The 55,409-nt window shown below is 65.4% G+C and carries 57 protein-coding genes (2 of these 57 only partly in view); 23 read left to right on the plus strand and 34 right to left on the minus strand.

Translation table 11 applies throughout. The features are described 5' to 3' along the window. Positions 1-1,179, minus strand: partial view of a glucose-6-phosphate isomerase gene (locus CFE28_15775; GenBank protein OYU71320.1) — the 5' portion only. 435 nt of this gene lie to the left of the window's left edge; 1,179 of the gene's 1,614 nt are visible here — the first part of the coding sequence; the start codon lies at positions 1,177-1,179; the stop codon falls past the left edge of the window. A 105-nt stretch (positions 1,180-1,284) separates the two neighbouring features. Here CFE28_15775 and CFE28_15780 point away from each other — a divergent pair, with 105 nt between their 5' ends. Continuing rightward, positions 1,285-1,725 (plus strand): hypothetical protein, encoded by a 441-nt coding sequence (locus CFE28_15780; GenBank protein OYU71759.1) that lies wholly within the window; start codon positions 1,285-1,287, stop codon positions 1,723-1,725. A gap of 25 nt (positions 1,726-1,750) precedes the next feature. Here the strand turns inward: CFE28_15780 and CFE28_15785 are convergent, their stop codons facing one another. Further along, the gene (locus tag CFE28_15785) at positions 1,751-3,883 is read right to left on the minus strand and encodes a thiol:disulfide interchange protein (protein ID OYU71321.1); all 2,133 of its coding nucleotides are present in this window, start codon (positions 3,881-3,883) and stop codon (positions 1,751-1,753) included. A gap of 161 nt (positions 3,884-4,044) precedes the next feature. On the opposite strand from CFE28_15785, the gene CFE28_15790 reads away from it, so the two are divergent. Beyond that, a complete protein-coding gene (locus CFE28_15790) occupies positions 4,045-4,437 on the plus strand; it encodes an acyl dehydratase (protein ID OYU71322.1) in 393 nt (130 codons plus the stop codon). Positions 4,438-4,443: 6 nt separating this feature from the next. Here CFE28_15790 and CFE28_15795 read toward each other — a convergent pair whose 3' ends face one another. After that, complete coding sequence (locus CFE28_15795; GenBank protein ID OYU71323.1) at positions 4,444-5,235, minus strand: peptidase; 792 nt, start codon at positions 5,233-5,235, stop codon at positions 4,444-4,446. A gap of 197 nt (positions 5,236-5,432) precedes the next feature. On the opposite strand from CFE28_15795, the gene CFE28_15800 reads away from it, so the two are divergent. Continuing rightward, positions 5,433-6,314, plus strand: a complete 882-nt coding sequence (locus tag CFE28_15800) for a 3-alpha,7-alpha,12-alpha-trihydroxy-5-beta-cholest-24-enoyl-CoA hydratase (protein ID OYU71324.1) — start codon at positions 5,433-5,435, stop codon at positions 6,312-6,314. Positions 6,315-6,355: 41 nt separating this feature from the next. Here CFE28_15800 and aguB read toward each other — a convergent pair whose 3' ends face one another. The 8 genes from aguB to CFE28_15840 all read right to left on the minus strand — a co-directional run bounded on the left by aguB (position 6,356) and on the right by CFE28_15840 (position 14,913). Next, positions 6,356-7,237 carry an N-carbamoylputrescine amidase gene (gene aguB / locus CFE28_15805; GenBank protein OYU71325.1) on the minus strand — a complete coding sequence of 294 codons (882 nt, stop codon included), beginning with the start codon at positions 7,235-7,237 and terminating at the stop codon, positions 6,356-6,358. After that, positions 7,237-8,247, minus strand: a complete 1,011-nt coding sequence (locus CFE28_15810; GenBank protein OYU71326.1) for an agmatine deiminase — start codon at positions 8,245-8,247, stop codon at positions 7,237-7,239. The genes aguB and CFE28_15810 overlap by 1 nt, the downstream gene beginning before the upstream one ends. Positions 8,248-8,370: 123 nt before the next feature. Next, on the minus strand, positions 8,371-11,712 hold the full coding sequence (locus CFE28_15815) for a hypothetical protein (protein ID OYU71327.1): 3,342 nt from the start codon (positions 11,710-11,712) through the stop codon (positions 8,371-8,373). A 215-nt stretch (positions 11,713-11,927) separates the two neighbouring features. After that, positions 11,928-12,506 (minus strand): peptide-methionine (S)-S-oxide reductase, encoded by a 579-nt coding sequence (msrA, locus tag CFE28_15820; GenBank protein OYU71328.1) that lies wholly within the window; start codon positions 12,504-12,506, stop codon positions 11,928-11,930. A gap of 62 nt (positions 12,507-12,568) precedes the next feature. Then, positions 12,569-13,003, minus strand: coding sequence for a DoxX family protein (locus CFE28_15825; protein ID OYU71329.1), 435 nt, complete (start codon positions 13,001-13,003; stop codon positions 12,569-12,571). Beyond that, positions 13,000-13,764, minus strand: coding sequence for a DUF2063 domain-containing protein (locus CFE28_15830; protein ID OYU71330.1), 765 nt, complete (start codon positions 13,762-13,764; stop codon positions 13,000-13,002). Before CFE28_15830 ends, CFE28_15825 begins: the two co-directional genes overlap by 4 nt. Further along, a complete protein-coding gene (locus CFE28_15835) occupies positions 13,757-14,602 on the minus strand; it encodes a hypothetical protein (protein OYU71331.1) in 846 nt (281 codons plus the stop codon). The genes CFE28_15830 and CFE28_15835 overlap by 8 nt, the downstream gene beginning before the upstream one ends. 23 nt (positions 14,603-14,625) lie before the next feature. After that, entirely contained in the window at positions 14,626-14,913 is a 288-nt protein-coding gene (locus CFE28_15840; GenBank protein OYU71332.1) for a hypothetical protein, read from the minus strand. A 53-nt stretch (positions 14,914-14,966) separates the two neighbouring features. Here CFE28_15840 and CFE28_15845 point away from each other — a divergent pair, with 53 nt between their 5' ends. Both CFE28_15845 and CFE28_15850 read left to right on the plus strand, forming a co-directional pair. Continuing rightward, entirely contained in the window at positions 14,967-15,614 is a 648-nt protein-coding gene (locus CFE28_15845; GenBank protein ID OYU71760.1) for an RNA polymerase subunit sigma-70, read from the plus strand. 2 nt (positions 15,615-15,616) lie between these two features. Next, positions 15,617-16,255 carry a hypothetical protein gene (locus tag CFE28_15850; GenBank protein ID OYU71333.1) on the plus strand — a complete coding sequence of 213 codons (639 nt, stop codon included), beginning with the start codon at positions 15,617-15,619 and terminating at the stop codon, positions 16,253-16,255. Here CFE28_15850 and CFE28_15855 read toward each other — a convergent pair. Together CFE28_15855 and CFE28_15860 are read right to left on the minus strand one after the other, a co-directional pair. Then, the gene (locus CFE28_15855) at positions 16,252-16,893 is read right to left on the minus strand and encodes a succinyl-CoA--3-ketoacid-CoA transferase (protein ID OYU71334.1); all 642 of its coding nucleotides are present in this window, start codon (positions 16,891-16,893) and stop codon (positions 16,252-16,254) included. The genes CFE28_15850 and CFE28_15855 overlap by 4 nt on opposite strands. Next, entirely contained in the window at positions 16,893-17,612 is a 720-nt protein-coding gene (locus CFE28_15860; GenBank protein ID OYU71335.1) for a succinyl-CoA--3-ketoacid-CoA transferase, read from the minus strand. Before CFE28_15860 ends, CFE28_15855 begins: the two co-directional genes overlap by 1 nt. Before the next feature lie 142 nt (positions 17,613-17,754). On the opposite strand from CFE28_15860, the gene CFE28_15865 reads away from it, so the two are divergent. Beyond that, entirely contained in the window at positions 17,755-18,699 is a 945-nt protein-coding gene (locus tag CFE28_15865) for a flavonol synthase (protein OYU71336.1), read from the plus strand. 6 nt (positions 18,700-18,705) lie between these two features. Here the strand turns inward: CFE28_15865 and CFE28_15870 are convergent, their stop codons facing one another. After that, the gene (locus CFE28_15870) at positions 18,706-20,322 is read right to left on the minus strand and encodes a pilus assembly protein TadG (protein ID OYU71337.1); all 1,617 of its coding nucleotides are present in this window, start codon (positions 20,320-20,322) and stop codon (positions 18,706-18,708) included. Positions 20,323-20,530: 208 nt separating this feature from the next. Here CFE28_15870 and CFE28_15875 point away from each other — a divergent pair, with 208 nt between their 5' ends. Next, positions 20,531-25,588, plus strand: coding sequence for an alpha-2-macroglobulin (locus CFE28_15875; GenBank protein ID OYU71338.1), 5,058 nt, complete (start codon positions 20,531-20,533; stop codon positions 25,586-25,588). Further along, entirely contained in the window at positions 25,542-27,653 is a 2,112-nt protein-coding gene (gene pbpC, locus CFE28_15880; protein OYU71339.1) for a penicillin-binding protein 1C, read from the plus strand. The genes CFE28_15875 and pbpC overlap by 47 nt, the downstream gene beginning before the upstream one ends. On the opposite strand, the gene CFE28_15885 is transcribed toward pbpC, so the two are convergent. The 7 genes from CFE28_15885 to CFE28_15915 are packed head-to-tail and all read right to left on the minus strand — an operon-like array spanning position 27,650 to position 32,371. Beyond that, positions 27,650-28,459 carry a hypothetical protein gene (locus CFE28_15885; GenBank protein OYU71340.1) on the minus strand — a complete coding sequence of 270 codons (810 nt, stop codon included), beginning with the start codon at positions 28,457-28,459 and terminating at the stop codon, positions 27,650-27,652. The two genes, pbpC and CFE28_15885, sit on opposite strands and share 4 nt — an antisense overlap. Further along, entirely contained in the window at positions 28,459-29,649 is a 1,191-nt protein-coding gene (locus CFE28_15890) for a molybdopterin molybdenumtransferase MoeA (protein ID OYU71341.1), read from the minus strand. The genes CFE28_15885 and CFE28_15890 overlap by 1 nt, the downstream gene beginning before the upstream one ends. Next, positions 29,646-30,116, minus strand: coding sequence for a cyclic pyranopterin monophosphate synthase MoaC (gene moaC / locus CFE28_15895; GenBank protein OYU71342.1), 471 nt, complete (start codon positions 30,114-30,116; stop codon positions 29,646-29,648). The genes CFE28_15890 and moaC overlap by 4 nt, the downstream gene beginning before the upstream one ends. Continuing rightward, on the minus strand, positions 30,113-30,661 hold the full coding sequence (moaB, locus tag CFE28_15900; protein OYU71343.1) for a molybdenum cofactor biosynthesis protein B: 549 nt from the start codon (positions 30,659-30,661) through the stop codon (positions 30,113-30,115). The genes moaC and moaB overlap by 4 nt, the downstream gene beginning before the upstream one ends. Continuing rightward, a complete protein-coding gene (locus tag CFE28_15905) occupies positions 30,658-31,104 on the minus strand; it encodes a molybdenum cofactor biosynthesis protein MoaE (GenBank protein ID OYU71344.1) in 447 nt (148 codons plus the stop codon). The genes moaB and CFE28_15905 overlap by 4 nt, the downstream gene beginning before the upstream one ends. Then, positions 31,101-31,340 (minus strand): molybdopterin synthase sulfur carrier subunit, encoded by a 240-nt coding sequence (locus tag CFE28_15910; GenBank protein ID OYU71345.1) that lies wholly within the window; start codon positions 31,338-31,340, stop codon positions 31,101-31,103. The genes CFE28_15905 and CFE28_15910 overlap by 4 nt, the downstream gene beginning before the upstream one ends. Before the next feature lie 2 nt (positions 31,341-31,342). Beyond that, positions 31,343-32,371: a GTP 3',8-cyclase MoaA gene (locus CFE28_15915; protein ID OYU71346.1), complete on the minus strand. Its 1,029-nt coding sequence runs from the start codon at positions 32,369-32,371 to the stop codon at positions 31,343-31,345. Positions 32,372-32,403: 32 nt separating this feature from the next. On the opposite strand from CFE28_15915, the gene CFE28_15920 reads away from it, so the two are divergent. Further along, positions 32,404-33,000, plus strand: a complete 597-nt coding sequence (locus CFE28_15920; GenBank protein OYU71347.1) for a molybdopterin-guanine dinucleotide biosynthesis protein MobA — start codon at positions 32,404-32,406, stop codon at positions 32,998-33,000. Here the strand turns inward: CFE28_15920 and CFE28_15925 are convergent. Both CFE28_15925 and CFE28_15930 read right to left on the minus strand, forming a co-directional pair. Then, entirely contained in the window at positions 32,990-35,170 is a 2,181-nt protein-coding gene (locus tag CFE28_15925; protein ID OYU71348.1) for an isoquinoline 1-oxidoreductase, read from the minus strand. The genes CFE28_15920 and CFE28_15925 overlap by 11 nt on opposite strands. An 11-nt stretch (positions 35,171-35,181) precedes the next feature. Continuing rightward, positions 35,182-35,694 (minus strand): (2Fe-2S)-binding protein, encoded by a 513-nt coding sequence (locus CFE28_15930; GenBank protein OYU71349.1) that lies wholly within the window; start codon positions 35,692-35,694, stop codon positions 35,182-35,184. 187 nt (positions 35,695-35,881) lie between these two features. Between CFE28_15930 and CFE28_15935 the strand changes: the two genes are divergently transcribed. The 3 genes from CFE28_15935 to CFE28_15945 are packed head-to-tail and all read left to right on the plus strand — an operon-like array spanning position 35,882 to position 37,606. Next, on the plus strand, positions 35,882-36,205 hold the full coding sequence (locus tag CFE28_15935; GenBank protein OYU71350.1) for a hypothetical protein: 324 nt from the start codon (positions 35,882-35,884) through the stop codon (positions 36,203-36,205). Between the two features lie 18 nt (positions 36,206-36,223). Further along, positions 36,224-37,126 (plus strand): siroheme synthase, encoded by a 903-nt coding sequence (locus CFE28_15940; GenBank protein OYU71351.1) that lies wholly within the window; start codon positions 36,224-36,226, stop codon positions 37,124-37,126. 54 nt (positions 37,127-37,180) lie between these two features. Next, positions 37,181-37,606, plus strand: a complete 426-nt coding sequence (locus CFE28_15945; protein OYU71352.1) for a hypothetical protein — start codon at positions 37,181-37,183, stop codon at positions 37,604-37,606. Here CFE28_15945 and CFE28_15950 read toward each other — a convergent pair. The 4 genes from CFE28_15950 to cysQ form a co-directional block, all read right to left on the minus strand. Next, a complete protein-coding gene (locus tag CFE28_15950) occupies positions 37,600-39,273 on the minus strand; it encodes an MFS transporter (protein ID OYU71353.1) in 1,674 nt (557 codons plus the stop codon). The genes CFE28_15945 and CFE28_15950 overlap by 7 nt on opposite strands. A gap of 80 nt (positions 39,274-39,353) precedes the next feature. Next, positions 39,354-40,544, minus strand: coding sequence for an acyl-CoA dehydrogenase (locus tag CFE28_15955; GenBank protein OYU71354.1), 1,191 nt, complete (start codon positions 40,542-40,544; stop codon positions 39,354-39,356). A 41-nt stretch (positions 40,545-40,585) separates the two neighbouring features. Further along, on the minus strand, positions 40,586-41,374 hold the full coding sequence (locus CFE28_15960) for a hypothetical protein (GenBank protein ID OYU71355.1): 789 nt from the start codon (positions 41,372-41,374) through the stop codon (positions 40,586-40,588). Positions 41,375-41,691: 317 nt separating this feature from the next. After that, positions 41,692-42,462 (minus strand): 3'(2'),5'-bisphosphate nucleotidase, encoded by a 771-nt coding sequence (gene cysQ / locus CFE28_15965; protein OYU71356.1) that lies wholly within the window; start codon positions 42,460-42,462, stop codon positions 41,692-41,694. A 154-nt stretch (positions 42,463-42,616) separates the two neighbouring features. Between cysQ and CFE28_15970 the strand changes: the two genes are divergently transcribed. The 4 genes from CFE28_15970 (at position 42,617) to CFE28_15985 (ending at position 44,969) form a co-directional block, all read left to right on the plus strand. Continuing rightward, entirely contained in the window at positions 42,617-43,303 is a 687-nt protein-coding gene (locus CFE28_15970; protein OYU71357.1) for a histidine phosphotransferase, read from the plus strand. A gap of 88 nt (positions 43,304-43,391) precedes the next feature. Beyond that, entirely contained in the window at positions 43,392-43,757 is a 366-nt protein-coding gene (locus CFE28_15975; protein OYU71358.1) for a two-component system response regulator, read from the plus strand. Continuing rightward, complete coding sequence (locus CFE28_15980; GenBank protein ID OYU71359.1) at positions 43,754-44,584, plus strand: chemotaxis protein CheR; 831 nt, start codon at positions 43,754-43,756, stop codon at positions 44,582-44,584. The genes CFE28_15975 and CFE28_15980 overlap by 4 nt, the downstream gene beginning before the upstream one ends. Positions 44,585-44,645: 61 nt before the next feature. After that, positions 44,646-44,969 (plus strand): hypothetical protein, encoded by a 324-nt coding sequence (locus CFE28_15985; protein OYU71360.1) that lies wholly within the window; start codon positions 44,646-44,648, stop codon positions 44,967-44,969. Between the two features lie 22 nt (positions 44,970-44,991). Here the strand turns inward: CFE28_15985 and CFE28_15990 are convergent, their stop codons facing one another. The 3 genes from CFE28_15990 to CFE28_16000 all read right to left on the minus strand — a co-directional run bounded on the left by CFE28_15990 (position 44,992) and on the right by CFE28_16000 (position 45,973). Next, complete coding sequence (locus tag CFE28_15990; GenBank protein ID OYU71361.1) at positions 44,992-45,192, minus strand: hypothetical protein; 201 nt, start codon at positions 45,190-45,192, stop codon at positions 44,992-44,994. Positions 45,193-45,266: 74 nt separating this feature from the next. Continuing rightward, positions 45,267-45,665: a hypothetical protein gene (locus tag CFE28_15995; protein OYU71362.1), complete on the minus strand. Its 399-nt coding sequence runs from the start codon at positions 45,663-45,665 to the stop codon at positions 45,267-45,269. Then, positions 45,662-45,973 (minus strand): hypothetical protein, encoded by a 312-nt coding sequence (locus CFE28_16000; GenBank protein OYU71363.1) that lies wholly within the window; start codon positions 45,971-45,973, stop codon positions 45,662-45,664. Before CFE28_16000 ends, CFE28_15995 begins: the two co-directional genes overlap by 4 nt. A gap of 184 nt (positions 45,974-46,157) precedes the next feature. On the opposite strand from CFE28_16000, the gene CFE28_16005 reads away from it, so the two are divergent. Beyond that, on the plus strand, positions 46,158-47,576 hold the full coding sequence (locus tag CFE28_16005) for a hypothetical protein (GenBank protein ID OYU71364.1): 1,419 nt from the start codon (positions 46,158-46,160) through the stop codon (positions 47,574-47,576). Positions 47,577-47,634: 58 nt separating this feature from the next. Next, on the plus strand, positions 47,635-47,808 hold the full coding sequence (locus CFE28_16010) for a hypothetical protein (protein OYU71365.1): 174 nt from the start codon (positions 47,635-47,637) through the stop codon (positions 47,806-47,808). Between the two features lie 12 nt (positions 47,809-47,820). Here the strand turns inward: CFE28_16010 and CFE28_16015 are convergent, their stop codons facing one another. Together CFE28_16015 and CFE28_16020 are read right to left on the minus strand one after the other, a co-directional pair. After that, entirely contained in the window at positions 47,821-48,684 is an 864-nt protein-coding gene (locus CFE28_16015; GenBank protein OYU71366.1) for an alpha/beta hydrolase, read from the minus strand. Then, positions 48,632-49,081: a MarR family transcriptional regulator gene (locus tag CFE28_16020; protein ID OYU71367.1), complete on the minus strand. Its 450-nt coding sequence runs from the start codon at positions 49,079-49,081 to the stop codon at positions 48,632-48,634. Before CFE28_16020 ends, CFE28_16015 begins: the two co-directional genes overlap by 53 nt. A 134-nt stretch (positions 49,082-49,215) precedes the next feature. Here CFE28_16020 and CFE28_16025 point away from each other — a divergent pair, with 134 nt between their 5' ends. Continuing rightward, on the plus strand, positions 49,216-50,187 hold the full coding sequence (locus CFE28_16025; GenBank protein OYU71368.1) for a hypothetical protein: 972 nt from the start codon (positions 49,216-49,218) through the stop codon (positions 50,185-50,187). Beyond that, positions 50,184-51,035 carry an oxidoreductase gene (locus CFE28_16030; GenBank protein ID OYU71369.1) on the plus strand — a complete coding sequence of 284 codons (852 nt, stop codon included), beginning with the start codon at positions 50,184-50,186 and terminating at the stop codon, positions 51,033-51,035. The genes CFE28_16025 and CFE28_16030 overlap by 4 nt, the downstream gene beginning before the upstream one ends. Positions 51,036-51,118: 83 nt before the next feature. Here CFE28_16030 and CFE28_16035 read toward each other — a convergent pair whose 3' ends face one another. Continuing rightward, positions 51,119-51,607: a mannose-6-phosphate isomerase gene (locus CFE28_16035; GenBank protein OYU71761.1), complete on the minus strand. Its 489-nt coding sequence runs from the start codon at positions 51,605-51,607 to the stop codon at positions 51,119-51,121. Positions 51,608-51,760: 153 nt separating this feature from the next. On the opposite strand from CFE28_16035, the gene CFE28_16040 reads away from it, so the two are divergent. Then, a complete protein-coding gene (locus tag CFE28_16040) occupies positions 51,761-53,458 on the plus strand; it encodes a hypothetical protein (protein OYU71370.1) in 1,698 nt (565 codons plus the stop codon). Here CFE28_16040 and CFE28_16045 read toward each other — a convergent pair. Beyond that, a complete protein-coding gene (locus CFE28_16045) occupies positions 53,455-54,177 on the minus strand; it encodes a GGDEF domain-containing protein (protein OYU71371.1) in 723 nt (240 codons plus the stop codon). The two genes, CFE28_16040 and CFE28_16045, sit on opposite strands and share 4 nt — an antisense overlap. Positions 54,178-54,355: 178 nt before the next feature. On the opposite strand from CFE28_16045, the gene purE reads away from it, so the two are divergent. After that, a complete protein-coding gene (gene purE / locus CFE28_16050) occupies positions 54,356-54,850 on the plus strand; it encodes a 5-(carboxyamino)imidazole ribonucleotide mutase (protein ID OYU71762.1) in 495 nt (164 codons plus the stop codon). A 2-nt stretch (positions 54,851-54,852) separates the two neighbouring features. Continuing rightward, a protein-coding gene (locus tag CFE28_16055) for a 5-(carboxyamino)imidazole ribonucleotide synthase (protein ID OYU71372.1) crosses the window boundary here: on the plus strand, positions 54,853-55,409 show its 5' portion. The gene runs 523 nt beyond the window's last position; the window shows 557 of its 1,080 coding nt (coding positions 1-557); the start codon lies at positions 54,853-54,855; the stop codon falls past the right edge of the window.

The following is a 55,409-nucleotide window of genomic DNA, read 5'->3' on the forward strand; positions in this document are numbered from 1 at the left end:
GACGGGCACCACATCGGTCCCCTGATGCAGGGCCTGGAAGAAGGCATGCTGACCATTGGTGCCGGCGTCGCCGAAAACCGTGGTCGCGGACCCGCGGGTCAGAGGCGCGCCAAGCGCTGACACCCGCTTGCCGTTGGACTCCATTTCCAGCTGCTGGAGGAAGGCCGGAAACAGCCGCAGGCGCTGGGAATAGGGAATGACCGCACGGGCCGGCCGCTTCATCCCATTGCGATTGAAGATGTGCGCCAGGGCCAGAACCACAGGCAGGTTTTCATGGAGGGGCGCAGCAATGAAGTGCGCATCCATGCCCGCTGCGCCCTTCAGCAGGCCTTCAAAGACATCCGGCCCCAGGGCGATGGCGCAGGACAGGCCAACAGCGGACCAGAGGGAGTATCGTCCACCGACCCAGTCCCAGAAGGCGAAGATCCGATCCTGCGGGGTTCCGAAGGCTGCGGCCTGATCCGGCGCAGCCGTTACGGCGATCAGGTGCGAGTCCGCGGCCGGGCCCAGGGCTTCCCGCAACCAGACCCGCGCGGCCTGGGCATTGGTCAGGGTCTCCTGAGTGGTGAAGGTCTTGGAGACCACAACCACCAGGGTGGTCGCAGGCTCCAGCCCCGTCAGGGCCAAGGCCAGTTCCGAGGGATCGACATTGGCCACGAACCTGAGGTCAATCTTCGGATTCAGGGGGCGAAGGGCCTCCCAGATCAGGCGAGGGCCCAGATCTGACCCGCCGATGCCAATGTGCAGAACAGCCCTGATTTCCTGTCCGTCCGCACCGCGCACCTTGCCGGCGCGGACACCGTCAGCGATGGCGCGCATCCTGGCCCGGCCAGCCTCGACCTCGGCCGAGATATCCTGACCCTGAACCAGCATCTTCGCCCCGACCGGAGCCCGCAGGGCCATATGCTGGGCCGCCCTGCCTTCGGACGCATTGACCACTTCGCCGCCGAACAGACGTCCCCGGGCGGCTTCGAGGCCCGATGCCCGGGCGAGCTCGACCGCCTGATCGAGGTCGCCCAGGGACCATGCCTGTTTCGAAAGATCGATCTCCAGACCGGCGGCCGAATAGGTCAGTCGATCCAGACGTTCAGGCTCGCTCTGGAACAGGCTGGAAATCGACCGGTCGAGGGCCTTTTCGCCGTTTGACTCCAGTTGGGTCCAGGCTTGGGAAACAGACATGGGCAGAGACCGCCTGAGCAAAAAATAATACTGCGTTTACCATGTTGGGGGTAGCAAATGCCGGTCCGCATGTCTGCGACGGACTTTCAGCATTCGGGGTTCAACATGTCCTGCGACGCCGCCGCCTCCCTCGCCTTCCTCTGGCTTGCCTCCACCAGCCCGATGTCGCCTACGGCGATTTCCGCCCAGCCGGTGGCCGTCTCCCACGAACCGCTGTTCGTGGATATCGTCCGCAAGGCCGGCAAGCTGAAGTCCGCCATGCGCGCCTTCCAGGGCAATGACAAACCCCTGCCCGCGACCCTCAAGGTGGAAGTCGACGCCCTGTCCGCCCTGGACATGCAGGGACACCTGACCCTGGCCAAGCGCGGCACGGACGGTGACCTGAAGTGCATTCTGCGCGGCATCTCCCAGGACCTGCCGCTGAAATTCGGCGCCATTGTCGCAGCGAACGACCGGAAGAGCCGGGACGCCGCCCTCAAGGAAATGGCCTATCTCCTGAACGACAATGTTGAGGTCATCACCGCTCCGCCCAAGCCGCCTGTCTAGGACGACCGGGCCGGAAGGGCTTTCCCTAGGACTTGGCGGCTTTCGCCAGCGCCTTGGCGACGATCTCGCCTGTCAGGAGCTGGGGCAGGATGACCGGCTCGCCGCCATTGGCGGGATAGACCAGGTATAGCGGCACGCCGGCCCGGCCATGTCGGGCCAGTTCCTCGGCTATGGCCGCATCCCGACGGGTCCAGTCAGCCTTGAGATAGACAGCGCCGGACTGGGCGAAGGCGTCGGAGGCCCTAGCTGTGGAGAAGGCCACCTTTTCATTGACCTGGCAGGTCACGCACCAGGCGGCCGTGAAGTTCACGAAGACCGGCTTGCCGCTGGCCCGGACCTCAGCGAGCTTTTCCTGGCTGTAGGTCTCATAGGGGATTGCTGATCCCTGGGCGTCAGCGGCGCCCGCGACCGGTGGCTCGGCATAGGCGGGCCAGATGGCGCCCGCGAGGGCGGCCAGGCTCAGGGCCGCACCCAGGACCAGGGTCTTTACCGGACGCTGGCCAAGTCCAGCCCGGCGCTGGGCTGATCCCAGGAGCCAGACGCCGAGGGCCAGGGTGACCGCGACGGCGAACAACCTCGCCAGGGCGTCAGATCCGGACTGCACCGCCAGAACCCAGGCCAACCAGGCCGCCGTGCCGTACATGGGAAAGGCCATCAACCTGCGGAAGCCTTCCATCCAGCCGCCGGGCTTGGGCAGGCGGGCCAGGAGGCCGGGCGCAAAGGCCGCGAGGGTGAAGGGAGCTGCAAACCCCAGTCCGAGTCCCAGGAAGACAAGCAGTGAGGTCACAGGAGGCTGGACCAGAGCCCAGCCCAGGGCAGGCGCCATGAACGGCGCCGTGCATGGCGCTGCCACGACCACGGCGAGGGCCCCGGTAAGGAAGGCGCCGGCCAGACCGCCGCGGCTGGCGGCCTCAGCCCCGAACCCCTGCAGGGACGACCCGATCTCGAACAGGCCCGACAGGTTAAGGGCGACGGCCAGCATGAGAAGGGTCAGGACGGCGATCACCGGCGGCGACTGCAGCTGGAAGCCCCAGCCTACCGCAGATCCTCCGGCCCGGACGGCGATCAGGGCGCCAGCCAGGGCCAGGAAGGTCAGGACAGAGCCCGCCAGGAAGGCCAGACCCTGAGCCTGGGCCTCCTTGCGATCATGGGCGTGGCTGGCCAGGGATGTGGCCTTCATGGCCAGGATCGGGAAGACGCAGGGCATGAGGTTGAGGATCAGCCCCCCGACAAAGGCGAAGGCGATGGCGGCCACCAGCCCCAGATCGGCGCCAGTCGGCGCGCTGGCCTTGACGGGCGGCGGGCCAAGGCCTGCGGCCTCGGGCGGAAGGACGCCAGGGGTTCCAGCGATCTCGAAGGCCTTTCCCGCGACAATCACTACGCCGTCCAGGGCGGCAGGCGGCGGTCCGTCCTCCTTGCCAAGGCTCGGGGTCAGGGTGAAGGTCAGGCCGCCGGGGCCGCGCTCGATGGTTTGCGGCTTGCTGTGATCAATCACATCGGCGGCATAGGGGTAGAAATAGCTGTCGGCGAAATCCGCGCCCTTCAGCCCTTCGCCGAAGACGGCCAGCTTCAGGGTCTTGCCCGATTGGGTGAAGACCGCCTTGGCGAAGCCTGGCTTGGGGGCGGCTTCCAGGGCGGCGGCGATCTTCGGTCCATTGACCGGGTCCTGGGCCGGACTTGACGCGACCACGGGCAGGGACAGGGTCAGGTCCGCATCTTCCGGAACACAGACATCAGCACAGACCAGGACCGAGACGTGAGCCTTGAGTTCGACCCTCTCACCAACCCTGGCGGTCTTTGGGGCTGTGAGGGTCAGGGGCAGCAGGACCTTGCCCGCATAGCCATAGTTCATCAGGGGTCCCGTCGGCTGACGGGAGGGCGGAGCCCAGACAATGTCGCCGACGGACCATCCGGCCGGAAGGGTCCACTTCAGCTCAGTTGGCGCGCCGGAGTCGCCGGAATTGCGCCAGTAGGTGTGCCACTCGGTTTGGATGTCCTGGGTGAGAGCCACCACCACCTGGCCGCCCGGGGTCACCCCCTGTGTCTGGGCCACAAGCTCGAGGGCGACATGGGCTGTCTTTACCGGTGCGGCGGTCGCGGGAAGCGAAAGTCCGAGGGCCAGTCCGGCGGCGGCGGCGAATTTCCAGATCGGCGTCATGGTCCCTCAGTCACGAACGTGTCGTCAGCTTCGACATATGGCTGTTGCAAGAGGATACGCATAGGGCGACGTCGCGGTTTCGTCTGCCCAAACGTAACGACTTCTTTGCATGGCGGCCGCCATCATGGCGAATCACTGCGCATTTCACCGGAGACAGGCACTTGCCCGCCCCATTTGACGACATCGCCATCGGCCAGGTTGCGCCCCTTGGAGAGGTCCGCGTCGACGCCCGCGCCCTGGACTCCTTCATCGAAGCCTTCGCGCCCGGCTGGCCGGCGGAACGGGGCGCTCCGGACGCCATGGTCTATGCCATCTGGGCTCGCCTGGACGCCGCGTCGTCCATGGCCTGGCCTCAGACCAAGCGCCTCGGGGTCGACGCCCTGCGCTGGGCGCGCAATCCTCCGGCCGGCGAGGTCCTGCGGGGCCGCATGACCGTCATGGGCAAGGACCCGGTGGGCGACGGAAAGGGCATCATCATCGCCCAGCATGATCTGCTGGACGAAGCGGGTCGGCTGGTCTTTTCCTGCCTGACCCGCAGCGTCTATTCCCGCTAACCCGGCCTAGGCCGCGTTGGCGGCGGCCGTAGCCACCTTGTACATCTGAAGGGCGATCAGACGGTCCCAGCCCACCAGGCTGATCAGGTGGGCGTAGATCTGCATCAGGGCGCCATTGTCGCGCAACTCGGCCAGCTTGGGCTGGGGCAGGGCGTTCAGCTTGGCTTCGGAAATCCCGAAGAATTCCGCAATGATCTGGGGCTCGCCCGCCGTGCCATCCTCATTGAGGGGGGTGTGGCTGGCGGTCTTGATTTCGAACAGGTCCCACTGCTTCAGCATGTCGACGAAGTTGATGGTCCGCTGGCGCTCGACTTCGTAGTTGTTGCAGAACTCGATGCAGCCCTGCGTGTATTCCGTCGCGGTTCCGTCTTCGTTGAAGAAGGCCATGTCGCCGCCTTCCACGATGAACTCGGCGGCCCGGTCAATGCAGAGAATCGACTGCTGGGCGTTCGGGTCATTGGCGAAGACGAAGGGGTAGCGGCGGATATAGGCCGGAATATAAACGCCGGCTTCGAACAGGCCGTCTTCCCGCAGGAACAGGTTTTCATTGGGGTTGAGCCCCATGACCGCCAGGGGGGTCTTGTCTTCGCCCACAAAGATGATCGGGCCGGTCAGGGCCGCAAGACTGAATTCCGTCACGGTGAGGGGAACGGCATGCCCGGCCTTGGCGAAGCCGAAGGGACCATCCATGCGCTTGACGCCCAGACCCTTGTGCAGCTCGACCGCCAGGGGCTCGGGCTTGGAATAGAACAGGACGTTGCCGGTGATCTGACCGCTGACTTCGTTTTCGTTCGCCATGACGTGCCTTTAAGCTGGGGGGCGAGAATGGGATTGCGGGATCCAGCCAGGGAGCCGGTCCGCGAAGTCCGGGCTTCTAGCCGAACATTGCCCGTGCGGCAAATCGGCTCCCCTCATGCTTGCGCTCCATCACGGAAGCCGGTTCAATCTGGGGCATAAATACAACGATATGACCCGTCATTTGGAGGATCCCATTCATGCCCATCTATTATCCCGACATCCTGCAGCAGCGCACCGCAGCCCGGACCTTCAGCTATGGCGACAAGGACGTCATGCTCTATGGCCTGGGCATCGGCCTGGGCCAGGACCCGATGAACGCCACCGAACTGGGCTTCGTCTATGAGAAGGGCCTGAAGGTCGTGCCGACCGCCGCCACCGTGCTGGCCTCCGGCATGCGGGGAACTTCCGGCCCGGCGCCGGAAATGCCCGTCGGCCATCGCCAGAGCCAGATCAACTTCCTGATGGTGGTCCATGGCGAGCAGAAGGTCGAACTGCACAAGCCCCTGCCCGCCTCGGGAACCTTCACCGCCGAGAGCCGAACCGCCGGGGCCTATGACAAGGGCCCCGGCAAGGGCGCCGTCATCATCAATGAAACCATCTGGACCGACGACAAGGGCGAGAAGGTCGCCACCCTGACCGGCTCCACCTTCGCCCGGGGCGATGGCGGCTTTGGAGGGCCGTCAAATGGCGCGCCTGAGCCCCACACGGTGCCGACCCGCGCCCCCGACATGTCGGTGGACTTCACCACCCGCGAGGACCAGGCCCTGCTCTACCGCCTGAACGGCGACCGCAATCCCCTGCACTCTGATCCGGACGTGGCGAAGAAGGCCGGCTTTGACCGACCGATCCTGCACGGCCTCTGCACCTATGGCATCACCTGCCGCGCCGTCCTGCAGGCCATTACCGACTTTGATCCGGACCAGATCTATTCCCACCAGGCGCGGTTCTCCGCCCCGGTCTTCCCGGGGGACACCATCACGGTGGACCTCTGGAAGGATGGCAAGAACATCTCGTTCGAGGCCCGGGTGAAGGCCCGGAACGCTACGGTCATCAAGAACGGCCTGACCGTTCTGCGCTGATCCGGGTTGGCGGCGCGTCGGTTTTCCGGCGCGCCCGCCGCCTAGTCTGCAGGTCGCGGCAGGGTCAGGGCGGCGTAGAGGTCGGTGCGACGATCGCGGAAGAAACCCCAGGCCGCCCGATGCCTGGCCAGGAAGTCCAGGTCGAACTCGGCGGCGATGACGCCCTCATCATCCCGACCCAGTTCTGCGACCAGATCGCCCCTGTGATCGGCGATGAAGGAAGATCCGTAGAACCCCTGACCGCCGCCGGGATAGTTTTCCCAGGGCTCAAAGCCCGTACGGTTTGATCCGACTACCGGAATGACGTTGGAGACGGCGTGACCCTGCATGGCCCGGCGCCAGGGCGCAGCCGTGTCCAGGCTGGGATCATGGGGCTCTGACCCGATGGCCGTAGGATAGAGCAGGATTTCGGCGCCCATCAGCACCATGGAGCGGGCGGCTTCCGGGTACCACTGGTCCCAGCATATGCCGACGCCAATCCGGCCATGGCGGGTGTCCCACACTTTGAAGCCCGTATCCCCCGGCCGGAAATAGTACTTCTCCATATAGCCCGGGCCATCGGGGATATGGCTTTTGCGATAGACCCCCATCAGCGACCCGTCGGCGTCGATCATGACCAGGGAATTGAAATAGTGCGGCCCCTCCTTCTCGAAGATCGAGACGGGCAGGACAACGCCCAGTTCGGCCGCCACAGGCGCCAGGGCCGTCACGCAGGGGTGGGTGCGCCAGGGATGAGCGTCTGCAAACCAGCGCTCCTCCTGGGCGACGCAGAAATAGGGGCCCTGAAACAGCTCTGACGGCAGAATCACCTGGGCGCCCTGGGCCGCAGCCTGACGGATCAGGTCGATGGTCTTTGCGATATTGGCGTCCAGATCCATCCCGTAGGCGGTCTGGAGGGCGGCGACCTTGAGCGTGCGGACCATCAGGCAGGCTCCTGCTGGGTGATGCAGTGGAAGGACCCGCCGCCGGTCAGTATGGCGTCCGACGGCAGGCTGATCACCGTGCGGTCGGGGAACAGGCTTTGCAAGGCCTGGGCGGCGAAGGAGGCCGCCTGGGGATCACCGTCATAGGTGGGCATGATCACCGCGCCATTGGCGATGATGAAGTTCATGTGGCTGGCTGGCGCGGCGCCGCCTTCGTGGCTTTCGATCCAGCCCGGAGAAGGAATGCGGACGACCTTCAGCTTCGCGCCGGTCGCGTCAGTCATTGCGCCCAGATCGGCTGCGGCGGCGTTGTAGACATCGACATTGACGTCGCCCAGACCCCAGGCGACGGGGCAGACCACGGTTCCCGGCGCAACAAAGCGGGCCAGATTGTCCACATGGCCGTCGGTATGATCGTGGGCCAGACCCTCGCCCAGCCAGAGCACCTTGCGGGCGCCCAGCGCCCCGGCCAGGGCCTCAGCGGCGACGGCTTCGGTCCAGCCGGTATTGCGGTTGGGGTTGAGCAGGCACTGACGGGTGGTCAGGACCGTGCCCTGCCCGTCATGGTCCAGGGCCCCACCCTCAAGGACCATGTCCTGGACGGCCATTTCAATGCCTGACGCCCGGGCGATCTGGGCGGAGACGGTGTCGTCGTGATCCAGCTGGTACTTGCCGCCCCAGCCATTGAACCGGAAACCCTGGGCGACACCTACCCCCGCACGCTTGGCGAAGATTGGCCCGGTGTCGCGCAGCCAGATGTCGCCGAACCGGCCGGGAACAATCTCGACGCCATCCACATCACCCAGCAGCCGGCGGGCGGCGGCCTCGCCCTCATCGCTGCCTGTCAGCAGGCGCACATCTTCCCGACCGGGGCCAGCCAGGGCGCGGGCCAGGGCCGCCACTTCGGCCTGGGCAGGCTCGAGGTCTTCTTCCCAAAGCTCGGCATGGCTCGGAAAACCCAGCCACATGGCGCGGTGCAGGGCCCATTCGGGGGGAACAACCAGGGACATTTGATGTCTCCAATCAGGGAAGCGCGCAAATGGGCGGGGAAGCCGTCAGCGTCAACCCCGCACAAGAAAGGGGCGGCCCGTCGCCAGGCCGCCCCCTCATGATTTCAGTCCAGGTCCGGAGACTTAGAACTGGTAACGCAGGCCGATCTGCATGAACCACAGGGAGGCTGCGGTGTTGCGGGTCTTGCTGATCACGGTGGGAACGCTGGAATAGCGGTACCGCGGGCAGGCCGCGCTGGTCGTCGCAATGGCGACACCGGCGGCGTCTGCGCAGTCGACCCGGGCCAGACCGATCGTGTCGCCGTATTCGGCGACCTGACCCCAGTCGCTGTTGACCAGGTTCAGAACGTTGCGGATGTCGAACTGCAGCTTCAGCTTGTGGCCGTCGATCAGGGTCGGGAGCTCCTGGCTGATCTGCATGTCAACGCGACCGACCGGCGCATTGGTCTTCGAGTACTTCTCCATCAACTGACCGTTGGGCAGGTCGAAGTTGGTGTAGGCGCGCTTGAAGTTGTCATAGTCGGCCTGGGTGGCGAAGGTCACGAGACCGACATTGAGGTCGGCCGTGTTGGTGTCGCCACGGAAGTCCGGCACGTAGAGCAGCTGAGCCGTACGGTTCACACCGAAGACCGGGCTGCGGCCGGAGGCGCGGTCCGACATGGTGAAGCTGAACGGACGACCGTCCTGACGCTCGGCGAAGACGCTGATCCGGGTCTCATTATCGCCGAAGAACTTCTTGCGATAACCGAACTCCGCCTTGAAGCGGTTGGCCACTTCATAGACCGAGCGGCCCAGTTCATCACGGTTCGGATCCAGGCCGGCGATGACGCCAGCATAGAGCGAGCCAGCCGTGGTGCCGAAGAACATGCCGGCGCTGGAGTCTTCCATCTTCTGGTGCGAATAGCCGACGGTCAGGTCGCCGCCCCAATCCCACGACTTCGACGCGCTGACGGCGGCGGTGTAGGACGAGCCCTTCTTGGTGTTGCCGACAATGATGTCGCGGTTCGAACCGAGGTTGGCCGAGGACTTTCCGGCCACTGCGCCCAGACCGTCATAACGCATGCGACCGTCGGGCAGGAACTGCTGGACGCCGTTGACCACCAGGGGCTGGGCCCGGTTGTCATAATAGGTCAGGTCCTGGTTGGTCTTGGTGGCGACCAGGTCGGCGGTCAGACGCCAGCCGTCGAGCACGTACCACTCGCCCGACAGGAAGAGCTTCCAGGTGCTGGGCAGCTGGAAGCCGGGGGACAGGGCGATGACTTCACCAAGCGGCGGAATGGTGACCGCGCCGCCCAGGGTGCCCTGCTGCAGCTGCTGGATCAGGGTCGGCATCTGGTAGCCGAAATTGGCCTGAGTGGTCAGGCCGTCAAGACCAGCCGAACCCACCGTGTTCGTGAAGCCCGGGGTGCCCGTGGTTTCAGCAAAGCCGGTCGCCGTACGATTGATGACAATCGAGGTGGTCGCATAGCCGGTGTTGTAGAAGGGCGCGCCCGTCAGAACGTCGGGGGTGCCGCCAGCGAACAGGCCGAGGCCGCCGCTGAACTTCATCTCAGGCGAAGCCTTCCACTCCGCCGACAGGCGGGGCATGACCATGACGGTCTTGTCGATGGTCTTCTGGTTGGAGAAGCCGTTCCGCGCCGTGAAGTTCGGGTTGAGGATCGGCTTGTCCGGATAGTCGAAGGTGTCGATACGAACGCCCGCCGCGACCTTCAGGTCATCGGTGATGTTCATCGTGTCCTGCACATAGCCGGAATAGGTCCAGTAGGTGGTCTTGAACGCCGCGTCCTGCGGATTGCCGGTCACCGAGTTCTGATAGGTCAGGCTGCTGGCCTTGCCCGCGGCGAAGTCAGCCAGGGAGTCGAAGTAGTAAAGGCCGCGCGACTGAGGCACGAACAGGTCGTAGGGCTTGGCCTGGCGGGCGGTCACACCGGCCTTGAACAGGTGGTTGGTGATCGAATACTCGCCCTGGAACTGGTAGCGGTTTTCCTGCTCGCGCAGCTCATTGGCGTGACGGAACTGGTCCGGGCCGAACCGCACCGAGCTGAACAGGGAGTTACAGCTGGTCAGGGTCGCGTCCGAGGTCGGCGCCGTACAGACGGTCACGTCGGCATAGTTCTGGCCGCTGGGCGGCAGCTGCATGTTGTTGTAGTCGCGGGTCGTGGCCTTGAAGAAGGTCGTCAGACGATCCGTCCAGTTGGAATGGATTTCCAGGGTGGTGGCTTCGTCGGAGTTGAACTGCTTGTACCAGTGCGACGACAGGGACGCCGTCGTATTGCCCAGGTCGGTGCGCTGGATCGAGGAGGACTCAGCGTAGCGATAGGTCAGGCTGGCCCGGTGATTGTCGGTGATGTTCCAGTCGACCTTGGCCGAATACTTCTTGTCGGTCTGGGGCTGGGTCGTCGCAACCGTGCCCAGGGCGAACTTGGAGGCGTAGTTGGTGTTGTAGGTGTTGACGACACCGTCAATGGTCGCCTGGGTCAGACCGTTCTGGAAGATGTTGGCCGCGCCGGAACCCGGGGCGCCGTTCGGGGTGGTGTCGACGGTTTCATAGTTCTCATAGGACGCCGCAAAGAACAGGGTGTCCTTGATGATCGGGCCGGAGAGGAAGGCGCCGTAATTGGTCTGGCTCTGCACCGTCTTGATGCGGTTGCCTTCGATCTTCTTACCGACCAGGCCGTCATTCAGGTAGTTGGTGAAGACCGATCCGTGGAAGCTGTTGGTGCCGGACTTCATGACGATGTTCAGCGAACCACCGACAAAGTCGCCGTTCTCGACATCGGTCGGGGCGGCGGCAACGGCGAACTGCTCAATGGCGTCAAGGTTGACCGGGCCGCGGGCCGTGGTCAGACCGCCCTGGGCCAGACCGAAATTGTCCTGGGCCGACACGCCGTCGACGGCGATGCGGTTGAAGCGCGGGTTGGACCCGGCGATGGAAATGCCGCCGCCGTTGGCGCCGGTGCGGCCGCCCGAAAGGTCCTGGGAGACCAGGATGTCGCGACGGGCCAGATCGCGGGGGTCGCGGCTGACGGTGACAACGGCCGAGATGGCGTCGGCGTTCAGAACCGTCTTGGGGCCCTGGTCGTTGTTGCGGGCCGCAGAGGCGGTGACGACGACTTCTTCAACTTCGGCCAGGTCGGCGTCGATGTTGAAGGTCTGACCGACCTGCAGGAAAACGTTGTTGAAGGTCTTGGCCGGATAGCCCGACGCATTGATGGTCACCGTGTACGGACCACCGATGCGGAGACCACGGAGGTCAAAGCCGCCGCCGGCTTCCGTCGAGGTGACTGCGCGGGTGCCGGTAGGCGTGTGAACCAGGGTGACGGTCGCCTTGGCGACAGCCTTGCCGTTGGCGGTAACCGAACCGCTGACGGACGACGATGTTTCCTGGGCGTAGACTGCCGTGGACGTGGCGCACAGCAGCGCCGTGAGGGCTACGCCTTGGGCGAGCCTGCGAGAAAGTGACATATGGAACCCCTCCATCAATTATCCGGAAACGGCCTGAGTCTTTCCGGACCCCGTTCGGACGATTGCGCCCTATAGCCCGAAAAATGACAAGATGGGTGACGGTTTTGTTACAGGAGCAAAGCTTCTTGACAGTGCTGCACGAAAGACACGCAGGCAGGCAGCGCCCTTAGGCGCCCGCCCAGGTGAAACTTTGCGGAAATCAGGCTGTTGAGCGCTTAACGACCGCCCCAGACTGCCTTGATCCGTGCGTCACGACCACATCCGACCCGGTAGAGGTTGTAGTGGGCGGGGTTCTTGCGGGCATAGTCCTGATGATAACCCTCACCCATCCAGAAGCGTGACGCGGGCAGAATCTTGGTCGCGACACTTCGTCCCAGGGTCTTGGCGACCTGGGCGCGAACCTGTTCGGCAGCGGCCCGCTCCGCCGGATCGGCCACAAACACCGCCGTACGATAGCTTGGGCCCTGATCGCAGATCTGGCCGTTGGGGTCGGTCGGATCGATATGGCGGAAGAAGGTGCCGACCAGCTGCGAATAGCTGGTCTTGGCCGGATCATAGGTAACGCGAACCACCTCCAGGAAACCCTCGTGGTCCTCATAGGACGGGTTCTTCCGGGTACCGCCGGCATATCCGACGTCGACGGAGACCACGCCTGCCGCATGCTCGATATCGTGTTCGGCCGACCAGAAGCAGCCGCCCGCGAAGACGGCGGTCTTGAGGGCGCCAGCAGCAGGGGCAGCCTCGGCGAACAGCAGGACGATGGCTGTGGTGGCGGCGAAAAGGGAACGGGACATTGAAGGGCTCCAGTGCGGCGGGGGCCGCTTGAGGTCTTATACGTTGGCCAGAAAAATTGGTTTCAGGGAACCTTCAGAACCCGGTCCAGGCTGAACCGGCCGCCGCCCTTGGCGATGAGATAGAGCAACAGGGCGGCCCAGCTGAGATGGGTTGGCCAGGCGTCAGGATAGACGAAGATCTCGATGACCGCCGTCATGCCCAGAAAGGCCAGGGCGGAAAGCCGGGTGAAGAGGCCCAGCACCAGAAGGATCGAGAACAGGTGCTCGGAATAGGTCGCCAGGTGCGCGGCAAGACCGGGATCCAGCAGGGGCACTTGATACTCCTCCTGGAACAGACTGTAGGTCCCATCCGTAATGTTCAGGAAGCCATCGACCTTGGCCCGTCCGGACATGAAGAAGACGCCTGCTATGCCGAACCGGGTCACAAGGGCGATGAGGTCGTTCGTTATGACCCTGTGTGCCAGGGCAACGAAGGATTGGTAGAGCCGGACGATCATGGCGCGATCTCCTGAAGATGGGTGAAGACCCCGGCGGCGATCAGGGCCGCAAAGGTCGATTGAAGGTTGAGATCGGGTGCGGCCGTCAGGGCCACCTGGGCGGCTGCAGCCATGGACTGGCCCTCGCGGCAGGCGTTGAGGAAGACTGCAGCCCCCGGAGAAATGACCGCAAATTCCACCTCAAGGTCGGGGCGGGTCAGCAACAGGGCCTCCGCCCTGTCCTCGAGGTCAAAGGCCTCCAGGCCTGGGTCCCGGCGCAGGGCCTGCCAGAGGGTCGGAACCGCCCAGGCAAAGGTCGCCCACCGGCTGGATGCGCGCGGCGCCAGCCGAAAGGCCAGAAAGTCTTCCGGGACGATGGCCTGAAGGGCGTCAGGGGAAAGTACCGGATCGTCTGCGGCCGTATGGCATTCCGTCCACAGCCGATCGAGGCGGGCCAGGTCCGGCAGGTAGGCGAGTTCATGCTCCCGCGCGGGCCCTTCCAGCCAGTCGGCGAACGCCTGGCCATAGGTCGCCAGCGGGGGGGAGGTCGGCGGGTGGGCCGCGCAGAATGTCCTGGCGGCGGCGGCCATCCAGGCCTCGCCAGTGACCGAGGTCACTGTCGGGAACTGGGCGATGACGGCGTCGGCCAGGCCCTTGGCCGTCGTATTGCGATAGACCTGAAGTCCGTTCCGGCTTGAAGCAGGGTCACTGGACCAGGGATTGAGGGCCGAAGCGTCCCCATGAAGAGCGCGCTCGAAGGCGTCGTGAAAGAGTTCAGACATGGGTGGCCATAGGCTGATGCGACACCAGGATCTGATGGGCGCGATTGCGCTCGACCATCAGGTCGGCGAAGGCCGGAATGTTTTCGTCCCGCTCGATCAGTGTGGGGCGTGGCCCGATCCTGGCGACCAGTCGCTCATAGAGCGCCCAGACTTCCGCGGCGATGGGCGCCCCGTGCGTGTCGATCAGCAGGGTCTCACCCTGGATAGGATCTGGGGCGTGGCCAGCCAGATGGATCTCGCCAATTGCCGCCGCGGGCACGGCGTCGAGGTAGTCTGCAGGGTCGAACCCGAGATTGTTGGCGCTGACCTGCACATTGTTCACATCGAGCAGGAGGCCGCAGCCAGTCAGGTCCACGAGGGAGGACAGGAATTCGACCTCAGCCAGGTCATGGCCTTTCAGGGACATGTAAAGCGATGGGTTTTCGATCAGGACCTGACGGCCAAGGCCGGTCTGCATCCGGTCGATATTGTCGGCAATGGACGTCAGCGCCGCCCTGGTCCGGGGAAAAGGCAGGAGGTCGGGGTGATAGACCCCGCGACGGGTCGACCAGGCCAAATGTTCTGAAACTACGAAGGGCTCGAAGCGATCCACCAGACCCCTCAGTGCGGCTAGGTGGTCGGCGTCGATCGGTTCGTCGGCGGCCAGGGACATGCCGACCCCATGGAGGGAAAGCGGCTTGTCCTGACGGATCGCCGCCAGCCAGGCCAGTCTTGGCCCGCCGGCGACCATATAGTTCTCGGGATGAACCTCGAACCAGAGACCCTCGGAGGGATCAGCCTGGGCTTCCGCAAAGTGCTGCGGCTTGAGGCCCAGTCCCGCTGTTGGATCTCTGGTCATGGTCTTGATCCGCGCGAGCGCGCCTAGGCCTTGGGGGTCAGCGAGCCCATGCCCTTGGGGGTCTTCATGGTGACGCAGGTGCCCTTGGGAACTTCCTTGAAGGCCTTGCCGTCATAGTCGACCTTGGAAGTGCCAGCGCAGGTGGTGCCAGCCCCGGCGGCGCAATCGTTCTGGCCGGCCTTGGCGACGCCGAAGCACTTTTCCTGGGGGGCATGGGTCTTGGCGCCCATGGCCATGTCTGCGGCGAGGGCTGCGCCGCCCATCAGGGCGAGCACGGTGGCGGCGGCGGCGGCGTTTGTCAGGGTCTTCATGGGGCAGGTCCTTGTTTGGTTTGGGGCGATCCCGGTCAGCCCGGGGTCTGCAGATGAATTCGCGGCAGGCAATTCCAGGTTACGCGGCAAATCAGATTTATTCTTGGCCGCCGCCATGTAACCTTCAAGGCTGGTGCAGCGTATCCCCTTGGGAGGAAGTCCGCGTGTCTGCGGAGGTCGAGGATCGATTGAAGGCCTTGATGGTGCGCGGTCAGGCGGGCGATTCGGCCGCCTGGAATGAGCTGCTGACTCGATTGAGCAAGCTGCTGCGAGGCTATTTCGCGCGGCGCATGGAAACCGGCAGCGCAGATGTGGAGGACCTTGTGCAGGAGACGCTCTTGGCGATCCACCGGCGGCGCATGACCTATGACGCCAGCCTGCCCTTCAGCGCCTGGGCCTATGCCGTCGCCCGCTACAAGCTGATCGACCACTGGCGGCGAAACCGGATACGGAAGCATGTCCCGATTGATGACGTGGTCGACTGGCTGGCCGATTCGTCCTCGGCCGAAGAGGGCGCCGTCCGCGCAGACCTGGACAGGATCCTGGCCGAACTCCCGGAACGGCAGCAACAACTGATACGTGACGTGAAAATCACCGGCCTGAGCCTGGCGGAAGCCGGCGCCAGGGCCGGCATGAGCGAAGGCGCCGCCAAGGTCGCCCTGCACAGGGCGATGAAGTCCCTTTCAGAGGGGCGCGCCTGACCATGAAGACGGAAGATCTCATTGAATCCCTGAGCCAGGACCTGGGACCTGTGGCCTCAATCAGGCGCAGGCTTATGACGCCGGGCCTCGCAGGCTGCGTCATCGCCCTGGGTCTTGTGGCCGGCTGGCTGGGTTTCCGGCCAGACATCATGGGCGCCTGGGCTGTTCCCATGTTCTGGGTCAAGGCAGGCTATACCGGCCTGATCGCCCTCGCCGGCTATGGCTGCGCCCGATTGCTGGCCCGCCCGGTGGGCGGCGCCCGTAATGGGTTCGTCCTGGCCGGCGCCGTGTTCGCACTGGTCACCCTGGGCGGCGCAGTCCAGTTCATGATGACCGATGCTTCGGAGCGGATGCTGCTCCTGGCGGGAGGCTCATGGCAGGTCTGTTCCCAGAACATCGTCATTCTGGGCGCGCCGATCCTGGGCATGACCCTTCTTGCCCTGCGGAGCCTCGCCCCGACCAAGCTGGTCCTGACCGGCGCCGCGGCGGGGCTGTTTGCGGGGGGACTGGCGGCGACCGTCTACGGGCTGCACTGCCCGGAACACGCCCTGGCTTTCGTCGCGGTCTGGTACAGCCTTGGCATGGCTATACTGACCGCCGCCGGCGCCATGCTAGGGCCGTGGGCTCTGCGCTGGCGCTAAAGTGCGGTCTCGAAGTCGGCTTCCGTCTTTGCCCGGACCTCATCGAGGTCGACACCGGGGGCGAGCGCCGTCAAGCGCACCGGCGTTCTGCCGCGATTGACCTCGAATACACCCAGTTCCGTGACGACCAGGTCCACGACCTTCTGGCCGGTCAGGGGCAGGCTGCAGGCCTTGACCAGCTTGGGCGCCCCGGACTTCTCGGTGTGCTCCATGACCACAACCACCCGCTTGACGCCGGCCACCAGGTCCATGGCGCCACCCATGCCCTTGACCATCTTGCCAGGCACCATCCAGTTGGCCAGGTCGCCATTGGCCGCCACCTGCATGGCGCCCAGTATGGACAGGTCGATATGCCCACCGCGGATCATGGCGAAGCTGTCGGCGCTGGAGAAATAGGAAGAGCTGGGCAGCTCGGTGATGGTCTGCTTGCCGGCGTTGATCAGGTCGGCGTCCTCTTCCCCCTCAAAGGGGAAAGGCCCCATGCCCAGCATGCCGTTCTCGCTCTGCAGGGTCACGCTCATGCCGTCCGGAATGTGGTTGGCCACCAGGGTCGGAATGCCGATACCCAGATTGACATAGAAGCCGTCGCGCAGTTCCAGGGCGGCGCGGGCCGCCATCTCGTCCCGGTTCCAGGCCATCAGACTGCCGCCTTCTCGGCCGCCGGCCGGGTGGTTCTCTGTTCAATGCGCTTCTCGAAGGCAGCGCCCTCGACAATGCTGTCCACGTAGATGCCCGGCGTGTGGATGTTGTCCTTGTCCAGATCGCCGACTGGAACCAGATGCTCGACTTCCGCCACACAGACCTTGCCGGCCGTGGCCATCATCGGATTGAAGTTCCGCGCGGTCTTCCGGTAGATCAGATTGCCCTCGGCGTCGCCCTTCCAGGCCTTGACGATGGACAGGTCAGCGGTCAGGCCGCGCTCCATCACATAGTCCTCGCCGTCGAAGTTGCGGATCTCCTTGCCCTCGGCCACCAGGGTGCCCACGCCGGTCTTGGTGAAGAAGGCGGGGATGCCTGCCCCGCCCGCCCTGATGCGCTCGGCCAATGTGCCCTGCGGGTTGAATTCCAGCTCGAGCTTGCCCGACAGGTAAAGCTCGGCGAACAGCTTGTTCTCGCCCACATACGAGCTGATCATCCTGCGGATCTGGCCGGCGCCCAGCAGGACGCCGAGACCAAAGCCGTCGACCCCGCAATTGTTGGAAACAACGGTCAGGTCCTTGACGCCGCTGTCGCGGATGGCGGCGATCAGGTGTTCGGGAATGCCGCAGAGGCCGAAGCCTCCGGCCATGATGGTCATGCCGTCAAACAGACGACCGGCCAGCGCCTCAGCGGCGTCTTTGCGGGTTTTGTCAGCCATGCCCGATCCTACGCCGCACTGCAGCAATTGCAAATGGGGGCCTGATGACAGGCAGGCGGCTTCAGCGAAATTGGGGAAGGCCATGGCCACCGGCGCTGCGTTCCGTTTGTCGCGGCCGGTCCTGTCGGTATAGATTCAGGACATGACCCAATCCTCCGAAAACAAGTTCGAGCCCGTTCCGTTCTCGGCCTTCACCTCCGACTTCAACGGCTTCGCCTCGAAGCTTGGCGAGAGCTTCAAGCGATACGGCTTCGCTGTGATTTCCGAACACGGGCTGGATGACGGGCGGCTGGGCCGCGCGATCTCTGACACCAAGGCCTTCTTCGCCCTGCCGGAGCCGACCAAGTCCAGGTATGTTTCCGGAACTGGTGGTCAGCGGGGTTACACGGCCTTCGGGGTCGAGACCGCCAAGGATAACGCACACTTCGACCTGAAGGAATTCTGGCATGTGGGCCGCGACCTGCCGGAAGGGCATCCCTATTCCCGGGTCATGCCGCCCAATGTCTGGCCAACGGAAGTCCCGGGGTTCCAGCCTGACGTCTCCTGGCTCTACCGGTCCCTCGACGATCTGGGCAATCAGGTCCTGGAAGCCATCGCCCACTATCTGGGCCTGGAGCGGGACTTCTTCGCCGGGCCGGTTGAGGACGGCAACTCCATCCTGCGCCTGCTGCACTACCCTCCGGTGCCGGAGGATGGTCCGCACATCCGCGCCGGCGCCCACGCCGACATCAATGTGATCACCCTGCTTCTGGGCGCCGAAGAGGCCGGCCTGCAGGTCCAGGACCGCGACGGCCAGTGGCTGTCCATCAGCCCGCCTCCCGGGTCGGTGGTCTGCAATATCGGCGACATGCTGGAGCGTCTGACCAACAATGTCCTGCCCTCCACCATCCACAGGGTGGTCAATCCGGCGCCGGAGCGGCGGGGCTTTCCGCGCTATTCCACGCCCTTCTTCCTGCACTTCAACCCGGACTTCGACATCGTCACCCTGCCCTCGTGCATTTCGGAGGACAGGCCCAACCTCTATCCCGAGCCGCTGAACGCCCAGGACTTCCTGGAAATCCGGCTGAAGGAAATCAAGCTGATCTAGCCGGGGTCAATGCGAGATGTGCAGGGTGTCTATGGACCCGGCTATGGCCTCGAAGGCGGCGCTCAGCTGTGAGACATCCTGGACGTCATAGTACTTGTCCCTGGAGGAAGCGCAGTTCTGGAGGACGCTCGAGGCCCCGGACCTTACCTCGACCCGGACCGTGAACAGGGTGATGTCCTTGCCCTTGATGTTCTGGCACAGGGCGCTGAGGCGGGCGTCCATGGTCTGGGTCCGTGTGCTGGAGGATCCACTGAAAATCCCCAGCAGGCCCTGCCAGATATAACCCAGTCCGCTGTAATATGACCTGTTCTGCTCGGAATTGGACCCGGGATCACCCATGGTGTTTTCACCATCGGTCATCAGTATGATCACCTTGCGAAGGTTTTCAGTTCCGTAGGCGGCCCCATCAGAAAGGGGCGCATTGGGCGAAAGCGTATGCCAGCCCCACATGAGCCCCAGGGGAATGTTGGTGTCGCCCACGGCCACCATGCCGTCTATGGCCGATTTCAGGGCGGCGAAATTCGAGGTCAGACGGATCATGGGCTGCAGGCTGCAACCGCCATTGGGGCCCAGCTGATAGCCTGAACCGGTCTGACGGCCGACAGCCGGAGCCGTCACATACTTTGCGGAATTCTGCTCCCTGACCTGCCAGTTGGGCGAAGTGACGCCGTCAGAGAGGTAGTCGTTGGGATAGCCATAGAATCCCGCAGAGGCGTCAGGTTCATCGGGCCAGAAGAAGGGGATGAACAGGGTGTCGGGCGAGCCCGCCGAGGGCGCAGTGTCCTGGATGTCATAGGGCCTTGGCCGGGCCTCGACGCACCCCTCCCAAGGGGTGTTGTTCATCTGCTTCAGCAGGGCGAACCGGTCAGTCTGGACATCAAAAATGTCAAATCCGGCGCCGAGCCTTGCGTGTGAGACTCCTTGGGGATCCAGCCAGCCAGGAATGCCGGGACCGCTGTGGGTCGCAGGATCATAGGTGTTGGTCTGGGTGGTCCCCTGGACACGGACCGTCATGGAAAACGGCGTAAGGGAAATCTTGAGGGGATTGGCCTCGGTGCTGCGCTGCGAGGCCGTCTGCAGGGTGTCGATCAGGTTCTTGGCGGCGACCTTGAGGGTGGAAATCTTTGTCCCGGACATGGAGCCGGTATTGTCCAGGACCAGGGCCACCTCTAACCGGTCAACCGCGCGGGTGACCGTGGCGCCGGCGCGCAGGTTCGGATGCGGCCAAAGGCCAGGCGCAATGCCAGCCGGGGTAACCTCTGCGACGGCCTCCACCGTATTGGCAGGCGTCAGGACAAAGTCTGATCTGATCAACATACTGCCCTCAGGCAATATCAGGTTCGCCTTCAGGGCGGTGTCGCCGATCAGGTCGACGCCTTCGGTGGTGGTCGCCCTGGACCGGGCGGCGAAGAGGGTGGCGGCGTCCAGGGCATCCTGGAGTTGGCCCCTCTGATTGTTGTTCTGATAGGTATCGACCGCGCCGAGGACCATGGGCGTCAGGACCAGCAGGGACAGGGCAAACATGACAGCCACGGCGCCGCTTTCGCTGCGGCGGCCGGCCATGAATCCCTGCAGGCCCGACTGGAGCCTTGCGCGAAGATTAAGGGTGTTTTTGGCCGACACGGTCTGGACGCCTTGCTCTCGAAACAACGAGGCGAGGGTCGCCAATCAGCGTAAAACAAACCGAGTCATAAAGGGATTAACTGGGAACTAAGCCTGCCGGGGCTTAACCAAGATTCCGGCCTTCCGAAAATGTCTTCGGATACCCGATTGACGCCCCTCATTCTTTGGCGTTCCCCTCACTCATCTTGTTGAGTTTGGAGCCTGTTTCATGTCGCTTGAGAACGAGCCGCCGCAAGGCGCGGGGACCAAGCCTGGCGTCGCTGGCGTCGTGGGCAGACTGCAGACCCTGTTGGGAAAGATGCGAGCCGGCCAGGTCTCTGGCGTCCTGGCTGCAGGCATTGCTGCAGCGGCCTTTGGCGGCGGTCTTCTGACAGCCAAGGGCTTTGATGGCCCGCCGCGCGCAACGGTCGGGCCGGCCACCGAAGCGCACGGATCGGCATGGTCCCTGTTCGGCAAGCCCCGTGGCGCCAACGCCGCCCGCCGCGGCCTGCCCAAACCGGAAGGCTTTGCGGTCTGGCGCTCGCGGATTGACTCCTCGAAGTCCGAGCCTCTGGCCTGTGTCGAAATGACGGAGCCGCTGGACCCCGGCAAGGCCTATGGCGACTTTGTGCTGGTGTCGCCAGATCTCGGCCACCCGCCGGCTGTCACGGTTCAGGGATCCGAACTCTGCATTGGCGGGGTCGGATTCAGTGATCGCCGCATCACCCTGCTGAAGGGCCTGCCCGGCAAGAAGGGTCAGGCCCTGGCTGCCAACGCCGATGTGGATTTCACCTTTGGCGAAAAGCCGCCCTATGTGGGATTTGCGGGCAGCGGCGTAATCCTTCCCCGGGAGGATTCAGACGGCGTCGGGATCGAAACCGTCAATGTCACCCGTCTCCATGTCGAAGTCTGGCGGGTGGTTGACCGCAATCTGGTGCGCAAGAACATCAGCGCCCCTGACCCGACCGCCGAGGGCGAGTATGCCTATGACGAGGGCGATGACGGGGCAGGCGATGTCGGCCGCGTCGTCTGGAAGGGCGAGATCCCCGTCACCGCATCCGGCGAAGGCGTCCGGGCCACCACAGTGTTTCCCCTGGGCGCAGTCCTGAAGGACATGAAGCCCGGCGGCTATGTCATCAAGGCCCGGGATGTTTCCGGCGGTCGCACCACCGGCGAAGATGGCTATGAAGACAATCCGCCCGCACAGGCCCGCCGTTGGGTCATGTTCACCGACATGGCCCTGTCGGCCTATGGCGGATCCGACGCCCTGGACGTGGTCGTCCGCTCGCTGAAAACCGCCAGGGTCATGCCGGGGGTCGCCGTTACCCTCATGGCGCGCAATGGCGAAGACCTGGCCACAGGCAAAGCAGACGCCAATGGCCGTATCCGGTTCGACCATGCCCTGCTGGAGGGCGAAGGGCCCGCCGCCGCGAGAATGGTCATGGCCTACGGGCCGCAGGGCGACCTTTCGGTCCTGGATCTCGATCGGTCTCCCGTGGATCTGTCAAAGCAGTCCACCGGCGGCCGCACTGCGGACGACAGCATTGGCGGGCGGGCCTCGGCCAGCCTTGTGGACGCCTATGTCTACAGTGACCGTGGCATTTATCGTCCCGGTGAGACCCTGCATGTGAACGCCCTGCTGCGCGACCGGGAGGTCAAGGCGGTGAAGGACCGCAAGGGCGCCATTGTCGTCCTGCGGCCGTCGGGGGTGGAGTTCAGGCGCTATCCCTTCTCAAGCGCCCCCCAGGGCGTCGCCAGCGCCGATGTCGTCCTGCCCAAGAGCGCGCCCCGGGGCGGCTGGACCGCCCGGGTTGATATTGACGGCCTGGAAAAGCCGGCCGGACAGATGTCTTTCCAGGTCGAGGATTTTGCGCCCCAGCGCCTGGCGGTTACCGCCACAGGCCAGGAGGACAGTCCGCTCAAGGCCGGCGAAATCCGCAACATCCAGGTTCAGGCCAGGTTCCTCTATGGCGCTGCGGGCGCAGGTCTCCAGACCCAGGGCGAGGCAAGGCTGCGGGCCGATCCCAATCCCTTCCCCCAGTTCGAGGGTTATTCCTGGGGTGACCAGATCTCGACCTTCGAGGAAAAATACCTGGATCTTGGCCAGTCGGTGACTGACGGCGAGGGTCGCGCCTTTGCGGCCCTGAACACGGCAGAAGCCGGCGACACCTCCCAGCCCCTGGTCGCCGCCTTCACCACCAGCGTCTTCGAGCCGGGTGGCCGCCCGGTGCGCGAGTCCCTGGATCTCAAGGTCCGGACCAAGCCCCTTTATCTCGGGGTCAAGGTCGACCAGGGCGATTCCAGCGGCTCCGGCGACCCGACCATAGCCCTGAACTTCATCGCCGCCGACGCCCAGGGCCGCAGGGTCGCCGCCAGCGGCGTCAGTTATGTCCTGATCGCCGAGAACTGGGACTATGACTGGTTCCAGCAGGACGGGCGCTGGCAGTGGCGCAGAACCAATCGCGACGCGGTTGTGCAGCGGGGCGCCCTGACCATTGGCGCCAGCCAGCCGGCCCGTATCGCCCGCCGACTGGGCTGGGGCGATTATCGCCTCGAAGTCGTCGGCGCCGGGGGCGTCCGCACCGCCGTGCGCTTCGCCTCGGGATGGGGTGCAACAGCCAATGACGTGGATGCGCCCGACTTTGTCCGGGTCAGTGCGGGAACCAGGTCCTACGCACAGGGCGATACGGTCGAGGTCACCCTCAAGCCCCCCTATTCCGGGGAAGCCCAGATTGCGGTGGCGACGGACAGACTGATCGACTTTCGGACCGTGTCGGTGGGCAAGGGCGGGACCACCGTCCGCCTGAAGACTGACGGCAGCTGGGGAGGCGGGGCCTATGTCCTGGTCAGCGTCATCCAGCCCCGGGACCCTGTAGCCTCGCCCAAGCCCAAGCGGGCCCTGGGCCTGATCTATGTTCCCCTCGACCCGCAGAGCCGCAAACTGACCGTGGCCCTGGACACTCCGGAAAAGCTGAACTCCAAGGCAGGTCTGGATGTGCCCATCACCATTCGCGGCGCCGGGTTCGGCGGGCGGGCCAGGGTCACCCTGGCGGCGGTGGACGAAGGCATCCTCCAGCTGACCAAATTCAAGAGCCCTGATCCCCTGAAATGGTTCTTCGGCAAGAAGGCCCTGACCGTCGACTATCGTGACGATTATGGCCGCATACTGGACGCCAATCTCGGGGCCCCGGCCAATGTGAACTTCGGCGGCGATGAGGTGGGCGGAGAAGGCCTGACCACCACGCCGATCAAGACCGTGGCCCTTTGGTCCGGCGTGGTCGAAACGGGGCTGGACGGCAAGGCTGTGATCCACCTGCCCGCCGCCGATTTCAATGGCGAGCTGCGGCTGATGGCCGTGGCCTGGACCGACACCGCTGTCGGGGCGACCTCAAAGCCTATGACCGTTCGGGAGGCCGTCGTGGCCGACCTGAACCTGCCCCGTTTCCTGGCGCCCGGCGACCGGGCCTTTGCGACCCTTGAGCTGCATAATCTGGAGGGTAAGGCCGGTGAATATCTGGCGGAGCTGACGTCGGGCGGCGGCATCATGGCGCCCTTCAGGAAGGCCTTCCAGCTGGCCCTGGGCCAGAGGGTCGCCGAGCGCATAGCCTTCAACGCTCCGAACCGGTCGGGGATTGGAAACGTCGGCTTCAAGGTCTCTGGACCCGGCTTCAACACGGGCAAGACCTATCCCCTGCAGACCCGCCTGGGCTGGGGACCCGTCACCCGCACAACAACCGAACTGCAGAAGACCGGGGAAACCTACACCCCCAATGCGGCCCTGATGTCGGGCATGGCGGCGGGGGATGTCTCCCTCCAGGTCAGCTATTCCCCCTTCCGCGGCTTCGACCCGGGCCCCATAGCCATGGCCCTGTCGCGTTATCCCTATGGCTGCACCGAGCAGACCGTTTCCACGGCCTATCCCCTTCTCTACGCCACCGAGGTCTCGTCTGATCCCAAGCTCAAGCGCACCTCGGCCGCCCTGGCCGGGGCGGTGGGCAAGCTGCTGGACCGCCAGACCCTGGACGGCGCCTTTGGCCTCTGGCGGGTGGGAGATGGTGAGGCCGACGCCTGGCTGGGCGCCTACGCCACCGACTTCGTCATCTCGGCGCAGAAGGCCGGCCTGCCCGTACCCCAGGACGCCATTGACCGGGCCCTCGGCGCCATGCGTCAGATCTCCCGGCCTGATGGCTGGAGCTCCGTGTCCTACCGCCTGGAATATCCGACCTGGTGGGCGGGATCCGAGGACGCCTCGAAGAAGGCCACCACAGCCATGCGCTCCCGGGCTTCGGCCTATGCCCTCTACGTGCTGGCCAAGGGTGGCCGGGGCGATCTGGCCCGCCTGCGCTGGTGGCATGACATCCAGCTGAAGTCCGAACCCTCGCCCCTGGCCAAGGCCCAGATCGGCGCAGGCCTGTCCCTCATGGGCGATCACGCCCGGGGACGCTCCGCCTTCAGGCAGGCCATAGCCGCCCTGGGCTATCGGCAGGACGACGACTGGTATCAGAGCCCCCTGCGGGATCTGGCCGGCATCATCGCCCTGGCCTACGAGTCCGGCGAGGCGGACATCGCCCGGGGCCTGCAGGGCCGGCTGGAAAACGCGGTCAAGGATCCCGACGCCCTCAACACCCAGGAGCAGGCCCGCCTGCTTCAGGCCGCCCACTACATGCTGGCGGCCGCAGGGCCCCTGAAGGTGACCGCCCAGGGCGCCTTTGCCGCCCCAGGCGCCATTGGTGCGCCAAGGTGGACGGTGGGACGTCTGGCTGATGCGCGCTTCGTCAATGCCGGGGGACCGGTCTGGCGGATGGTCACGGTCACCGGTACGCCCCTGGTTGCTCCGGCCACAGGGCAGAATGGCCTCGTCCTCTCCAAGCGCATGGTCAGTTTCACGGGCGGCGCGGTTGATCCGGGTCAGATCCGCCAGGGCGACCGGGTCATCATCCAGGTCAGCGGCCGGTCCGGTCAGGGTCGCAGCATGGCCCTGGTGGTGGATGATCCCCTGCCCGCCGGGTTCGAGATCGAGACCGTTCTTGGTCCCGATGACGCCCAGAGCGGACCCTTCCGCTTCCTCGGCGAACTGACCACCGCCAATGTCCAGGAAAGCCGGGATGACCGCTATGTGGCGGCCATGTCCCTGGCCGGGCATGGAACCTTCAGCTTCGCCTATGTGGCCAGGGCCGTGACGCCAGGGGACTTCCTCCTGCCAGGAGCCGAGGCCCGGGACATGTACCGGCCGGCCATCAATGCGCGGACGGCGCCGGGGCGGACCGCGATTGCCCCCGGAGCTTGAGGAGAAGGCGCATAGGGATCAGGCCCGCATCCGGCGCATAGTCCACGGCCTCCTGGTCCTTCTGGCCCTTGAGACAGCGGTCTTCGCCCTGGACGCGGCCTTCCCGCCGAATCTGGGTCGGGCTGAGCGGTCCTCGCCGGTGGCCCTCGACCGGCGGGGCGCCTGGCTCCGGGCCCTGCCTGTGGAGGACGGACGATGGCGGATCCGGGCTGACCTGGACCGGACGGACCCCGCCTTCCTGAAGCGGCTGGTCAGGATCGAGGATTCCCGGTTCTGGCTCCATCCAGGGGTCGATCCCTTGTCCGTGATACGGGCGACAGGCTCGGCGATCATCCGTGGCCGGGCGACGTCGGGCGCCTCGACCCTCACCATGCAGACGGCGCGCCTGCTGGAGCCCCATCCCCGAACCCTGGGCGCCAAGGTCGTGGAAATGGTCCGCGCCCTGCAGATCGAGGCCCGTCTCAGCAAACGCCAGATCCTGGCCCTCTACCTGACCCTCACGCCCTATGGCGGGAATCTGGAGGGCGTGCGGGCCGCCAGCCTTTCCTATTTCGGCCACGAGCCCCAGACCCTGACCAATGGCGAACAGGCCCTGCTGATCGCCCTGCCCCAGTCGCCGGAAGTCCGCCGTCCGGACCGCAAGCCCGAAGCCGCCCGCACCGCCCGGCGCGCCGTTCTCGACAAGCTGGTCAAGTCCGGCGCGATTTCCATGGCGGAATCGGTCGAGGCGGAAACCGAACTCCTGCCGCAGAGGTCGCCCTTTCCGGCCCTGGCCTGGCATGTCTCAGGCCAGCTGGCCCGACAGGCGCCCCTGAGCCAGGCCTCCATTGTCTCCACGCTTGATGCGGCTCTGCAGACCCGCCTTGAACCCCTGGCCGCAAGGGTCGCCAGGGCCCAGGGCCCCGAAGACACAGCCGCCATTCTGGTGGTGGAAATCCCCACCCGCGCCGTCCGCGCCGCCGTGGCGTCGGGTGGTCTGGAACGCCCCGGGGGCTGGATTGACATGACCCGGGCTGTCCGGTCGCCGGGTTCGACCCTCAAACCCTTCATCTACGGCATGGCATTTGATGAGGGCCTTGCCGCGCCAGACACCATTCTGGAAGACGCCCCCAAGCGGTTCGGCGACTATCAGCCCGAGAACTTCGACCGGGTCTTTCATGGCAGGGTCACGGCCCGGGAAGCCCTGACCCACTCCCTCAACATGCCGGCGGTGGAACTGCTGGCCAAGGTGGATCCCTCGACCTTCGAGGCGCGGTTGGCTGGCGCTGGGGTCACCCTGGTCCGTCCCGCCAGGGCCACCCGTATGCCGGGCCTCGCCCTGGCCCTTGGCGGCGCCGGCATCACCCTGCGCGATCTGGCGACCCTCTATGCGGCGCTGGGAGATGGCGGTGTGGCCAAGCCCCTGGCCTGGACCGAAGCGGAGGCCGCTAGCCGTCCGGGGCAGGGTGGACGCCGCCTCATGCGCAGGGAGGCCGCCCAGCAGGTGCTGGACATCCTGCGGGAAACCCCACCGCCAGCCGGCGTCACCGCCGCCCCCCTCACAAGAGGCCGCCCCCTGATGGCCTTCAAGACCGGCACCTCCTACGGCTTCCGCGACGCCGTCTCGGCGGGGATTGTCGGGCGTTACGCCATTGTGGTCTGGACCGGCCGGGCAGACGGCGGCGCCCGGGGCGGGCTCACCGGCCGGGATGCGGCCCTGCCCCTGCTCTTCGAGACCGCCGACCTGCTGGACGCGCCACCTTCGGCCCCCAGACCCATAGCCCCGAAGAAGGCGCCTGACGCACTGGCCACCCTTCAGAAGCCCGACGTTGGGCCCCACCTGATCTTCCCCCCCGATGGGGCCACCGTCCGTGTCGAGGCCTTTGGTCCCCGGTCACGGGGTCTGGTGCTGGCGGCAGTGGGCGAGGACCTGTCCTGGTATGTGGAAGGCCAGCCCCTGGCCCGGGACCCCGTCAGCCGCCGGGCCATATGGCGGCCCTCAGGACCGGGCTTCTACCGGCTGACCGTTGTTGATGGACAGGGCCGAAAGGCCACATCGCAGGTGCGGCTGGTCGGCCAGCCCTAGGCTTCGGACTTCGGTCTCATGACCAGCCAGGGGGTCGGCGACATGCGCCATTCCCAGGTGGCCAGCAGGTGATCCAGGGGCGGCAGGCTGCGGAACCAGTCGGGTAACTCTATCGACTTCAGCTGCGCGTCCACCCGCTCAATGTCGTGTGTCGCGGTGAACCGTTCATGCAGGGTGGGAAGGGCGCCCCGCCGGAAGACATTGTGCGTTTCGACGATGATGCTCATTCCGGCAAGAGCAGGGCCCTGCTCGATATCCAGAATGTCGACCTCGGCGCCCTCGGTGTCGACCATGACCAGACACTTGCGGTCGGCGAAGGCCTGGAAGTCTGCAGGCTCGAACTTCTCGCCAATGATGACCCGATCACTGACACCGTTCTTTTCAGCCAGATCCTTGCAGGCGGTCCGGGCCGCTGGATCTATGTCATAGGCATGGACAGTGATGCCCGGCATCATCCGCGCCAGTCCCACGGCGTAATATCCCTCGGCACATCCCACATCGATGACACAGTCCAGGCCTTCGGTGGCGAACCGCGCCAGGTGCGGATGCAGTTCCGACTCATAGGTGCCCAGCAACCGCGCCGCCAGGGCGCCTTCGCTGGTCTCCGCCAGGTAGGTCATGCCGCCGAAGGGACCCTGGTAAATCACCGGACCATGATGAGCGATATAGGTGTTGGCGATCACCACAGACCGCCATTTGGCCAGTAGCCTCAGACCGTCATTGAGCTTGTTCATGGAATCGAAGGGCTGCCCCTCCTGAACCATCCTGGTCAAGGTCGCGCCGACATTCTCGCTGATGGTCGCCATCAGAGCCGATCCAGGGAAAGGGTTTCGACGAGGTCGCCCGGTTCAAGGGCGGCGGCCTTGGGCGCCCTGCGGACCAGGACATTGGCGGCCTCGAAGACCGTCACCAGGGAAGAGTCCTGGTCTCCATAGAGGTGCGCAACGGGCTCGTCCGAAGAGAAATCCACCCGCCCGCGCATCCAGTGCTCCCGCGGGCCATTGGCCGGCAGGGCTTCGGCCAGCCTGAACCGGCGCAGGGTGAAGGTCCGGTCCCGTCCGGCAAAGGCTTCGATGATCGGCCGAAGAAACAGCTCCGCGCAGACAAAGGCCGAAGCCGGATTGCCCGGCAGGCCCAGCATCCGCCGCCCATCCTCTAGCACCCCGAAGAAGGTCGGCTTGCCCGGGCGGACGGCGATGCTCTCGACACGGAGGGACAGGCCAAGGGCCTTGGCTGCGGTCCGGACCAGATCGTGGTCCCCCACAGAGGCTCCGCCCACGGTGACGATCAGATCAGCGTCTGCGCCTTTGAGCGCCGCAATCACATCCTCCAGCCGGTCGCGAACCCCGGTCAGGCGGGTGACCTCGCCGCCCCAGGCCTCGACCATGGCCTGCAGTGCCGGACTGCCGGAGTCATAGATCTGGAAAGGACCAGGAACGGCCGGCGCCTCGACGATCTCTTCCCCGGTGGAAAGGATAGCGACCCGGGGGGGTCTGTGGACAGTAACCTCCGCCCGCCCGGCTGAGGCGCAAAGGGACAGCCGCCAGGGATCGATCCGGACGCCGGGCGTCAGCAGGGTCTGGCCGGCTTTGAAGTCCCGTCCCGCCTGTCGGATATTGTCGCCCACCTGAGCCGCAGGAACCGTCACCTGATCGCCCTCACGGACGGCGTCTTCCTGGATGACCACGGCGTCGGCCCCGGCGGGCAGGGCCGCGCCTGTAAAGATCCGCACGGCCTGGCCGGCAGCGAGGACGCCCTCGAACCCATGGCCCGCCGCACTCTCGCCGATGATGGTCAAGGCGCCCGGCGTGTCGGCGGCGCGCACCGCCCAGCCATCCATGGCGGAATTGGCGAAGGGGGGCTGATCGCGCAGGGCGTCGACAGGCTCGGCCAGCACCCGGCCAATGGCTCGGGCCAGGGGAACCTGCTCAGTCCCCATGGGCGCGATCTCGGCCAGCATGGCGGCCCGGGCGTCATCGACGGCCATCAGCTTCATGGACGGATCCAGTCTCCGGATTTGCCGCCGGACTTCTCCATCAGCCGGACACCCTCAATGGTCATGGCCTTGTCGGCGGCTTTCAGCATGTCATAGACCGTCAGGCAGGCCACCGAGACCGCCGTCAGGGCCTCCATCTCGACACCGGTCTGGCCCGAGGTCTTGACCCGTGCGCTCACCGCCAGGCCGCCCTCGGCCGGGGAAACCCGGACCTCGACCTTGGTGATGGCCAGGGGGTGACAGAGGGGGATCAGTTCAGAGGTCTTCTTGGCCGCCATGATCCCGGCGATTTCGGCGGTGGCCCGGACATCGCCCTTCTTGGCGTCGCCGCTGAGGGCCAGGGCCAGGGTCGCTTCCGACATGCGGACAAAGCCCTCGGCCAGGGCCTCCCGCGCCGTCACGGCCTTGCCCGAGACATCCACCATGTGGGCCCGGCCGGTCTCGTCAATGTGGGTCAGGCCGCTCATTTTTCCAGAAGCCGGGGCATGAGTTCGACCATGTTGCAGGGGCCGTGGCGGCTGTCTAGCTGGGCGGAAATCACCTTGTCCCAGCCGTCCTTTACGGCGCCATTGGAGCCCGGCAGGCAGAAGACAAAGACCCCGCCGATCAGGCCCGCTGTCGCCCGGCTCTGCAGGGTGGACAGGCCAACCGACTGATAGCTCACCAGATGGAAGACCACGGAGAACCCGTCGATCTTCTTGTCAAACATGGGCTCCACCGCCTCAGGCGTGACGTCCCGACCGGTAATGCCTGTGCCCCCTGTTGTGATGATGACATCCACATCGCCCGAGGCGATCCAGGCCCGGATCTGGCCGCGGATCTGCTGGACGTCGTCCTTGACGATGGTCTTGGCCGCCAGCTGATGGCCGGCGTCAGTGATCCTTTTGGCAAGGACGTGGCCGGAGGTGTCGGTCTCTTCGTCCCTGGTGTCAGAGACGCTCAGGACAGCGATCCGTACAGGGACAATCTGGGCGGACTGGTCAATGTGACCACCGGGGGCAAGGGCGTTCATGTAGTCTCCCATCGGGCAATGTCGGTAAGGTCCTGGGGGCGGGGCTCGATCCAGCGGGCGCCGTCCGGGCCGGTTTCCTTCTTCCAGAAGGGCGCCCGGCTTTTCAGATAGTCCATCAGGAAGTCGCAGGCTTCAAAGGCCGCCCGGCGATGGGGCGCCGCCGTGGCCACAAAGACGATGGACTCTCCCGGCGTTATGGCGCCCGTGCGGTGGACAATCAGCACGTCCTGCAGCTCGAACCGCGCCTTGGCGGCAGAGACATGCTGCGCAATCTGCGCCTCGGTAAATCCGGGATAGGCGTCCAGCTCCAGCACGGCTGCCGCCCCGCCCTCGGCCCGGGCCAGACCGACAAAACTGGCCACGGCGCCAGTCTCGCTCCGGCCACGACAGAAGTCGCCAAGCAGGGCGCCGGGGTCGAAGGCGGTGTCAGTCAGCCGGATCATCCGCCGCTCATGGGGGGCAGGAAGGCCACTTCGGATCCGGCCGTCAGGGTCGCATCGTGACGGACAATCGCCTGGTCCACGGCCACCTGGACCCCGGGACCGTCAAGGGCTTCCCCAAGCGGCTCATCTGTGGCGGCAAGCTTGCGTCGCAGGTCCGAGACGCTCATGGCCTCAAGGGTCTTTTCCCGCCAGCCGGCGAGGTCGCTAAGCGCGCCGAACAGCAGGACCCGGGCCATGGTCAGCCCCCTGTGGTGGACATGTGCCGCGACACGGCCGGGGCCGAATTGCGGACGATCTGGAAGTCATGGCCCTGGGGCTTGGCGTCCACCGCCAGACGGATGGCGTCAGCCAGGGCCTCATCATCAGCGCCGGCGCGGATCACCGCCCTCAGGTCCGAGGCGTCCTCCCGGCCAAGGCAGGTGTGCAGCGTGCCGGTGCAGGTCAGGCGCACCCGGTTGCAGGCCTCACAGAAATTGTGGCTGAGCGGGGTGATGAAGCCCAGCCGGCCGCCGGTTTCCTCAACCTTCACATAGTGGGCCGGCCCGCCGGTCTTGTGGTCGATATCGGTCAGGGTCCAGAAGCTCTCGAACTGGCGGCGAACATCCTTCAGGGACAGGAACTGGTCGGTGCGGTCCACCTCGATCTCGCCCATGGGCATGGCCTCGATCAGGGTTGCGTCCGCCCCCTGGTCATGGGCCCACGCCACCAGATCGGCCAGCTCGGCGGCGTTATCGTCTTTCAACGCCACGGCGTTGATCTTGACATGGATGCCCGCCGCCTGGGCCGCGGCAATGCCGGCCAGCACCCTGGATAGGTCCCCGCCCCGGGTCAGTTTGCGGAACAGGTCGGGCTTGAGGGTATCCATGGAGACGTTGATCCGACGGACGCCGGCGGCGGCCAGTTGGGGCGCGAACTCCACAAGGCGTGTGCCGTTGGTGGTCAGGGTCAGCTCGTCCAGGGCGCCGGACTTCAGGTGCCGGGACAGGGCGTTGATCAGGCCCATGACGCCCTTGCGGACCAGGGGCTCGCCGCCGGTGATCCGCAGTTTGCGCACCCCAAGTTCCACGAAGCCCGAGGCTATGCGGTCCAGTTCCTCAAGGGTCAGGACCTCGGCCTTGGGCAGGAAGGTCATGTGCTCGGCCATGCAGTAGACGCAGCGCAGGTCACAGCGGTCGGTGACGGAGACGCGCAAATAGGTCACGGTGCGGCCAAACCCGTCCACCAGGGCGGGGCGCGCTTGGGAATGTGCGGCGTCAAACGGCGTCATAACGGACACAACATAGAGGCATTGAGGGACTGATGACAGGGGTGGAGGCGATCCTTCTGGCGGCGGGAACCGGCAGCCGGTTCGGCGGCGGCAAGCTGCTGGCGCCCTGGGGCCATGGCGTCCTGCTGGACGCAGCCCTGACCACCGCCCTCGCCGCCCCTGTGCGATCGGTCACCCTGGTCACCGGCGCTGACAGCGAGAAGGTCGCTGCAGCCGCCACGGCCTGCGCCAGGGGTCTGGGCGCCCTTGACCGCCTGAATATCGTGGAGGCCACCGACTATGCCGAGGGCATGGGCGCGTCCCTGAGGCGGGGCGCGGCGGCCCTGCCCGCGGACACCGCAGCCGTCTTCGTCCTGCTGGGCGACATGCCGAAAATCCCGGGGGGGATTTTCCAGCCCTTGATCGACGCCGTCGAAGCTGGAGCCCCTGCGGCGGCGGCGGCCTTCCAGGGCAAGCGGGGCCACCCGGCCCTGATCGGCCGCGACCTGATCCCGGGACTGCTCACCCTGAAAGGTGATGCAGGCGCCCGGGCCGTTCTGAAGGCCCTCGGCGATCGGTTGGTTCAGGTAGAGGCGCCCGATGACGGCGTGCTGTTTGACGTCGACGAGCGCCGCGATCTTACCCCTTGACCATGGGCAGGCTGTTGGTCGCCTGACCATTGAGCGCCAGAATGGCGTTGGCCACGGCCGGTGCGATCACGGGAACCCCCGGCTCACCCACGCCGCTGGGGGCATTGCCCGACGGCAGGATGTGGGTTTCCACATGCGGCGCTTCGGAATTGCGCAGGACCCGGTAGGTGTCGAAATTGGTCTGCTCGACGGCGCCGTCCTTCAGGCTCACCTGGCCGAACAGGCCCGCTGACAGGCCATAGCAGATGCCGCCTTCCATCTGGGCGGCGATCTGGTTGGGCGAAATGGCGACGCCGCAATCCACGGCGGCCACGACGCGGCCCACCTTGGGAACACCGTCCACCAGCTTGACCTCGGCCACCTGGGCCACGGCGGTGCCGAAGCTCTCGTGGACGGCCACGCCGCGGCTCCAGCCCGGAGTCACCGGACCGGCCTTTTCCAGGGCCAGTTTCAGGACGGCGATATGGCGCTTGGCGCCCGCCTTCTCGTACATGGCCATGCGGTAGTCCACCGGGTCCTTGCCGGCCTTGCGGGCCAGCTGGTCAATGGTGTGCTCCATGACGAAGGCCGTGTGGGTCGCCCCCACGGACCGCCACCACAGGACTGGCACGTCCAGGTCGGGCATGAGGACCTGGGCGTCCACCACCGGTGTCGCCTTGAGATAGGGCGAGCCCTTGGTGCCCTCCACCGTGGTCTCATCCACGCCCTTGGTGGGCATGGGCGAACCCTTCATCAGGGACTGGGTGACGACGCGATGGGTCCAGGAAACCGGATATCCGTCCTTGTCCGTCACGACCTTCAGGCGGTGATGGGTCAGGGGCCGGAAATAGCCGGCGGTCATGTCGTCTTCCCGGGTCCAGATCAGTTTGACCGGACGCCCGCCGCCAACCTTCTTGGCGATGTGCACGCACTCCACCGCATAGTCGGACTGGAAGTTGCCGCGCCGCCCGAAGGAGCCCCCGGCGAACAGGGTCTCGATCTCGACCTTGCCGGGCAGGGTCATGACGATCTTGGCGGTATTAAGCTGGTCCACGGTCGGGATCTGCGAGCCGAAGGTCAGCTTGTTCTTGCCGCCACCGATCTCGGCCACGCAGTTCATGGGCTCCATGGTGGCGTGGGCCAGGAAGGGGAAGTCATAGGCCGCTTCGAAGATCTGGCCGTCCGCCGGCTTGGCGGCGTCGCCCTGGGTCTCGAAGACCTGCCAGGCGGTCTTTTCCGGCAGAGCGCCCTTGCCGGCGGCCCATTCGGTGTAGTTGGCGGTCAGCTTGTCGGAGCTGTGTTTCTGACACTTGGTTTCGTCCCAGGTGACCTTCAGGGCCTCGCGACCAGCCTTGGCGGCCCAGGTGTTCTGAGCGACCACGGCGACGCCGGTGGGGATCTGGAAGACGTCGACCACACCCGCAACCTTCTTGGCCTCGGTGGCGTCAAAGCTGGCGACGGTGGCGCCGAACCGGGGCGCGTGGGCGACCATGGCGGTCAGCATGTTGGGCAGCTGGACGTCCTGGGTGAAGCGGGCCGTGCCGTCGCTCTTGGCCTGGGAGTCCTTGCGGCGGACCCGGTCCGTGCCGATCAGGGTGAAGGCCTTGGGGTCTTTCAGGGTCGGGGTCTCGGGGGGTTTGACCTTGGCGGCGTCAGCCAGCAGGTCACCGAAGCCGGCGGTCTTCCCGCTCTTGGCGTGGGAGACCACCCCGTCCTTGACGGAGATTTCAGCGGCGGGAACGCCCCACTTGGCAGCGGCGGCGTCGACGAACATGGCCCGGGCCGAGGCGCCGGCATTGCGCAGCTGCATCCAGCTGTTGGCGATGGCGGTGGAGCCGCCCGTGCCCTGCACGCCCATGCCGACATTGGCATAGATCTTGGCGTTGGCGGCGGCCTGTTCGACCTTCACCTTGGACCAGTCAGCGTCCAGTTCCTCGGCGACAATGGCGGCGAGGCCGGCATGGTTGCCCTGTCCGAATTCGATGTGCTTGGAAATCACCGTGACCGCGCCATCGGCGGCGATCTTGATGAAGGGCCCGAAGGCCCCGAAATCGGCCTTGGCCCCCATGGCCAGTATGTCGCCGGGGCCGCAGCCCACCAGCAGGGCGCCGCCCACCAGGGTCGCGCCGACCACCAGCTCGCGACGGGTGGAGCCGGTCTTCATCTCTTCAGGTTTCACAGGTGCGTTCATGATGACCTCCCCTATGCCTTGGCGGTTTCAGCGGAGTCGCCCGAACCTGAAGGCGTCAGGCCGGCGGCGTCCTTGATGGCGGCGCGGATACGCTGATAGGCGCCGCAGCGGCAGATATTGCCATCCATGGCGGCGTCGATGTCGGCGTCGGAAGGCTTGGGATTGGTCGCCAGCAGAGCTGCGGCGCTCATGATCTGGCCCGACTGGCAGTATCCGCACTGGGGCACGTCGTGTTTCACCCAGGCCTGCTGCAGGGCGTGGCTTCCGCCGAGGCTCTCAATCGTGGCGATCTTGACCCCCGCCAGGCTGGCGATCGGGACCGAGCAGGAGCGGATCGGCGATCCGTCCGCCAGCACCGTGCAGGCGCCGCACTGGCCGATGCCGCAGCCATACTTGGAGCCGGTCAGGCCTGCTTCATCGCGCAGGACCCACAGCAGGGGGGTTTCCGGGCCGGCGCTGACCGCCACCGACTTTCCGTTGATATCGAGTGTCGTCGCCACAGCGTCATCCCTCCCGGATTCCATGGTTTGGGTAATCCTAACGGTGTTCAGTCCCAAAGGGCTAGGGGGCCGAAGGTGAAAATTCTGCGACGGGGCCGGGCTTTGTGACGTGCAGCAGGATTTTCCGTCGCCGATTCCGGTTCAGACGACTAGGTTGCCCGTCCCTTTCCCGCCGGAGTCCGCCATGTTGAAAGCCTTCGTTCCTGCATTCATGACCCTTCTGGTCCTGTCGACAGGCGCGGCGGCCGCCGATGGCCGCAAGATTTTCCAGCTTCAGTGCAGGACATGTCACCTGCCGAAAAGCGCCCTGGTCGGGCCCAGCCTGGTCGGCGTGGCCAACAGGCCGATTGCGGGCCTCTCAGACTATGCCTATTCCCCGGCGCTCAAGGGCAAGTCCGGAAACTGGACCGACGAGAACCTCGACGCCTATCTGGCCTCGCCCAGGAAGTTCGCTCCGGGCACCCGCATGCCGGGGAGTTGGCCCGTCGCCGCCGACCGCGCGGCTGTGATCGCCTATATGAAGACCCTGAACTGAAATCTGGAGCCTGGCCCCTTGGACGTCTTCCCCGCCTTCTTCCCGCTCAAGGGCGCTGTGGTCGTCATAGTGGGCGATGGCGAAGGCGCAGAGGCCAAGGCCAGGCTTCTGGAGGGATCGCCCGCTGAAATCCGGCGGGTTTCCGGCCAGGACGCCTTCCGGCCCGAAACCTATCAGGGCGCCCTGCTGGCCTTCATCGCCGACGGCGACGACAGCGACCTCAAGGCGGCGGCGGATCTGGCGCGGGCGGCCGGCGTTCTGGTCAATGTCACGGACCGCCCGGCCCTTTGCGACTTCACCACCCCGGCGGTGATCGACCGGGGCAGCGTAGTCGCCGCCGTTGGCACCGGCGGCGGCTCGCCGACCCTGGCCGCCCGCCTGCGCAATGACATCGAACAGAAGGTCCCGGAAGGCGCAGGCCGCGCGGCCGCCCTGCTGGCCAGCTTTCAGGGGCAGGTGAAGGCGCGCTTTCCCGATCTGGGCGAACGGCGCAGCTTCCTGCGCCAGGCCCTGGATGGTCCTGCGGTCAAGGCGGCCCTGGACGGGGACATGACCCTGGCCCGCACCCTCTTCGAGGCCCAACTCGCCGATCCCGGGGCGTCCCGGGCGGGCAAGGTCCAGATCATCCGCGCCGAGGGCCCTTCAGACATGCTGACCCTGCGCGCCGCGCGGGCCCTGTCTGCTGCAGATATTGTGGTCGCCGATCCCGACGCAGACCCGGGCGTCGTGGCCATGGTTCGCAGGGACGCCGAACGCTGCGATCCGGAGGCTTCTCCCCCCGACCGGATTGCCCGATGGACCGGAGCCGGCCAGACGGTCATCCGCCTGGTCTGCGGAGACCCGGAGACTGAAGTCAAAACGCTTGGAGCGGCGGGGATTGTCGTCGAAATCCTGCCTCATCCGATATTTTTACCCGGATAATATAGACAGGCTCCCGTAATGGGTTCATAGGGCCGGGATATCCGGAGCCCTGCAATGACCAACGCCGAAACCCTTCGCGCCTTTTTCGCTGACGTCTGGAATGGCGGCGATGTCGCGGCCTGCGACCGGTATCTGGCGCCGCAGTACGCGATACTGAGCGACCCGGGCGATCCGTGGGATGGCCAGATCCTGTCAGTGGAAGGGTTCAAGGCGCGGATGACCACCTCCCGCGCGCCGTTTCCAGAGCAGTGCTTTCACATCGAGACCCTGCTCGAAGCAGGTGACGACGTCATGGTCAGCTGGACCTGGACCGGAACCCACCTCGGCGATCTTCCGGGCTTCCCGGCCAGCGGCCGGGAATTCACCCTCAAGGGCATGACCCACTATGTCTTCGAGGCCGGCCGCATCCGGGGTCACTGGCAGGTGGTGGACCGCCTGGGTCTGGTGACCCAGCTCCAGGCGGCCAGCCGGGGTCAGTGAAGACTGCGGTTCTTGGTTTCCGGCAGGAAGAGCAGGCAGGTCACCACCGACAGGGCGGTGAAGGCGAAGGGGTACCAGAGGCCGGAATAGATATTGCCCACCGCCGCCACGATGGCGAAGGCGGTGAAGGGCACGAAGCCGCCGATCCAGCCCGTGCCGATGTGATAGGGCAGGGACATGGCCGTATAGCGGATGCGCGTGGGGAAGAGCTCCACCAGGCAGGCGGCGATCGGGCCGAACAGGGCCGTGGCGGCGATGACGAAGACGAAGAGGATGCCCCCCAGGCCCACAAAGTTGATCCGGGCCGGATCAGCCTTGGCCGGATAGCCTGCGGCCGCCAGGGCGGTCTTGATCTGACCTTCGACACGGGTCTTCAGGGCCTTGGCGTCAGCCTTGTCCAGACCCGCCGCCGACTGCGTCGCCACGGCGACGCCGCCGATCTTGACCAGGGCCGGAGCCCCCGCCGGGCCCTTTTCATTGTCATAGGACACCCCGGCATTGGCCAGGACGCTCTTGGCGATGTCGCAGGAGGTGACGAAACTGGCCTTGCCCACCGGATCGAACTGCAGGGAGCAGTCAACCGGATCAGCGACAACAACCACAGGCGTCCGGGCCTGGGCTTCGGCCAGGGCCGGATTGGCCATTTGGGTCATCATGTGGAAGCCGGGGAAATAGGCCACCAGCATCAGGGTCATGCCAAACAGCATGACCGGCTTGCGGCCCAGCCGGTCTGAAAGCGCACCGAACAGCACATAGAAGACGGCGCTGACCGCTGTGGCGGTCATCATCAACAGGTTGATGGTTTCCGGAGCCACCTTCAGGAACTTGTCCAGGAAGGTCTGGGTATAGAAGAAGGCCGTGTACCAGACCGCGCCCTGGGCAGACATGATGGCCACAAGGGCCAGCAGGACCACCTTGAGGTTCTTCCACTGGCCGAAGGCCTCGGTATAGGGCGCCGCAGAACCGCCGCCCTCAGCCTTCATCTGGGCGAAGGTCGGGCTCTCGGTGAGCTTCATACGCATGAAGATCGAGACCAGCAGCAGGCCAGCCGAAAACAGGAAGGGAATACGCCAGCCCCAGGCGTCAAAGGCGTCCGGACCGAAATAGTGCTTGGTCACCAGTCGGGTCAGCAGGATGACCAGCAGGGCGCCGAACAGGCCAAAGGCCGCAGAGGTCTGGATCCAGCTTGTGGAACGTCCGCGGGCGTTGGCCGGTGCGTGCTCGGCCACATAGATCGCAGCGCCCCCATACTCGCCGCCGAGGGCAAAGCCTTGAAGAATCCGCATGAGAACCAGAAGCGCCGGCGAAATGATCCCGGCCTGGGAATAGGTAGGCAGAAGGCCGATGGCGACCGTGGCGCCGCCCATCAGCATGACCGTCACCAGAAAGGCGCCCTTGCGGCCCGCCTTGTCGCCGATCCGTCCGAAGACCAGGGCGCCGATGGGTCGGAAGGCAAAGCCCGCGCCAAACAGGGCCAGGGCGGCGATATAGCCCGCCGTGTCCGTCAGGCCGGTGAAAAAGGTCTTGGATATGACCGTCGTCAGGCTGCCGAATACGAAGAAATCGTACCACTCGAAGGTGGTGCCGGCCGCGGAAGCGGCCACGACGGTGCGCAGGGACGCGCCTTGCGGGGCGGCTTCTTCCTGGTCTGTCGCGGTCGTCGTCATACTGTCCCCTCCCGGAATTTGGAGAAGGTCTAGCATTGGCGACGGGGCCGGCGAAAGGGCCGACCCCAATTCGCACTGGTCTAGAAGGCGTTTTCGCCGGTGATCGCCCGTCCCAGGATCAGGGCGTGGACGTCGTGAGCCCCTTCATAGGTGTTGACCGTCTCGAGGTTCGAGGCGTGGCGCATGACGTGATATTCGCCGCTGATGCCATTGCCGCCGTGGATGTCGCGGGCTTCCCGGGCGATGGCCAGGGCCTTGCCGCAATTGTTGCGCTTCATCAGGCTGATGGCTTCAGGCACCCAGGCGCCCTGGTCGATCAGGCGCCCGAGGGCGAGAGCGCCCTCATAGCCGAGGGCGATCTCGGTCTGCATGTCGGCCAGCTTCTTCTGGATCAGCTGACGGGCCGCCAGGGGCTTGCCGAACACCGAGCGGGTCTTGGTGTAGTCCCGGCTGGCGTGCAGGCAGAACTCGGCGGCGCCCATGGCGCCCCAGGCGATCCCGTAACGGGCCTTGTTGAGGCAGGAGAACGGGCCGCGCAGGCCCGAAACATTGGGCAGCATCTGGTTTTCCGGAACGAAGACCTCGTCCAGGGCGATCTCGCCGGTGATGGAGGCCCGCAGGGACAACTTGTTCTTGATCTGCGGGGTCTCGAAGCCCTTGGAGCCGCGATCCACCAGGAAGCCGCGGATCACGCCATCCAGCTTGGCCCAGACCAGGGCGACGTCGGAGATCGGCGAATTGGTGATCCACATCTTGGCGCCCGACAGGGTGTAGCCCCCGGGCGCCTTGCGGGCCGTGGTGCGCATGCTGGCAGGGTCAGAGCCGCCGTCCGCTTCGGTCAGGCCGAAGCAGCCGATGATCTCCCCCTTGGCCATGCCCGGCAGGTACTTCTTCTTCTGTTCCTCCGAGCCGAAGGCGTAGATCGGATACATGACCAGGGAGGACTGCACGCTCATGGCCGAGCGGTAGCCGCTGTCGATGGCCTCGATCTCCCGGGCGATCAGACCATAGGCCACGTGATTGACCCCGGCGCAGCCATACTCTTCCGGAAGCGTCGGGCCGAGGAAGCCCAGGGCGCCCATCTCGGTCATGATCTCGCGGTCGAACCGTTCCTCGGCAAAGGCAGACACCACCCGGGGCAGCAGCTGCTCACGGGAATAGGCCCGGGCCGCGTCCCAGATCATCCGTTCATCCTCAGAGAGGCGCGAGGCCATGTCGAGGGGATCGACCCAGTCAAAGGTCTTGGTGTCTTGGGCGCTGTCGAGGGCCATGGCCGTAACTCCTGAGGATTTCGGGGCCTTATGATCGCAAATCAGGTTCCCGTGTAGATGCCTTTGCGCTTCTCGCGGAAAGAAGCCGCAGATTCCTTCGAATCGTTCACGGCCCGGCGGGAGATTCCCAGGCCGACCGACTCATATTTCAGGGCTTGTTCAAGGTCGGCGTCCTGGTTGTTCTGCAGGACCTTCTTGGCCATGCGCACGGCCAGGGGCGGCCATTGGGTCATCTGCTGGGCATAGGCCACGGCCGCCTCGATCAGGTCGCCCTCCGCCAGCCGGTTGAGCAGGCCAAGGTCCAGGGCCTCCTGCGCCTCGACCATCCGGCTGGTGAAGATCAGGTCAGCGGCCTTGGCGTAGCCGACAATCCGCGGCAGCAGCCAGCTCATGCCCGAATCTGGCGACAGATTGCGCTCCACAAAAGTGGTCTTGAACCGGGCGGCGGCCGAACCGATCCGCACATCGCAGCCCAGGGCCGCGCTCATGCCCGCGCCGGCGCAGACCCCATTGATGGCGCCGATCAGCGGCTTGTCGAAATCGTGGAACAGCCGGGCCCAGGGGCCGACCCATCCCATCTCATCGAGCTTTGAATTCTGCCCCGACGGGGGCTCTGGCGGGACGCCGGTAAGGTCAGCCCCCGAGCAGAAGCCCCGCCCGGCGCCGGTCAAAATCACCGCGCGGACAGCGTCGTCCTCCCGGGCTTCGCCCAGGGCCGCGGCCAGGTCGCGCCGCAGGTCTTCATTGATGGCGTTGAGCTTGTCCGGTCGGTTGAGGGTGACGATCGCCACCGCATCGCGCTGTTCATAATTGACGGTTGTTCCGATCATCGCCACGTCCTCCCCAGGTGCGACCTGACCCTGAGGGGAGGCGGATTGGCGCGCAAGACCCCCCGCGACAATTCGACCGACTTGCGCGGGCCGCGAATTGTGGAACCGTCAGACCCTGACTTGCGTGTTTACCTCACACAACCGAGCCTTGGGGTCCCGCTCAAAATGTCCGTCCCGCCCAACGCCGCCGATCCAATGACACTGTTCCGGCCCCTGCTCTGGCTGGTTCTGGGCAGTTTTGTGCTGGGCGCCCTGGGGGCTGTGGTCTTCAAATCCACCCGGATGAGCGCGACCCACCGAACCCAGTCCGCAGAGATCTACGCCCCCCGGGCGATGAACCAGCCATTGCGGAATCCCTTGTCCGCCTTGCCGTAGACAAACTTGCTTCCGTCCTCTGCGACCAGGCTGCCGCCAGCCAGGACCAGAACCGCATGCCCAGCGGCGATGTCCCACTCCATGGTCGGTCCGTGGCGGGGATAGATGTCGGCTGAACCCTCGGCGAGGCGGCAGAACTTGATGGAGGAATCCATCGGCTGGGGCGTTGCAAAGCCGTACTTGTCGGCCAGGGCCTGAACCGTTTCCGGCTTCATGGTGTGGCTGACCAGGGCGATGGCCGCACCTTCGGGCCATGCACGGGCTGTGATTCGCACCGCCTCGCCGCCGCTTGCCCGCTTCCAGGCCCCGCCGCCGCCTGTGAACCAGGTCTCATCTGAGGCCGGGGCGGTAACTGCGCCGGCAATGGGCCGGCCATCCTCCACCAGGGCAATGTTCACGGTGAAGTTGGGATCGCCCCGGACGAAAGCCTTGGTCCCGTCCACCGGGTCCACCAGGAAGAACTGCCGGCCGATCGCGTCCGGCGTGCCGAACTCGCTGGCGTCCTCCTCCGAAATCACTGGCACCCCGGGAAAGGCGGCGCTGAGACGCTCAAGGATCAGGGCTTCGCCCTGACGGTCAGCTTCGGTCACCGGGCTCTCGTCGGCCTTGGTATGGACGGTCAGGCCCGATTTCCAGAGCGGCAGGACCAGACGCCCGGCTTCCTCGCAGATGTCTGCGAGGATCGGTCCCACATCGGTCAGATCGACAGGCATGAACGCTATCCCTCAGCTTCGCTAACGCAGCGCCGGAAGCGTCACATATAGCCGCACCGCCAGATCCGCGCCTCACAGGCGAGCCCCCGGCTTTCCCCGATCTAACCGCATGGGCGCGTTTGCCAAAGCGCCAAATCAGGTCAGATTCCACCCCATGACCGATGACGCCCTCCCAACCGAAGCTGCGCCGGACATTCCGGTTCTCCCGACGCCGAAGACCGCGGAGGTCGCCGCCTATCTGGCTGCGCGCATGTGTCATGACTTCATCAGTCCGGCCAGCGCCATAGTTTCGGGGCTCGACCTGCTCGATGACCCGACGGCCGAGGATATGCGCGACGACGCCATGAACCTGATCGCTGGATCAGCCCGCAAACTGGCGGACCTGCTCGCCTTCACCCGGGTGGCCTTTGGCGCCTCGGCCTCATCCGAAACCTTTGATCCCCGTGAGCTGAACAAGCTGGCTGCGGGACTATTCGCTCACATGCGGGCGGAGCTGGACTGGCAGGTCGAGGCCGCCACCCTCAACAAGCCGGCCGCACGCACCATAATGAACCTGGCCCAGTTGGCCGGCGCTGCCCTCCCCATGGGCGGAACAGCCAGCGTCCGGGCGGTGGAACAGGCCGGACAGCTGGTGATCGCGGTCGACGCCAGGGGCGCCAAGGCCCGGCTGCGCCCGGAAGTGGCCGCAGGCCTCGAGGGCAAGGCCATGGGCGATGGTCTGCACGGCCATTGGGTGCAGGCCTATTACATCCACCTGTTCACCCAGGACGCCGGTGGGAAGATCTTCTCCAAGGTCGAGGAAGAGGGCGTGGTCTTCGCCGCCACCCTACCCCTGGCCTAGGGTTTTGCTGAAACCGACAATTCGTCGGGCTCATACCTGTCCTTAACCATCGCCGTCCCAAAACGGAGCGTCTTGGAGGCGCTATTCCGTGAAGACCTGTTTGGTGGTCGATGACAGCCGGGTGATCCGCAAGGTGGCCCGCCGCATTCTGGAGGACATCGGCTTTGATATCGCCGAGGCGTCCGACGGAGCGGAGGCACTTGCCTGGTGCCGCTCGGCCATGCCGGAAGCCATACTGCTGGACTGGAACATGCCGGTGATGAACGGCATCGAGTTCCTGCGCCACCTTCGCCAGGAGCCGGGGGGCGACAAGCCCGCCGTCGTGTTCTGCACGGTGGAAACCGAGGTTGAAAAGATTCAGGAAGCCCTGGACGCCGGCGCCCGCGAATACATCATGAAACCCTTCGACAGCGACATCGTCGCCATGAAGTTCATCGAGGCGGGCCTCGCATGACACCGGCGGACTGCGAATGGGTGTCCGAGATCTGCGCCGCGCGGATCGGTCTTCGGGTTGACCCGGAAAAGACCTATCTGGTCGAGAGCAGGCTTGCCCCCGTGGCCCGCCGCGAGAGCTTTCCTTCGGTTGAAGACCTGGTCAATTCGGTAAGGGCCAGCGGTGATGACCGTCTGAGCTGGGCCGTGATCGAAGCCATGGCCGCCGGCGAATCAAGTTTCTTCCGCGACAGGACGCCGTTCCAGTGTTTCCGGAAGGAGATCCTTCCTGCCCTGTGTCATGTCCGTGGCGCCAATCCGCTGCGGGTGTGGAGCGCCGGCTGCGGCGCGGGCCAGGAAATCTACTCCCTGGCCATGATCGTCGATGAGGAATTCGCCCGGCTGCCAGCGGGAACCCAGATCCAGCTGTTCGGCTCCGACCTGTCCGATCGGGCCATGGAGAAGGCGCAGAGCGGCTTCTACACCCACTTCGAGGTCCAGCGGGGTCTGCCGATCCGCCAGCTGGTGCAGAACTTCCAGAAGGCCGACGACATGTGGGTTCTGAAGACCCACATCCGGCAGATGGTGCGCTGGCGTCGGTTGAACCTGATGGTGGACCAGGCTGCGGCAGGCGGGTTTGACGTCATTTTCTGCCGCAATGTCCTGGCCAATATGACCCCCGTCGCCCGGCAGAAGACCCTGGAAGGACTTGTCCACGCCCTGAGTTCGGACGGCTTCCTGTTCCTCGGCGAAGGGGAAAGCACCCAGGCCCTCGGCGGCGCCTTCCATGCCGTCGCAGATCGCCCCGGTCTCTACGCCCGCAATCCAGCCTTCCGGCTGGCGGCCTGATCTGAAGGGATTTGAGGTGGCCGCCCTGGCGCCGCCACATTCGGATCGCCATATTCAGGGTATGAATACGCGCCTGACCCGGAACGCCTTCCTTGCCGCCCTCACAGTTGGCCTGCTTGGGGCAAATGCCGCCCTGGCTCAGATCAAGCCGGTTGAGGGCCAGACGGTTCGCGCCGTTGACGGCGTCGTGCTCGGCCTGGTCACGCAGGTTGTCACCGACGCGGCCGGTCGCCCGACCCAGGTTCTGGTCCAGCCCAAGGGCGCCAGGACGGCGTCGCCGCACAGTCTGTCAGTCAAGAGTCTGACAGAATCTCCAGAGGGCCTGAAGGCGCCGATCACCAAGGCCGAGTTTGACGCCATGCCGGTGGTTGACCTGGAAAACTAGGCCAGGCCACCGGTCGCGCCAGCTATTTGACCGGCACGGCGCCTGGGGCGCTGCACTTGGTGAACTTGCCCTTGACGTCCTTGCACTTGGTCGGTTTGACCATGGGCGCAGCAGCGCACTTGATGAACTTGCCCTTGGCGTCGCGGCACTGGGCGGCCTCGGCGGAGAGGCTGACGCCTGAAAGCGCCAGGGCGAAGGCTGAAGCGAAAATGATGGAACGCATTGGAGTCTCCGGTTGGAGCGCCATGGATTTCACAGAACCGGCCGGAAAACCAGTGCGGCCAGAGGCCGGACGGCTCAGGGCTTGCGCGGGCTGGGTGGCTTTGCGGCCATGAAGGCCGCGACCAGTCCGGCCGTGATCTTCGGATTCCGGACAGCAACGACACCCGCAGCCACCAGGGCTGCCGCCGCGATGATCGGCTTGTCCCTGGCCAGGTCCACGAGCCGTGTGGTCAGGTCAACTTCTGGCGCAGGCTGACGTTTCGGCTTGGGATTGGCCGCCAGCAGGGCGGCGATCGCCACCAGCAGGAAGATGATCAGGGTCGCGCCAGCCACGCCCGCGGCCGCCAGGGAGGGCCCGACACTGGGCGCCAGGGCGGCGAACAGGGCGAAGGCCAGGGCGATGATGAACACCCCGGTGGCCGTCGCCAAGGCGGCGACGGCGCAGGCGATCAGGATAGCGCGCTTGACGATCAACGGCTCCGGCCGCCCGCCAGAAGCATGCCGATCAGCACACCGACGCCCAGGGCGGCGCCTGCCGCGGCCAGGGGACGCTCCTTGACCTTGCCGGACACATACTTCTGGGCTTCGTCCAGGTGCTCGGCCGTGGTGTCGGCATAGGTGCGGCTGTGGGCACGGATCTGCTCGACGCTTTCGGCGACGATCTTTTCGAAATGCTTTGCAGCTTCTGCAAAGCGGCGTTCAGCCTGTTGCGCCACATCGGAGGCGGTGTCGGCGACGGCCTCGACGGTTTCTTTTGCGGCGGCGGCGGCTTTGGCGGCCATGGTGACTCTCCAATTAGGGCTGATGCAGAACAGGCTTTTAAGAGATCGGGATGAGCATAGGCTTTATCAAGATGCTTACCGGTTTCTTGGTTCCCCGGAAAGGCGGCGAAATTTCGCCATTGGGGCGTTTTTCTCACGAAGGGCCGCTGTCATGGGCTCACAAGCTAAGGCATAAGATCAAGTCATGACCAAGACCTCGGCGGATCTCATCCTGGATCGCCAGCGACTCGACCTTGCCCTGACGGCGTCAGGCCTCGGCGAGTACGAATGGGATATGGTCGAACAGGTTTTCCGGATCAGCGCCCGGACGGCGGCGATCACCGGATGGTCCACGGAACCCCGCTCCACGGCGGATGAAAACCCGCTCTTTGAACTCCTGCATCCCGAAGACCGGGAGGCAAACCGCAAGATCATCACCGAGGCCATATCCCGGACAGGCGCCTTTGAGGCCGAGTACCGACTTCTACGCCCGGAAGCCGAGGGCGCAGTTTGGGTCCGGGCGACAGGGGTCCTGATCCGCAATGACGCCGGAAAGCCGATCGCCGTATGCGGCTTTGTTCGGGACATTTCCCGGGAGCGCATGATCGAGGACCAGAGGCGGACCCTGATGTCCGAACTGGACCACCGGGTGAAGAACGTCCTGGCGACGGTTCAGGCCCTGGCCCAGCAGACCGCCAAGCGCACCCGCTCCCTCGAGGGCTTCCTGTCCAATTTTGCGGGGCGCCTGAAATCCATGGCCGCCGCCAATGAGCTGCTGACCGCCGCCAGGTGGCGCGGCGCAGCGATTTCCCATTTGGCCGCCGCCGAACTGGGGGGGATAGCTCCTGGCCAGACGCGGGCCGATGGCCCCGAACTCTTCCTGACCCCCCGCGCCGCCAACGCCCTGGCCTTGGCCCTTCACGAGCTGGCGACCAATGCCCTGAAGTTCGGCGCCCTTTCAACCGAGCAGGGTCGCGTGGATCTGAAGTGGACCGAAACCCGCTCTGGCGGCTTCCGCCTGACCTGGACCGAGTCCGGCGGCCCCACCGTTCGCCAGCCTGAAAAGCTGGGCTTTGGTTCGACCCTCCTGGCCCAGGTGACCGGCCGTGAGCTGATGGGCGAGACCCATATCGAATACCGCCCCTCAGGGGTTCATGTGATCCTGACCGCCAGCGCCGCCTCCGTGGTCGGCCGGCCGGACTCGGTTCCGGCGGGCCCCAAGGCCGAGGACACCCCCAAAATTGATCCCCGCAGGATGACCCCCGGAGATCTCAAGGGCCGCAGGGTGCTGATCGTCGAGGACGCCGTCCTTCTGGCCCTGGAACTGGAAACCGGCCTGTCCGACGCCGGCGCCCATGTGATCGGCCCGGCCTATGAGCTTGAGGAAGCCCTGGCCCTGCTGGACCAGGAGATCGACGCCGCCGTGCTGGACGCCAACCTGAACGGAGAGTCTGTCATGCCCGTGGCCCAGGCCCTGGCTGAGCGGGGCGTGCCTTTCATCTTCGCCACAGGCTATGGCGACACCGGCGCCGCCCTGGCCGGCTTCAACGCCCCCATTGTCCGCAAGCCCTATGACGTGGGTCAGGTCGCGCAGGCTGTGACCGATCTGATGCAGGATTCCTGACGACCTTTCACCGGCCGCGGTTTCCTGCGACACTGTTCCGGCTCAGGAGGCGACTGCAATGTCTGACCCGACCGACGATCCCCCGGGCGAAACCCCGATGCAGAAGGCGCTGCGACTGAAGAAGGCCGCCGTCGACCAGCGTCCGAAACCGCCTCGCGGCGGACGCTTCCAGCGTGAACAGGCCGCCGCCCACGCCTCGGGCTCCAAGTCCAAGCCCTGGATGTCCCGCTGAACCCCAGGGGCTCTAGCCTCTGAGGAAGGCCTCGATGGCCGGCAGGGCGGCGCGGTCCTGCAGCATGAACATGTGGCCGCCCTTGAAGAACTGCAGGACCGACCCCGGAATCTGCATGGCGAGATTCAGCTGGCTCTGGGGCGGCGCGACCCCGTCGAATTTTCCGGCGGCCAGCATGACGGGAATGGCGATCTGCGGCAGGCGATCCCAGACATCGTGGTCAGCCCGCGCCTCAAGCTGACGATGGGCGCCAATGGCCCGGTTCGGCTCGTCGGCATGGGGATCGGGCGCTGAGGACAGGGCCAGGGCCCTGGCGAAGGCTTCCGGATTGGCCGCCGCCCATTCGGGGGTCATGCGGGTGTCGCTGAAGGGCATGAGATGCCGGGCGCGGGCCTCGCCCTTCAGGTGCTCGATCTCGTGGAAGGGGAAGGACGACCCGCCCGCCCCGCCCGGCGAGGTGCAGCCCAGCACAAGCCGGCTGACCTTCTCAGGATGTCGCAGGACAAGCTCCTGGGCCACCATGCCGCCGAATGAAACGCCGATCACCTTTGCGTCGGGCCAGCCCAGATGGTCCATCAGTCCGGCGGCGTCGTCGGCATAGTCGGCCATGGTGTAGCGGATGTCCGGCTTGTCGGACTGACCCAGGCCCCGCTGGTCATAGGAGACCATGTCGAAGCCGCCAGCCAGGGGGCCGTCCATCTGGTTGGGCTTGTTGCGCAGGTCGGCGCCCGTGCCGGAAATGAACAGCAGCCGTTCTCCGGCTCCCGCACGTTCATAGTGGAGGTTCAGGCCATTGACCTTGGCTGTGGGCATGGCGGTTGTCCTATCTGTCCTGGGCCATGATGGCGAGCAGCCGCAGAAGCTGGCCGCGGTCATCTTCGGTGAGACGCTCAAGCAGGGCTCGGGAATTTCCCAATTGGGCCTCGCGCAGTCGGGCGATCAGGGCGACGCCCTCGTCAGTCAGCCTGACCCCCATCACCCTGCGGTCCCGCTCGAGGCGGGTCCTGGCCACCAGGCCACGGGCCTCCAGCCGGTCCAGGGCGGAGGACACGGTCGAGTCCGCTGCGCCAAGGGTCTGGGCGAGGGTACGCACCGTCCAGTCGTCAGCCTCGGTCAGGACATTGAGCAGGCCGGCGTCATTGGCGTGCAGGTCGGCATAGACGCTGGAGGCCAGGAGACCTGGCTCAAGCTTGAACCGCCGCATGAGGACGCTCAGCAGGGCCGCCAGGGTATGGGCCTGTCCATCGTCCACGGGATTTTGATCACGAGTCATGACGGGTGGAGACTAGCCTGTCGCAATTGTGGTGTCGCCTGAGACGGCAGCCGCGAAACAATTCGATCAACGGATATTCCGATTGTCGGAACATCCGTTGATCGGTATATTATGCAGATGATGGAGGATGCGTCGTGAACTACGGGAAACTGGGCGAACTCGGATCCGTCAGCCGCCTGACCCTTGGCGGCGGCGGCATTGGTCAGGTCTGGGGTCCGACCAGCCACGAGGAAGCCGCTGCGACCCTGCGCGCCGCAGTAGAGGGCGGGATCGACCTGATCGATACTGCCCCCATGTATCTGAACTGTGAGGCCATATTCGGCGAGACCTTTGAAGGCGCCTTGCCGGCCCATGTCCGCGTCACCAGCAAATGCGATCTGGGCACGCCGCCCGTGGGCCAGGCCGCCAGCCTGCTGGAAGCCTCGGTCCTCAGATCCCTGGCCACCATGCGGCTGGAGCGGTTCGACCTGCTCTTCCTGCATTCGAGCATCGCCCCCGAAGGCTATGCCTATGCCCACGGGGATTCCCGGCGGGACAAGTTCTCCACCCGGTGGGACCTCTATGTCGATGAAGTCGTTCCGGCCCTTGAGGGTCTGAAATCAAAGGGGCTGATCCGAGCCTGGGGCATTACCGGAATCGGCGTGCCACAGACCGTTCTTCAGGCCCTGGATCATGCGACCAGACCCCAGGCGGTGCAGGTCATCGCCAATCTGATGGATTCCGCCGGCGGTATCCGCCGGTTTGCGGAGCCCGCGGCGCCCAGGACCATACTGGCCAAGGCGAAGGAAAACGGCGTGCCGGTCCTGGGCATTCGCGCCGTTCAGGCCGGCGCCCTGACTGCCGAGCTGGACCGGGACCTGTCGCCAAACCACCCGGATCGTAAAGACTTTGAACGGGCGCAGGGCTACCGCGACCTTTGCCGGACCTGGGGCGAGGACCCCGCGGACATCGCCCACAGATACGCCCTGTCCATGGATGGGGTCGACACCCTGATCCTCGGGGTCAAGAACCGGGATGAGCTTGCCAGGACGCTGAAGGCTGAGGCCGCAGGGCGCCTGGACCCCGCACAGATTGCAGCCATTGATCAACTGGGACTTCGGACATGAAGAGCGTTGTCGTTACAGGTGTTTCCACCGGCATTGGCTGGGGCGCCGCCAAGGTCCTCATCCAGAAGGGCTTTCGGGTCTTTGGAAGCGTGCGCAAACAGTCAGACGCTGACCGCCTGAGCCAGGAGTTCGGGCCGAACTTCGTGCCCCTGATCTTCGACGTGACGGACGAGAAGGCTGTCCGCAAGGCCGCCGCCCAGGTGGAGAAGGCGCTGCAGGGCCAGACCCTGGCGGGCCTGGTGAACAATGCCGGCGTCGCTGTGGCCGGCCCCCTGCTTGAGCTGCCCATCGCCGAGTTCCGCCAGCAGATCGAGGTCAATCTGACCGGCGTGGTCATAGTCACCCAGGCCTTCGCCCCCCTGCTGGCGGCGAGCCCGGACCGCAAGGGCGCCCCGGGCAGGGTGGTCAACATCAGCTCGGTTGGCGGACGGAACGGCAATCCCTTCCTGGGCCCCTATGTCGCCTCGAAATTCGCCATTGAGGGCCTTTCGGAATCCCTGCGCCGCGAGCTCCTGCTTCTGGGGGTCGATGTGATCATTGTGGCCCCCGGCGCCGTGGCGACCGCCATCTGGGGCAAGGCCAAGGACGATGATCTGGTCCCCTATGAAAAGAGCGTTTTCTACCCCGCCCTTCTGAAGGTCTTTGCCTATATGAAGGCCAATGGCGCCAAGGGGCTGCCGGCTGAAGAACTGGGTGAGCTGGTGGCCAGGGTGCTGACCATTGCAAAGCCAAGAGTGCGCTACACCATAGCGCCGGACGCGCTGCAGACCTTCATGCTGGCCCATCTTCCCCGGCGGATTGTGGACCGGTTGATCGGCGGCCAGCTGGGCCTGCTGCCCAAGGGCTAGTGGAGCAAATCTGACATTCGCCTCCCGTCCGACATTGGCTCGGGGGGTTGTATCAAGAAGATGCCAATGTCGGAGTCAGACCACTAGGTCCTGTGGATGGGGTCGATCCAGGCGACCCCTTCCGGCTTTTCCACGGGCTCGATATCGAGATTGACCACCACCGCCTCATTGTCGCTGCGGACCAGAACACAGCTCAGCGGTTCTGTGTCCGAGGCGTTGATCTCCTGGTGAGGCACATAGGGCGGGACATAGATGAAGTCCCCGGGCCCGGCCTCTGCGGTGAATTCAAGGTTTTCGCCCCAGCGCATCCGCGCCCGTCCGGAGACAACATAGATCACGCTCTCAAGGGGGCCATGATGGTGCGCGCCGGTCTTGGCGTGGGGGTGGATGTGCACGGTCCCGGCCCACAGCTTCTGGGCGCCGACCCGGGCGAAGTTCACTGCCGCCGCCCGGTCCATGCCAGGGGTCTGCGGCGTATTGCTGTCCAGCTGACCGGCAGGAACCACCCGGACGCCGCTGTGTTTCCAGCCGTCGTCAGGCGTCGATTGAGACTGGTCAGTCATGGTGGTCATCCCCAGCGGAAGTTCAGCCCCAAGCATCGCGCAAACTTCGCCGCCGACAAGCAGGAATTCCGGAAGGCTCAATCTATGCGGCAGGGGCCCCGGCGCTGCACCTGACGTAAACTTTATCGGTCTCTTTACCTAAAGCCGGGAGACTGATCGACCATGAGCATCTCACCGGCGTTCAACGCCAATCCCGCGGCCCAGGATCGCCTGATCGACCCAGATCAGGGACCACAGCGCTATCTCAACGCCGATCAGCGCGACGGCGCGACGGTCGATGGAAAGCCCAGCCTGACCATTGACCAGGCGGCCACGCGACTGAATGGCGGTGAGCCCGGCTGGAACGCCGACATGGGCACCGGCTTTACGGTCACCTATGCCTACCGCGCCAGCGAGCCGGGAACCTATCCATCGGACATTTCAGGGTTCACGCGCTTCACCGTCGCCCAGATCAACCAGACGGAACTGGCGCTCAAGGCCTGGTCGGACGTGGCCAATATCCACTTCGTGCGGGTCGGCACAGGCGCCAGCGGCGACGCCGCCTATTCCGACAGCGCCTCCATGCTGATCGGCAACTACTCTGCAGGGGAGGATGGCGCCGCCGCCTTCGCCTACTATCCGGGGAATCTGAGCTTTTCCTCCACCTCTGGCGACCTCTGGGTCAACAGCACCATCAGCTACAACCAGACTCCGACGGTCGGCGGCTATGGCGGCCTGGTGCTGATTCATGAGCTTGGGCACGCCATCGGTCTTGGACACCCCAGCAACTATGACGCCTCCACCAACGCGACACCGACCTATGTCGACGATGCGGAATATTATGAGGACAGCCGCCAGTACACGGTGATGAGTTATTTCGCCGGGGCCAATACGGGCGCCAACCTGCCAGGCTATTCGGCCGCCCCCCTGCTCGATGACATTGCTGCCATCCAGCAGATCTATGGCGCCAACATGACAACCCGGACCGGCAATACGGTCTATGGATTCAACTCCAATGCAGACCGTCCGTGGTTCGTTCTGGCGACAAACAGCTCACCGGCCCAGTTCGCCGTGTGGGACGCCGGCGGGACCGACACTTTCGATTTCTCGGAGTACTTCGCCAATCAGGTGATCGACCTTCGCCCGGGCTTCTTCTCTGATGTCGGCGGCTATTCCGGCAATGTCGTCATCGCCATCGGCACAGATATTGAAAACGCCAGGGGCGGCTATGGCGCTGACAGCATCACCGGCAATGGCCTGAACAATTCGCTCAACGGCCTGACCGGCGCGGACACCATCTATGGCGGTGATGGCAATGACTCGATCTACGGCAGTGAGGGTAACAGCTATCTGCGCGGGGACGGCGGCAATGACATCATCCAGGGCAGCCTGGATTTCGACGACATCAACGGCAATATGGGCAATGACACCTGCTATGGCGGGGACGGCAATGACTGGGTCGTCGGGGGCAAGGACAATGACCTGCTCTACGGCGAGAATGGCGGCGACGTCATCTATGGCAATCTGGGCGACGACACCTGTCTCGGAGGACAGGGCGCAGACCTGATGCGCGGCGGCCAGGGCAATGACAGTCTTTCCGGCAGCGCTGACAATGACTGGCTCTCCGGCGACCGGGGCGATGACACCGTGGTCGGCGGCCCCGGAGCAGACACCTTCCACAGCTTTGGCGACGCCGGAATTGACCGGATCGTCGACTTCAGCCGGGCCGAGGGCGACAAGATCGCCCTGGATGTGGGGACAACCTACACCATTGCGCAGGTCGGCGCTGACACGGTCATCACCATGGGCGGCGGCGGACAGCTTATCCTTGTGGGGGTCCAGTCCACGGCCCTGACCGGGGCCTGGCTGTCCTTCATCTAGCTGGCGGCGCGACGCTCGCGCTTGCGGGCGAACATGGCGGCGTCGGCCTGGGCCAGCAGGGCTTCAGGCTCGAGGTCTGCGGAAATCTCCGTCACGCCATAGGAAATGTGCAGGGGCGCCGACCAGTCGCCGAAGCGGATCGGGCTGTTTTCAATGGCCTGGGCAAGGGACCTGGCCTTGACCTCGGCGGTGGCGAGATCGGCCTGGACCAGGATCACCGCGAACTCGTCTCCGCCCATGCGCGCAACCAGGTCGCTCTCACGGACACTGCCGGCCAGGCGCTGGGCCACCGCCTGCAGGGCGGCGTCTCCGGCGGCATGGCCGAAGCGTTCATTGACGTTCCTGAAGTCGTCCAGATCGAAATAGACCAGGCTGGCCGGCGAACCATAGCGCTGGGCGAAGGTGCGGATCCGGCCCAGTTCCCGCATGAAGGCCCGACGGTTGAGGGCAGGGGTCAGGGGATCGCGATCCGCCAGTTCCTCGACCTCGGCCAGACGCACCTTGAGGCGGGAGACCTCGCCGCGCAGGTCATCCACTTCGGTCAGCAGGGTCTTGATGGCGCCCTGGACAGCCGGGGTCAGGTCTGCCTCGGTCAGACCCAGAAAGGCGGTCTTGTCCGTCGGCGGGGCGACGCTCGACGTCGCATAGGCGCCGGCCTGGGCCAGGGCGCGCTTGCGGATCGTCGAAAACGGTTCGTTTCGGGCGCCAGAGACCTTCATTCAACCCATCCAGAATCAGCAATCATCTTGCTGTTTTGCGAATCCTAACCCTCATCGGTTGCTCACGCAAAGTCGGCGCCTATACTCCGCCGCTTTCCGCCAGAGCGTTTTCGGAAAACCGGCTCCCGGTTTTCGGTTCGAAAAGTGCTCCGGCCTCTTGAATCAGGGCCTGCACGTCATGAGCGCTTCGCCTGCGCCTGTCGCCATCATCATGGGTAGCCGGTCTGACTGGCCAACCCTGAAGGGCGCAGCCGACAACCTGACCGCCCTCGGCGTAGCCTGGGAAGCCAAGGTGGTCTCCGCCCACCGGACCCCGGACCGCATGTACGCCTTCGCCAAGGGCGCCAAGGCGGCGGGGTTCAAGGTGATCATCGCCGGCGCCGGGGGCGCAGCCCACCTGCCAGGCATGACCGCCTCCCTGACGGAACTGCCGGTCCTGGGTGTGCCAGTGGAGTCCAGGGCCCTGAAGGGCATGGACAGCCTTCTGTCCATCGTCCAGATGCCGGCCGGCATTCCGGTCGCGACCCTGGCCATCGGTGAGGCGGGCGCGAAGAATGCCGGTCTGCTCGCCGCCCAGATCCTGGCCCTTGAGGACCCTGCCCTCGCCCAGCGCCTTGCAGACTACCGGGCCGCCCTGACCGCCAGCGTGGCCGAGTCGGTGGAAGACGCCTGAACCTGGTGATGACGCCCCTCCCCCCCGGCTCCACGCTTGGTATTCTCGGCGGCGGTCAGCTTGGACGCATGCTGGCCCAGGCGGCCGGGCGTCTTGGCTTCGACGTGGTCATACTGGAGCCGGAACCCGACTGTCCGGCGGCGCGGGTCAGCGCCCATGTGATCGCGACGGCCTATGATGACCGCGAAGGCCTGGCTGAACTGGCCCGTCGCGCAGATGTCGTGACCTTTGAGTTCGAGAATGTCCCGGCCAAGGCCCTGGAAATCCTGGCGGAGCTGGGGGTTGAAACCGCGCCCTGCGCCCGCGCCCTGGCCACGGCCCAGGATCGCGTAGCCGAAAAGACCTTTCTGAACGCCGCCGGCGCGCCCACGGTCGCTTTTGCCCAGGCAGATACCCCCGAGGGTGCAATCGGGGCGGTGAAGCAAATCGGTGTTCCCTGCCTGATGAAGACCCGGCGGGAGGGCTATGACGGCAAGGGTCAGTCCTGGGTCGAACACCTCGCCAATGCCCAGGCGGTCTTCCACGCCCTCGGCGACCGGCCGGTGATCGTCGAGGCGCC

Source organism: Alphaproteobacteria bacterium PA2 (assembly GCA_002256425.1).
Taxonomy (GTDB): domain Bacteria; phylum Pseudomonadota; class Alphaproteobacteria; order Caulobacterales; family Caulobacteraceae; genus Phenylobacterium.

Coding starts and splice junctions, on each gene's coding strand:
- CFE28_15780 (OYU71759.1), top strand. CDS start 1,285: ATGTCCTGCGACGCCGCCGCCTCCCTCGCCTTCCTCTGGCTTGCCTCC.
- CFE28_15785 (OYU71321.1), bottom strand. CDS start 3,883: ATGACGCCGATCTGGAAATTCGCCGCCGCCGCCGGACTGGCCCTCGGA.
- CFE28_15795 (OYU71323.1), bottom strand. CDS start 5,235: ATGGCGAACGAAAACGAAGTCAGCGGTCAGATCACCGGCAACGTCCTG.
- CFE28_15800 (OYU71324.1), top strand. CDS start 5,433: ATGCCCATCTATTATCCCGACATCCTGCAGCAGCGCACCGCAGCCCGG.
- aguB (OYU71325.1), bottom strand. CDS start 7,237: ATGGTCCGCACGCTCAAGGTCGCCGCCCTCCAGACCGCCTACGGGATG.
- CFE28_15810 (OYU71326.1), bottom strand. CDS start 8,247: ATGTCCCTGGTTGTTCCCCCCGAATGGGCCCTGCACCGCGCCATGTGG.
- CFE28_15815 (OYU71327.1), bottom strand. CDS start 11,712: ATGTCACTTTCTCGCAGGCTCGCCCAAGGCGTAGCCCTCACGGCGCTG.
- msrA (OYU71328.1), bottom strand. CDS start 12,506: ATGTCCCGTTCCCTTTTCGCCGCCACCACAGCCATCGTCCTGCTGTTC.
- CFE28_15825 (OYU71329.1), bottom strand. CDS start 13,003: ATGATCGTCCGGCTCTACCAATCCTTCGTTGCCCTGGCACACAGGGTC.
- CFE28_15830 (OYU71330.1), bottom strand. CDS start 13,764: ATGTCTGAACTCTTTCACGACGCCTTCGAGCGCGCTCTTCATGGGGAC.
- CFE28_15835 (OYU71331.1), bottom strand. CDS start 14,602: ATGACCAGAGATCCAACAGCGGGACTGGGCCTCAAGCCGCAGCACTTT.
- CFE28_15840 (OYU71332.1), bottom strand. CDS start 14,913: ATGAAGACCCTGACAAACGCCGCCGCCGCCGCCACCGTGCTCGCCCTG.
- CFE28_15845 (OYU71760.1), top strand. CDS start 14,967: ATGAATTCGCGGCAGGCAATTCCAGGTTACGCGGCAAATCAGATTTAT.
- CFE28_15850 (OYU71333.1), top strand. CDS start 15,617: ATGAAGACGGAAGATCTCATTGAATCCCTGAGCCAGGACCTGGGACCT.
- CFE28_15855 (OYU71334.1), bottom strand. CDS start 16,893: ATGGCCTGGAACCGGGACGAGATGGCGGCCCGCGCCGCCCTGGAACTG.
- CFE28_15860 (OYU71335.1), bottom strand. CDS start 17,612: ATGGCTGACAAAACCCGCAAAGACGCCGCTGAGGCGCTGGCCGGTCGT.
- CFE28_15865 (OYU71336.1), top strand. CDS start 17,755: ATGACCCAATCCTCCGAAAACAAGTTCGAGCCCGTTCCGTTCTCGGCC.
- CFE28_15875 (OYU71338.1), top strand. CDS start 20,531: ATGTCGCTTGAGAACGAGCCGCCGCAAGGCGCGGGGACCAAGCCTGGC.
- pbpC (OYU71339.1), top strand. CDS start 25,542: ATGCGCGGACGGCGCCGGGGCGGACCGCGATTGCCCCCGGAGCTTGAG.
- CFE28_15885 (OYU71340.1), bottom strand. CDS start 28,459: ATGGCGACCATCAGCGAGAATGTCGGCGCGACCTTGACCAGGATGGTT.
- CFE28_15890 (OYU71341.1), bottom strand. CDS start 29,649: ATGAAGCTGATGGCCGTCGATGACGCCCGGGCCGCCATGCTGGCCGAG.
- moaC (OYU71342.1), bottom strand. CDS start 30,116: ATGAGCGGCCTGACCCACATTGACGAGACCGGCCGGGCCCACATGGTG.
- moaB (OYU71343.1), bottom strand. CDS start 30,661: ATGAACGCCCTTGCCCCCGGTGGTCACATTGACCAGTCCGCCCAGATT.
- CFE28_15905 (OYU71344.1), bottom strand. CDS start 31,104: ATGATCCGGCTGACTGACACCGCCTTCGACCCCGGCGCCCTGCTTGGC.
- CFE28_15910 (OYU71345.1), bottom strand. CDS start 31,340: ATGGCCCGGGTCCTGCTGTTCGGCGCGCTTAGCGACCTCGCCGGCTGG.
- CFE28_15915 (OYU71346.1), bottom strand. CDS start 32,371: ATGACGCCGTTTGACGCCGCACATTCCCAAGCGCGCCCCGCCCTGGTG.
- CFE28_15920 (OYU71347.1), top strand. CDS start 32,404: ATGACAGGGGTGGAGGCGATCCTTCTGGCGGCGGGAACCGGCAGCCGG.
- CFE28_15925 (OYU71348.1), bottom strand. CDS start 35,170: ATGAACGCACCTGTGAAACCTGAAGAGATGAAGACCGGCTCCACCCGT.
- CFE28_15930 (OYU71349.1), bottom strand. CDS start 35,694: ATGGAATCCGGGAGGGATGACGCTGTGGCGACGACACTCGATATCAAC.
- CFE28_15935 (OYU71350.1), top strand. CDS start 35,882: ATGACCCTTCTGGTCCTGTCGACAGGCGCGGCGGCCGCCGATGGCCGC.
- CFE28_15945 (OYU71352.1), top strand. CDS start 37,181: ATGACCAACGCCGAAACCCTTCGCGCCTTTTTCGCTGACGTCTGGAAT.
- CFE28_15950 (OYU71353.1), bottom strand. CDS start 39,273: ATGACGACGACCGCGACAGACCAGGAAGAAGCCGCCCCGCAAGGCGCG.
- CFE28_15955 (OYU71354.1), bottom strand. CDS start 40,544: ATGGCCCTCGACAGCGCCCAAGACACCAAGACCTTTGACTGGGTCGAT.
- CFE28_15960 (OYU71355.1), bottom strand. CDS start 41,374: ATGATCGGAACAACCGTCAATTATGAACAGCGCGATGCGGTGGCGATC.
- cysQ (OYU71356.1), bottom strand. CDS start 42,462: ATGCCTGTCGATCTGACCGATGTGGGACCGATCCTCGCAGACATCTGC.
- CFE28_15970 (OYU71357.1), top strand. CDS start 42,617: ATGACCGATGACGCCCTCCCAACCGAAGCTGCGCCGGACATTCCGGTT.
- CFE28_15980 (OYU71359.1), top strand. CDS start 43,754: ATGACACCGGCGGACTGCGAATGGGTGTCCGAGATCTGCGCCGCGCGG.
- CFE28_15985 (OYU71360.1), top strand. CDS start 44,646: ATGAATACGCGCCTGACCCGGAACGCCTTCCTTGCCGCCCTCACAGTT.
- CFE28_15990 (OYU71361.1), bottom strand. CDS start 45,192: ATGCGTTCCATCATTTTCGCTTCAGCCTTCGCCCTGGCGCTTTCAGGC.
- CFE28_16000 (OYU71363.1), bottom strand. CDS start 45,973: ATGGCCGCCAAAGCCGCCGCCGCCGCAAAAGAAACCGTCGAGGCCGTC.
- CFE28_16005 (OYU71364.1), top strand. CDS start 46,158: ATGACCAAGACCTCGGCGGATCTCATCCTGGATCGCCAGCGACTCGAC.
- CFE28_16010 (OYU71365.1), top strand. CDS start 47,635: ATGTCTGACCCGACCGACGATCCCCCGGGCGAAACCCCGATGCAGAAG.
- CFE28_16015 (OYU71366.1), bottom strand. CDS start 48,684: ATGACCGCGGCCAGCTTCTGCGGCTGCTCGCCATCATGGCCCAGGACA.
- CFE28_16020 (OYU71367.1), bottom strand. CDS start 49,081: ATGACTCGTGATCAAAATCCCGTGGACGATGGACAGGCCCATACCCTG.
- CFE28_16030 (OYU71369.1), top strand. CDS start 50,184: ATGAAGAGCGTTGTCGTTACAGGTGTTTCCACCGGCATTGGCTGGGGC.
- CFE28_16035 (OYU71761.1), bottom strand. CDS start 51,607: ATGACCACCATGACTGACCAGTCTCAATCGACGCCTGACGACGGCTGG.
- CFE28_16040 (OYU71370.1), top strand. CDS start 51,761: ATGAGCATCTCACCGGCGTTCAACGCCAATCCCGCGGCCCAGGATCGC.
- CFE28_16045 (OYU71371.1), bottom strand. CDS start 54,177: ATGAAGGTCTCTGGCGCCCGAAACGAACCGTTTTCGACGATCCGCAAG.
- purE (OYU71762.1), top strand. CDS start 54,356: ATGAGCGCTTCGCCTGCGCCTGTCGCCATCATCATGGGTAGCCGGTCT.